The sequence below is a fragment of the Pseudomonas sp. GW822-FHT04H02 genome (assembly GCF_058800645.1).
In genome coordinates, this window is the sequence record NZ_JBXAMM010000005.1 from 124,561 (window position 1) to 179,101 (window position 54,541).

Annotated in this window: 55 protein-coding genes and 1 pseudogene (2 of these 56 running past the window's edge); 35 read left to right on the plus strand and 21 right to left on the minus strand. The window is 63.5% G+C overall.

The window, feature by feature from the left end; genetic code table 11:
• From dadA to AC1RMG_RS22500, 6 genes are all read left to right on the plus strand, one after another.
• On the plus strand, nt 1-1,106 hold the 3' portion of the coding sequence (dadA, locus tag AC1RMG_RS22475; RefSeq protein ID WP_011064209.1) for a D-amino acid dehydrogenase. It extends 196 nt beyond the left edge of the window; the window shows 1,106 of its 1,302 coding nt (coding positions 197-1,302); its start codon lies beyond the left edge, outside the window; the stop codon is at nt 1,104-1,106.
• Nucleotides 1,078-1,431 (plus strand): RidA family protein, encoded by a 354-nt coding sequence (locus AC1RMG_RS22480; protein WP_011064208.1) that lies wholly within the window; start codon nt 1,078-1,080, stop codon nt 1,429-1,431. The genes dadA and AC1RMG_RS22480 overlap by 29 nt, the downstream gene beginning before the upstream one ends.
• 91 nt (nt 1,432-1,522) lie before the next feature.
• Nucleotides 1,523-2,596 carry an alanine racemase gene (gene alr / locus AC1RMG_RS22485; RefSeq protein WP_019093097.1) on the plus strand — a complete coding sequence of 358 codons (1,074 nt, stop codon included), beginning with the start codon at nt 1,523-1,525 and terminating at the stop codon, nt 2,594-2,596.
• 131 nt (nt 2,597-2,727) lie between these two features.
• A complete protein-coding gene (locus AC1RMG_RS22490) occupies nt 2,728-3,276 on the plus strand; it encodes a cupin domain-containing protein (RefSeq protein WP_015637462.1) in 549 nt (182 codons plus the stop codon).
• Between the two features lie 182 nt (nt 3,277-3,458).
• Nucleotides 3,459-3,875, plus strand: coding sequence for a c-type cytochrome (locus AC1RMG_RS22495; protein ID WP_011064205.1), 417 nt, complete (start codon nt 3,459-3,461; stop codon nt 3,873-3,875).
• A 136-nt stretch (nt 3,876-4,011) separates the two neighbouring features.
• Nucleotides 4,012-5,943: an acetyl-CoA hydrolase/transferase C-terminal domain-containing protein gene (locus AC1RMG_RS22500; protein WP_493170326.1), complete on the plus strand. Its 1,932-nt coding sequence runs from the start codon at nt 4,012-4,014 to the stop codon at nt 5,941-5,943.
• 105 nt (nt 5,944-6,048) lie between these two features.
• Here AC1RMG_RS22500 and AC1RMG_RS22505 read toward each other — a convergent pair whose 3' ends face one another.
• Nucleotides 6,049-6,621 (minus strand): xanthine phosphoribosyltransferase, encoded by a 573-nt coding sequence (locus tag AC1RMG_RS22505; protein ID WP_011064203.1) that lies wholly within the window; start codon nt 6,619-6,621, stop codon nt 6,049-6,051.
• A 56-nt stretch (nt 6,622-6,677) separates the two neighbouring features.
• Nucleotides 6,678-8,687 carry a DNA helicase Rep gene (gene rep, locus AC1RMG_RS22510; RefSeq protein WP_011064202.1) on the minus strand — a complete coding sequence of 670 codons (2,010 nt, stop codon included), beginning with the start codon at nt 8,685-8,687 and terminating at the stop codon, nt 6,678-6,680.
• Nucleotides 8,688-8,955: 268 nt separating this feature from the next.
• On the opposite strand from rep, the gene AC1RMG_RS22515 reads away from it, so the two are divergent.
• Nucleotides 8,956-10,629: a putative bifunctional diguanylate cyclase/phosphodiesterase gene (locus tag AC1RMG_RS22515; RefSeq protein ID WP_011064201.1), complete on the plus strand. Its 1,674-nt coding sequence runs from the start codon at nt 8,956-8,958 to the stop codon at nt 10,627-10,629.
• Between the two features lie 18 nt (nt 10,630-10,647).
• On the opposite strand, the gene AC1RMG_RS22520 is transcribed toward AC1RMG_RS22515, so the two are convergent.
• The gene (locus AC1RMG_RS22520) at nt 10,648-12,054 is read right to left on the minus strand and encodes a NorM family multidrug efflux MATE transporter (RefSeq protein ID WP_053154533.1); all 1,407 of its coding nucleotides are present in this window, start codon (nt 12,052-12,054) and stop codon (nt 10,648-10,650) included.
• 150 nt (nt 12,055-12,204) lie between these two features.
• Here AC1RMG_RS22520 and AC1RMG_RS22525 point away from each other — a divergent pair, with 150 nt between their 5' ends.
• The 4 genes and pseudogenes from AC1RMG_RS22525 to AC1RMG_RS22540 all read left to right on the plus strand — a co-directional run bounded on the left by AC1RMG_RS22525 (nt 12,205) and on the right by AC1RMG_RS22540 (nt 16,382).
• Nucleotides 12,205-13,125: a LysR substrate-binding domain-containing protein gene (locus tag AC1RMG_RS22525; protein WP_011064199.1), complete on the plus strand. Its 921-nt coding sequence runs from the start codon at nt 12,205-12,207 to the stop codon at nt 13,123-13,125.
• A gap of 192 nt (nt 13,126-13,317) precedes the next feature.
• Nucleotides 13,318-14,439 (plus strand): annotated as a pseudogene (locus AC1RMG_RS22530) (Cache 3/Cache 2 fusion domain-containing protein); the annotation flags it as partial.
• 132 nt (nt 14,440-14,571) lie between these two features.
• Entirely contained in the window at nt 14,572-15,294 is a 723-nt protein-coding gene (locus AC1RMG_RS22535) for a methyl-accepting chemotaxis protein (protein ID WP_375379721.1), read from the plus strand.
• A gap of 119 nt (nt 15,295-15,413) precedes the next feature.
• Nucleotides 15,414-16,382 carry a Ca2+-dependent phosphoinositide-specific phospholipase C gene (locus tag AC1RMG_RS22540; RefSeq protein WP_015637460.1) on the plus strand — a complete coding sequence of 323 codons (969 nt, stop codon included), beginning with the start codon at nt 15,414-15,416 and terminating at the stop codon, nt 16,380-16,382.
• 3 nt (nt 16,383-16,385) lie between these two features.
• Here AC1RMG_RS22540 and AC1RMG_RS22545 read toward each other — a convergent pair whose 3' ends face one another.
• The gene (locus tag AC1RMG_RS22545; protein ID WP_170866332.1) at nt 16,386-17,312 is read right to left on the minus strand and encodes an ABC transporter six-transmembrane domain-containing protein; all 927 of its coding nucleotides are present in this window, start codon (nt 17,310-17,312) and stop codon (nt 16,386-16,388) included.
• A gap of 113 nt (nt 17,313-17,425) precedes the next feature.
• Here AC1RMG_RS22545 and AC1RMG_RS22550 point away from each other — a divergent pair, with 113 nt between their 5' ends.
• A complete protein-coding gene (locus AC1RMG_RS22550; protein ID WP_015637458.1) occupies nt 17,426-18,004 on the plus strand; it encodes a TetR/AcrR family transcriptional regulator in 579 nt (192 codons plus the stop codon).
• Nucleotides 18,005-18,116: 112 nt separating this feature from the next.
• A complete protein-coding gene (locus tag AC1RMG_RS22555) occupies nt 18,117-19,331 on the plus strand; it encodes an aldose 1-epimerase family protein (protein ID WP_368994114.1) in 1,215 nt (404 codons plus the stop codon).
• A gap of 4 nt (nt 19,332-19,335) precedes the next feature.
• On the opposite strand, the gene AC1RMG_RS22560 is transcribed toward AC1RMG_RS22555, so the two are convergent.
• Both AC1RMG_RS22560 and AC1RMG_RS22565 read right to left on the minus strand, forming a co-directional pair.
• Nucleotides 19,336-20,829: a YifB family Mg chelatase-like AAA ATPase gene (locus AC1RMG_RS22560; RefSeq protein WP_493170329.1), complete on the minus strand. Its 1,494-nt coding sequence runs from the start codon at nt 20,827-20,829 to the stop codon at nt 19,336-19,338.
• Between the two features lie 186 nt (nt 20,830-21,015).
• A complete protein-coding gene (locus AC1RMG_RS22565; RefSeq protein ID WP_125062267.1) occupies nt 21,016-21,276 on the minus strand; it encodes an accessory factor UbiK family protein in 261 nt (86 codons plus the stop codon).
• A 416-nt stretch (nt 21,277-21,692) separates the two neighbouring features.
• On the opposite strand from AC1RMG_RS22565, the gene glnK reads away from it, so the two are divergent.
• From glnK to sutA, 4 genes are all read left to right on the plus strand, one after another.
• A complete protein-coding gene (gene glnK / locus AC1RMG_RS22570; RefSeq protein WP_002555808.1) occupies nt 21,693-22,031 on the plus strand; it encodes a P-II family nitrogen regulator in 339 nt (112 codons plus the stop codon).
• A gap of 33 nt (nt 22,032-22,064) precedes the next feature.
• On the plus strand, nt 22,065-23,402 hold the full coding sequence (locus AC1RMG_RS22575; protein WP_011064191.1) for an ammonium transporter: 1,338 nt from the start codon (nt 22,065-22,067) through the stop codon (nt 23,400-23,402).
• Between the two features lie 209 nt (nt 23,403-23,611).
• The gene (locus AC1RMG_RS22580; RefSeq protein WP_011064190.1) at nt 23,612-24,037 is read left to right on the plus strand and encodes a secondary thiamine-phosphate synthase enzyme YjbQ; all 426 of its coding nucleotides are present in this window, start codon (nt 23,612-23,614) and stop codon (nt 24,035-24,037) included.
• A gap of 102 nt (nt 24,038-24,139) precedes the next feature.
• A complete protein-coding gene (gene sutA / locus AC1RMG_RS22585) occupies nt 24,140-24,463 on the plus strand; it encodes a dormancy-specific transcriptional regulator SutA (protein WP_007926654.1) in 324 nt (107 codons plus the stop codon).
• Nucleotides 24,464-24,589: 126 nt separating this feature from the next.
• Here the strand turns inward: sutA and AC1RMG_RS22590 are convergent, their stop codons facing one another.
• From AC1RMG_RS22590 to lptM, 6 genes are read right to left on the minus strand one after another with little or no spacing between them, the layout of a single operon-like run.
• A complete protein-coding gene (locus tag AC1RMG_RS22590) occupies nt 24,590-25,294 on the minus strand; it encodes an HAD family hydrolase (protein WP_015637455.1) in 705 nt (234 codons plus the stop codon).
• On the minus strand, nt 25,294-26,190 hold the full coding sequence (xerC, locus tag AC1RMG_RS22595; protein ID WP_011064188.1) for a tyrosine recombinase XerC: 897 nt from the start codon (nt 26,188-26,190) through the stop codon (nt 25,294-25,296). The genes AC1RMG_RS22590 and xerC overlap by 1 nt, the downstream gene beginning before the upstream one ends.
• Nucleotides 26,191-26,192: 2 nt before the next feature.
• Complete coding sequence (locus tag AC1RMG_RS22600) at nt 26,193-26,918, minus strand: DUF484 family protein (protein ID WP_011064187.1); 726 nt, start codon at nt 26,916-26,918, stop codon at nt 26,193-26,195.
• 13 nt (nt 26,919-26,931) lie between these two features.
• The gene (dapF, locus tag AC1RMG_RS22605; protein ID WP_493170331.1) at nt 26,932-27,762 is read right to left on the minus strand and encodes a diaminopimelate epimerase; all 831 of its coding nucleotides are present in this window, start codon (nt 27,760-27,762) and stop codon (nt 26,932-26,934) included.
• A gap of 4 nt (nt 27,763-27,766) precedes the next feature.
• Complete coding sequence (gene lysA / locus AC1RMG_RS22610) at nt 27,767-29,014, minus strand: diaminopimelate decarboxylase (RefSeq protein ID WP_125062269.1); 1,248 nt, start codon at nt 29,012-29,014, stop codon at nt 27,767-27,769.
• Between the two features lie 9 nt (nt 29,015-29,023).
• The gene (gene lptM, locus AC1RMG_RS22615) at nt 29,024-29,182 is read right to left on the minus strand and encodes an LPS translocon maturation chaperone LptM (protein WP_011064184.1); all 159 of its coding nucleotides are present in this window, start codon (nt 29,180-29,182) and stop codon (nt 29,024-29,026) included.
• Between the two features lie 239 nt (nt 29,183-29,421).
• Between lptM and cyaY the strand changes: the two genes are divergently transcribed.
• The 3 genes from cyaY (at nt 29,422) to rnk (ending at nt 30,548) form a co-directional block, all read left to right on the plus strand.
• Entirely contained in the window at nt 29,422-29,754 is a 333-nt protein-coding gene (gene cyaY, locus AC1RMG_RS22620; protein WP_011064183.1) for an iron donor protein CyaY, read from the plus strand.
• 4 nt (nt 29,755-29,758) lie between these two features.
• Nucleotides 29,759-29,992: a DUF1289 domain-containing protein gene (locus AC1RMG_RS22625; RefSeq protein ID WP_015637452.1), complete on the plus strand. Its 234-nt coding sequence runs from the start codon at nt 29,759-29,761 to the stop codon at nt 29,990-29,992.
• Between the two features lie 142 nt (nt 29,993-30,134).
• Nucleotides 30,135-30,548 (plus strand): nucleoside diphosphate kinase regulator, encoded by a 414-nt coding sequence (gene rnk, locus AC1RMG_RS22630; protein WP_011064182.1) that lies wholly within the window; start codon nt 30,135-30,137, stop codon nt 30,546-30,548.
• Nucleotides 30,549-30,555: 7 nt separating this feature from the next.
• On the opposite strand, the gene AC1RMG_RS22635 is transcribed toward rnk, so the two are convergent.
• The 3 genes from AC1RMG_RS22635 to AC1RMG_RS22645 form a co-directional block, all read right to left on the minus strand.
• Complete coding sequence (locus AC1RMG_RS22635) at nt 30,556-33,402, minus strand: class I adenylate cyclase (protein ID WP_207239516.1); 2,847 nt, start codon at nt 33,400-33,402, stop codon at nt 30,556-30,558.
• Between the two features lie 169 nt (nt 33,403-33,571).
• Entirely contained in the window at nt 33,572-33,817 is a 246-nt protein-coding gene (locus tag AC1RMG_RS22640; RefSeq protein ID WP_011064180.1) for a TIGR02647 family protein, read from the minus strand.
• A gap of 194 nt (nt 33,818-34,011) precedes the next feature.
• Complete coding sequence (locus AC1RMG_RS22645) at nt 34,012-34,296, minus strand: hypothetical protein (RefSeq protein ID WP_011064179.1); 285 nt, start codon at nt 34,294-34,296, stop codon at nt 34,012-34,014.
• Nucleotides 34,297-34,421: 125 nt separating this feature from the next.
• On the opposite strand from AC1RMG_RS22645, the gene AC1RMG_RS22650 reads away from it, so the two are divergent.
• Nucleotides 34,422-35,069 carry a glutathione S-transferase gene (locus tag AC1RMG_RS22650; protein WP_103407458.1) on the plus strand — a complete coding sequence of 216 codons (648 nt, stop codon included), beginning with the start codon at nt 34,422-34,424 and terminating at the stop codon, nt 35,067-35,069.
• Nucleotides 35,070-35,120: 51 nt separating this feature from the next.
• Here the strand turns inward: AC1RMG_RS22650 and argH are convergent, their stop codons facing one another.
• Nucleotides 35,121-36,515, minus strand: coding sequence for an argininosuccinate lyase (gene argH / locus AC1RMG_RS22655; protein WP_493170334.1), 1,395 nt, complete (start codon nt 36,513-36,515; stop codon nt 35,121-35,123).
• A gap of 626 nt (nt 36,516-37,141) precedes the next feature.
• Here argH and AC1RMG_RS22660 point away from each other — a divergent pair.
• The 7 genes from AC1RMG_RS22660 to AC1RMG_RS22690 all read left to right on the plus strand — a co-directional run bounded on the left by AC1RMG_RS22660 (nt 37,142) and on the right by AC1RMG_RS22690 (nt 43,453).
• Nucleotides 37,142-37,888, plus strand: coding sequence for a LytR/AlgR family response regulator transcription factor (locus AC1RMG_RS22660; protein WP_492575379.1), 747 nt, complete (start codon nt 37,142-37,144; stop codon nt 37,886-37,888).
• A 126-nt stretch (nt 37,889-38,014) separates the two neighbouring features.
• A complete protein-coding gene (gene hemC, locus AC1RMG_RS22665; RefSeq protein WP_019095788.1) occupies nt 38,015-38,956 on the plus strand; it encodes a hydroxymethylbilane synthase in 942 nt (313 codons plus the stop codon).
• Entirely contained in the window at nt 38,953-39,720 is a 768-nt protein-coding gene (locus tag AC1RMG_RS22670; protein ID WP_169892429.1) for a uroporphyrinogen-III synthase, read from the plus strand. The genes hemC and AC1RMG_RS22670 overlap by 4 nt, the downstream gene beginning before the upstream one ends.
• Before the next feature lie 17 nt (nt 39,721-39,737).
• Complete coding sequence (locus AC1RMG_RS22675; protein ID WP_011064173.1) at nt 39,738-40,877, plus strand: uroporphyrinogen-III C-methyltransferase; 1,140 nt, start codon at nt 39,738-39,740, stop codon at nt 40,875-40,877.
• On the plus strand, nt 40,874-42,112 hold the full coding sequence (locus AC1RMG_RS22680; protein WP_011064172.1) for a heme biosynthesis protein HemY: 1,239 nt from the start codon (nt 40,874-40,876) through the stop codon (nt 42,110-42,112). The genes AC1RMG_RS22675 and AC1RMG_RS22680 overlap by 4 nt, the downstream gene beginning before the upstream one ends.
• A gap of 153 nt (nt 42,113-42,265) precedes the next feature.
• A complete protein-coding gene (locus AC1RMG_RS22685; RefSeq protein WP_053160388.1) occupies nt 42,266-42,787 on the plus strand; it encodes a disulfide bond formation protein B in 522 nt (173 codons plus the stop codon).
• Between the two features lie 207 nt (nt 42,788-42,994).
• Nucleotides 42,995-43,453 carry an Rsd/AlgQ family anti-sigma factor gene (locus AC1RMG_RS22690; RefSeq protein WP_011064170.1) on the plus strand — a complete coding sequence of 153 codons (459 nt, stop codon included), beginning with the start codon at nt 42,995-42,997 and terminating at the stop codon, nt 43,451-43,453.
• Nucleotides 43,454-43,513: 60 nt separating this feature from the next.
• Here AC1RMG_RS22690 and AC1RMG_RS22695 read toward each other — a convergent pair whose 3' ends face one another.
• The gene (locus AC1RMG_RS22695) at nt 43,514-44,179 is read right to left on the minus strand and encodes an FKBP-type peptidyl-prolyl cis-trans isomerase (RefSeq protein ID WP_015637447.1); all 666 of its coding nucleotides are present in this window, start codon (nt 44,177-44,179) and stop codon (nt 43,514-43,516) included.
• A 193-nt stretch (nt 44,180-44,372) separates the two neighbouring features.
• On the opposite strand from AC1RMG_RS22695, the gene AC1RMG_RS22700 reads away from it, so the two are divergent.
• On the plus strand, nt 44,373-45,485 hold the full coding sequence (locus tag AC1RMG_RS22700) for an AlgP family protein (RefSeq protein ID WP_161466783.1): 1,113 nt from the start codon (nt 44,373-44,375) through the stop codon (nt 45,483-45,485).
• Here the strand turns inward: AC1RMG_RS22700 and AC1RMG_RS22705 are convergent.
• Nucleotides 45,482-45,946: a TIGR02444 family protein gene (locus AC1RMG_RS22705; RefSeq protein WP_011064167.1), complete on the minus strand. Its 465-nt coding sequence runs from the start codon at nt 45,944-45,946 to the stop codon at nt 45,482-45,484. The two genes, AC1RMG_RS22700 and AC1RMG_RS22705, sit on opposite strands and share 4 nt — an antisense overlap.
• A gap of 50 nt (nt 45,947-45,996) precedes the next feature.
• Between AC1RMG_RS22705 and AC1RMG_RS22710 the strand changes: the two genes are divergently transcribed.
• The 3 genes from AC1RMG_RS22710 (at nt 45,997) to AC1RMG_RS22720 (ending at nt 49,229) form a co-directional block, all read left to right on the plus strand.
• Nucleotides 45,997-47,907 (plus strand): ATP-binding cassette domain-containing protein, encoded by a 1,911-nt coding sequence (locus AC1RMG_RS22710; protein ID WP_011064166.1) that lies wholly within the window; start codon nt 45,997-45,999, stop codon nt 47,905-47,907.
• A complete protein-coding gene (locus tag AC1RMG_RS22715) occupies nt 47,907-48,488 on the plus strand; it encodes a mechanosensitive ion channel family protein (RefSeq protein ID WP_011064165.1) in 582 nt (193 codons plus the stop codon). Before AC1RMG_RS22710 ends, AC1RMG_RS22715 begins: the two co-directional genes overlap by 1 nt.
• 108 nt (nt 48,489-48,596) lie before the next feature.
• The gene (locus AC1RMG_RS22720; RefSeq protein WP_011064164.1) at nt 48,597-49,229 is read left to right on the plus strand and encodes a LysE family transporter; all 633 of its coding nucleotides are present in this window, start codon (nt 48,597-48,599) and stop codon (nt 49,227-49,229) included.
• Nucleotides 49,230-49,286: 57 nt separating this feature from the next.
• Here the strand turns inward: AC1RMG_RS22720 and AC1RMG_RS22725 are convergent, their stop codons facing one another.
• Entirely contained in the window at nt 49,287-49,409 is a 123-nt protein-coding gene (locus AC1RMG_RS22725) for a hypothetical protein (RefSeq protein WP_375538784.1), read from the minus strand.
• Between the two features lie 146 nt (nt 49,410-49,555).
• Between AC1RMG_RS22725 and AC1RMG_RS22730 the strand changes: the two genes are divergently transcribed.
• Entirely contained in the window at nt 49,556-51,454 is a 1,899-nt protein-coding gene (locus AC1RMG_RS22730) for an FTR1 family protein (protein WP_368994806.1), read from the plus strand.
• Between the two features lie 79 nt (nt 51,455-51,533).
• Nucleotides 51,534-51,989 carry a YaiI/YqxD family protein gene (locus tag AC1RMG_RS22735; protein WP_350403855.1) on the plus strand — a complete coding sequence of 152 codons (456 nt, stop codon included), beginning with the start codon at nt 51,534-51,536 and terminating at the stop codon, nt 51,987-51,989.
• Between the two features lie 18 nt (nt 51,990-52,007).
• On the opposite strand, the gene elbB is transcribed toward AC1RMG_RS22735, so the two are convergent.
• Nucleotides 52,008-52,676, minus strand: coding sequence for an isoprenoid biosynthesis glyoxalase ElbB (elbB, locus tag AC1RMG_RS22740; RefSeq protein ID WP_493170337.1), 669 nt, complete (start codon nt 52,674-52,676; stop codon nt 52,008-52,010).
• Nucleotides 52,677-52,789: 113 nt separating this feature from the next.
• Here elbB and AC1RMG_RS22745 point away from each other — a divergent pair, with 113 nt between their 5' ends.
• Nucleotides 52,790-54,025, plus strand: a complete 1,236-nt coding sequence (locus tag AC1RMG_RS22745; RefSeq protein ID WP_493170339.1) for a sterol desaturase family protein — start codon at nt 52,790-52,792, stop codon at nt 54,023-54,025.
• On the opposite strand, the gene AC1RMG_RS22750 is transcribed toward AC1RMG_RS22745, so the two are convergent.
• On the minus strand, nt 54,006-54,541 hold the 3' portion of the coding sequence (locus tag AC1RMG_RS22750) for a DedA family protein (RefSeq protein WP_011064160.1). Its footprint extends 79 nt past the window's final position; 536 of the gene's 615 nt are visible here — the last part of the coding sequence; its start codon lies off the right edge, out of view; its stop codon occupies nt 54,006-54,008. The two genes, AC1RMG_RS22745 and AC1RMG_RS22750, sit on opposite strands and share 20 nt — an antisense overlap.

Consider the following 54,541-nt stretch of genomic DNA (forward strand, 5'->3'; position numbering starts at 1 on the left):
AATGGCTGCTGCAGCGCCACGCGCCACTGGCGATCAAGGCCACGGCCGACATCGACCAGTACCTGTGGATGGCGCAGATGCTGCGCAACTGCACCGCCAGCCGCTATGCGGTGAACAAGGAGCGCATGGTGCGCCTGTCCGAATACAGCCGTGACTGCCTCGACGAGTTGCGAGCGGAAACCGGCATTGCCTACGAAGGCCGCAGCCTGGGCACTACCCAGCTGTTCCGCACCCAGGCGCAGCTGGACGGTGCGGCGAAAGACATCGCCGTGCTCAAGGAATCCGGCGTGCCGTTCGAACTGCTGGACCGCGAAGGCATCGCCCGGGTCGAGCCGGCCCTGGCCAACGTCACTGACATCCTCGCCGGTGCCCTGCGCCTGCCCAACGACCAGACTGGCGACTGCCAGATCTTCACCACGCGCCTGGCGGAAATGGCCAGCAAGCTGGGTGTGGAATTCCGCTTCGGCCAGGACATCCAGCGCATCGACTTTGCCGGTGACCGGATCAACGGCGTGTGGATCGACGGCAAGCTGGAAACCGCCGACCGCTACGTGCTGGCCCTGGGCAGCTACTCGCCGCAATTGCTCAAGCCGCTGGGCATCAAGGCGCCGGTGTACCCGCTCAAGGGTTATTCCCTGACCGTGCCGATCACCAACCCGGCCATGGCCCCCACTTCCACCATCCTCGACGAAACCTACAAGGTCGCGATCACCCGTTTCGACAACCGGATCCGGGTCGGCGGAATGGCTGAGATAGCCGGTTTTGACCTCTCGCTCAATCCGCGCCGGCGTGAAACGCTGGAGATGATCGTCAACGATCTCTATCCTCAGGGCGGCGACCTGTCCCAGGCCAGTTTCTGGACCGGGCTGCGTCCCACTACCCCGGATGGCACGCCGATTGTGGGCGCCACGCCGTTCCGCAACCTGTTCTTGAACACTGGCCACGGTACGCTCGGCTGGACAATGGCTTGCGGTTCCGGTCGCCTGCTGGCGGACCTGATGGCCAAGAAAAAGCCGCAGATCAGCGCCGAAGGCCTCGATATTTCCCGTTACGGTAACCCTCAGGAGTCAGCTAAACATGTCAATCCAGCGCCAGCTCACCAATGAGCGCATGAGCCAGATTGTTGTCCACGGCGGTACGGTGTATCTGTCCGGGCAAGTCGGCGATGACATGCAGGCCGGGATCGAACAGCAGACCCGCGAGACCCTGGCCAACATCGAACGCCTGCTGGACCTGGCCGGTACCGACAAGAGCAAGCTGCTGTCGGTGACCATCTACCTGAAGGACATCGATGCCCACTTCGCTGGCATGAACAGTGTCTGGGACCAGTGGCTGCCAAAAGGCGTGGCGCCGGCCCGGGCCACGGTCGAAGCCAAGCTGTGCGAACCGGAAATCCTGGTCGAGCTGTCCGTAGTGGCCGCTCTGCCTTAAGCGACAAGATCCCTCTCCCGGTGCCGGTGGCGGCTCGCCGTTATCCAGCACCGGTTTTTTATTCCCCATGACCGCCTAGAAGTCTGCCGCCATGCGCCCTGCCCGTGCCCTGATCGATCTCCAAGCCCTGCGTCACAACTACCAACTGGCCCGTGAAATCTCGGGAGTTCGTGCTCTCGCGGTGATCAAGGCCGATGCCTACGGCCATGGCGCGGTGCGCTGCGCCCAGGCGCTGGAAGGCGAGGCCGACGGTTTCGCCGTGGCCTGCATCGAAGAAGCCCTGGAGCTGCGCGCCGCGGGCATTCGTGCGCCGGTGCTGCTGCTGGAAGGTTTTTTCGAAGCATCCGAGCTGGCGCTGATCGTCGAGCATGATTTCTGGTGCGTGGTGCATTCGCTGTGGCAACTCGAAGCCATCGAGCAGGCGGCCGTGGCCAAGCCACTGACGGTCTGGCTCAAGCTGGATTCGGGCATGCACCGGGTCGGCCTGCATCCCAAGGATTACCAGGCGGCGTATCAGCGCCTGCAGGCCAGCGGCAAGGTCGAGAAGATCGTGCTGATGAGCCACTTTGCCCGCGCCGATGAACTGGACTGCCCGCGTAGTAGCGAGCAGGTGGCGGTATTCGAAGCGGCTCGCCAGGGCCTCGGAGCGGAAATCAGCCTGCGCAATTCGCCGGCGGTCATGGGCTGGCCCAGCGTACCCAGCGATTGGGTGCGCCCGGGCATCATGCTCTACGGTTCGACGCCGTTCGAAGAAAACAACTCGGTGGCCGCGCGCTTGCAGCCGGTAATGACCCTGGAGTCCAAGGTGATCTGCGTGCGTGAACTGCCGGCCGGCGAGCCGGTGGGCTACGGCGCCAGGTTCATCACCGACAGGCCAATGCGCATCGGCGTGGTAGCCATGGGGTATGCCGACGGTTATCCGCGCCATGCGCCTACTGGTACGCCGGTACTGGTGGCCGGCCAGCGCAGCCGCCTGCTGGGCCGGGTGTCCATGGACATGCTGTGTGTCGACCTGACGGACGTGCCCCAGGCCGGCCTTGGTTCGACCGTGGAGTTGTGGGGCAAGAACATCCTCGCCAGCGATGTTGCGCAGGCCGCCGATACCATCCCTTATCAGCTGTTCTGCAACCTGCGCCGGGTACCGTTGGTGTACTGCGAAGGCTGAGATTCCGTGGGCTGTACCGAAAGTCGCCTTCCCGGGGGGAATCGGGAGCAAGTGTTGTAAATACTGAACGCTGTCGCCATGATAACGCTCAATTACAACAACGCCTGATTCCCGCCTAGGAGGCTGCCGCATTGGACGTCGGTGAACGACTGCAATCCATCCGTAAACTGAAAGGTCTTTCCCAGCGTGAACTCGCCAAGCGTGCGGGCGTCACCAATAGCACCATTTCAATGATCGAAAAGAACAGCGTCAGCCCCTCGATCAGCTCGCTGCGCAAGGTGCTGGGCGGCATTCCCATGTCCATGGTGGAGTTCTTTTCCGAGGAAATTCTCCAGGAAACGCCTTCTCAGATCGTCTACAAGGCCCACGAACTGATCGACATCTCCGATGGTGCGGTGACCATGAAGCTGGTGGGCCGGGCTCATCCGAGCCGCGCCATTGCCTTCCTCAACGAGATCTACCCGCCGGGTGCCGATACCGGTGAAGAGATGCTCACCCACGACGGCGAGGAAACCGGGATTCTCCTCGAGGGGCGCCTGGAACTGGTGGTAGGGCTTGAAACATTTGTCCTCGAAGCCGGCGATAGCTACTACTTTGAGAGTACGAAGCCGCACCGTTTCCGTAATCCGTTCGATGTTCCGGCGCGACTAATCAGCGCAGCCACTCCGGCGAACTTCTAGATCAAGAGGCGTCCTGCAAGGCTTGCAGAGAGGCCCCCAGCGACATTTTGCCGCGAATAAGACCCCTTCGACTTTGGGGTTGTTTCAGTGTGGCGGGCTAACCGTTATACTTTCGCCCGCCTGCGAAACCGTGGCCGCAGGCGTGACTAGCCACCATTGAGGGTGTACGCGTGAACCTAATTATGAAAATGCTGGCCGCACCAGCAACCGTATTGGCCCTTTGGGCAGTCAGCGCTCAAGCTGCGACTAATGATGATATTGCCAAGCGTCTTGAGCCTGTCGGCCAGGTCTGCGTTCAGGGGCAGGAATGCAAGGGTATGGAAGTGGCCGCCTCTGCGGGCGGTGGCGGTGGCGCGAAATCCCCGGATGACGTGATCGCCAAGCACTGCAACGCTTGCCACGGCACCGGCCTGTTGGGCGCACCGAAAATCGGTGACACCGCAGCCTGGAAAGAGCGCGCCGATCACCAGGGCGGCCTCGACGGTATCCTGGCCAAGGCCATCACCGGGATCAACGCAATGCCGCCTAAAGGCACTTGCGCCGATTGCTCCGATGACGAGCTCAAAGGTGCAATCCAGAAGATGTCCGGCCTGAAATAAGCCGCCATCTTCAGCGAAAAAGCCGCTTACGAGCGGCTTTTTTGTGGGCGTAATTCGCCCTGTGTACTGGTCAATGCAGCAAACTCCCGGCAAGCTCGGTCCAACCTCAATTCATGGACGGTCCCCGGAGGGTCAGATGCTGCAATCCTGTTCTATCGAGCATGCGGTGGATGAAGTGCTCGCGCGTTTGCCGCAACACATTCACATGGGCATGCCCCTGGGGCTGGGTAAACCCAATCGTTTCGCCAATGCCCTGTACCGGCGCATCGCCGGGATGCCGGAACGCCAGCTGACCATCTACACCGCTTTGAGCCTGGGCCGGCCGGCCCTGGGCGACGGTTTGCAGAAGCGCTTCCTCGAACCCTTCGTCGAACGGGTATTCGGTGACTACCCGGAGCTGGATTTTCTCGCTGACCTGCATCGCGACAGCCTGCCGGCGAACATTCGCGTCGAGCAGTTCTTCATGCAGCCCGGCAGCCTCCTGCACAGTGCCCCGGCGCAGCAGGACTACGTCAGCAGCAACTACAGCCATGCCGCCCGGGACATCAACGCAGCCGGTCTGAACCTGGTGGCGCAACTGCTGGCCAGGGACCCGCAAGACGCGGGACGCCTGAGCCTGAGCTGCAACCCGGACATCACCCTCGACATGTTGCCGATGATTGCCAAGCGCCGGGCGCAGGGGGAAACCATCTTGATCCTCGGCCAGGTCCACAGCGACCTGCCCTATATGCCGGGTGACTCGGAAATCGATGCCGCGGACCTCGACCTGCTGATCGACGAAGAGGAACGCAGTACGTTGTTCTCCACACCGAACATGCCCGTGGGCATCCAGGACCATTGCATAGGCCTGCACGCCAGCACCTTGGTGCGCGACGGCGGCACCCTGCAGATCGGCATTGGCTCCATGGGCGATGCGCTGACCGCGGCCTTGCTCGCACGGCAGGCGGACAACGAGGGCTACCGCGCACTGCTGGCGGACCTACAGGTGGATTACTGGCAGCCGCTGATCGATCGCGAAGGGGGTATCGAGCCCTTTGCCCAGGGGCTCTACGGCTGCAGCGAAATGTTCGTCAACGGCCTGCTGGCCCTGGCCGACGCGGGCATCGTGCGGCGCAAGGTGTACCCGACCGTGGCGCTGCAAGAGCAAGCCAATGCCGGCACCCTGGATCCGGATTCGGCTGTCGGCGGGGTCTCGATCCATGGCGGTTTCTTCCTTGGCCCGCGCAGCTTCTATCAGCGCCTGCGGGAGCTGCCCAAGAGCAGGCTGGCGCAGTTCAACATGACCGCCATCAGCTACATCAACGAGCTGTATGGCCATGAGGAGCTCAAGCGTCTGCAACGCCGGGATGCGCGCTTTATCAACAGCGCCTTCACCATGACCCTGATGGGGGCGGCGGTGTCCGACCAGCTGCAGGGCGGCCGCGTGCTGAGCGGGGTGGGCGGGCAATACAACTTCGTCGCCCAGGGCCATGCCCTGGCGGATGCCCGCTCGGTGCTGATCCTGCGCAGCTGGCGCGAGTCGGCGGGGGAGGTGAGTTCCAACATTGTCTGGGAATACGGCCACTGCACCATCCCCCGGCACCTGCGGGACATCGTGATCACCGAGTACGGCATCGCCGATCTGCGGGGCAAGACGGACGCCAAGGTGATCGAGGCGTTGCTCAATATCAGCGATTCACGCTTCCAGGCCGGATTGATCGAGCAGGCACAGAAAGCCGGCAAGCTGGCGAAGGACTTTCGTCTGGAGCCGCGTTTTGCCGACAACAGCCCACAGCGTTTGCAGAACATTCAGGCGCGTCATCGCCACCTGTTCCCGGAGTATCCGCTGGGCAGTGATTTCAGCGCCCAGGAGCGCGATCTGCTGCGGGCGCTGAACTGGCTCAAGAGCAAGTTCAAGCTCAGCGAGATCCTCGAGCTGGGCAAGGCGGCACTCGACGCACCGGAGCCCGCGGCGTTTGCCGAGCACTTGGAACGCATGGGGCTGGAGAAACCCGAAGGCCTGCGTGAAGACCTGTACCAGCGGTTCCTGCTGGCGGGTCTGCAGGCCACGGCTCCCACCTTGTCGTAGGAGACGGCTTGCCGGCGAATGGGCCTTCAAGTCTTGCGCTGCTCTCAAGGGCGTCTTCGCTGGCAAGCCAGTTCCTACACAAGTCTGTTGCTCTGGCGGGCGGGGTTACTCGATGAAGGTGACCACGCCGCCGGCCAGGGATTTGACCCGGGCCAGGGATTCCACGCGGTAGCCCTGGGAGTCCAGTTCGGCACGACCGCCCTGGAACGACTTCTCGATGACGATGCCCAGGCCGGCCACGGTGGCGCCGGCCTGCTTGATGATCGAGATCAGTGCCTGGGACGCCTTACCGTTGGCCAGGAAGTCGTCGATGATCAGCACGCGGTCGCTGCTGGTCAGGTGCCGCGGGGAAATGGCGACGGTGCTTTCCACCTGCTTGGTGAAGGAGTACACGGTGGCCGACAGCAGGTTCTCGGTCAGGGTCAGGGACTGGTGCTTGCGGGCGAAGATCACCGGCACGCCCAGGTTCAGACCGGTCATGATCGCCGGGGCTATCCCTGAGGCTTCGATAGTGACGATCTTGGTGATGCCCGAATCCTTGAACAGCGTGGCGAATTCGTCGCCGATCAACTTCATCAACTGCGGGTCGATCTGATGGTTCAGAAAGGCGTCGACCTTCAGTACTTGATCGGAAAGCACGATGCCTTCTTCGCGAATTTTCTTGTGCAGTGCTTCCACGGAGCTTCCTCTACTGGCCACGTCTGGGCCAAAGGTCTGTTAAAAAATAGTCGATTTTAACGCTTTAACATCGCGCGTATATCCGCCAAGGCGCTATTGCCGCGAACGGCCTTCACTTCGGTCGGGGTGTCGTCGTTGCCTTCCCAGGCCAGATCGTCCGGGGGCAGCTCATCGAGGAAGCGGCTTGGCGCGCAGTCGATGATTTCACCGTACTGCTTGCGCTTGGCCGCAAAGGTAAAGGCCAGGGTCTGACGCGCGCGGGTAATGCCCACATAGGCCAGGCGCCGTTCTTCCTCGATGGTATCGGCTTCGATACTGGAGCGGTGCGGGAGGATTTCCTCTTCCATGCCCATGATGAACACGTAGGGAAATTCCAGACCCTTGGAGGCATGCAAGGTCATCATCTGCACGCCCTCGGCGCCGTCCTCCTCCTCCTGCTGACGTTCCAGCATGTCGCGCAGGACCAGCTTGCCGATGGCGTCTTCGACGGTCATCTCGCCGTCTTCGTCTTTTTCCAGGGTGTTCTTCAAGGCCTCGATCAGGAACCAGACGTTGCCCATCCGGTAGTCCGCCGCCTTGTCGCTGGAGCTGTTGGTGCGCAGCCAGTTCTCGTAGTCGATGTCCATGACCATGCTGCGCAGGGCGGAAATCGGGTCTTCGCCGGCGCACTGTTCGCGGACCCGGTCCATGAAGCGCTTGAAGCGCGCCAGGCGGTCGGTGAAGCGGCTGTCCAGATGTTCGCCCAGGCCGATCTCGTCGGTGGCGGCGTACATCGAGATCTTGCGTTCGGTGGCGTAGTTGCCGAGTTTTTCCAGGGTCGTGGAACCGATTTCCCGGCGCGGCACGTTGATCACCCGGAGGAAGGCGTTGTCGTCATCCGGGTTCACGATCAGGCGGAAGTAGGCCATCAGATCCTTTACTTCCTGGCGTCCGAAGAAGCTGTTACCGCCGGACAGGCGATAGGGCACCTGGTGGTGCTGCAGCTTCAGTTCGATCAGCTTGGCCTGGTAGTTACCCCGGTAAAGAATGGCGAAGTCGCTGTAGGGGCGGTCGGTGCGCAGGTGCAGGCTGAGGATTTCCATGGCCACCCGTTCGGCCTCGGCATCTTCGTTGCGGCAGCGGATCACGCGGATCTCGTCGCCGTGGCCCATCTCGCTCCACAGCTGCTTTTCGAATTCGTGGGGGTTGTTGGAGATCAGCACGTTGGCGCAGCGCAGGATACGGCTGGTGGAGCGGTAGTTCTGCTCCAGCATCACCACTTTCAGGGACGGGTAGTCGTCCTTGAGCAGCATCAGGTTTTCCGGGCGTGCGCCGCGCCAGGCGTAGATCGACTGGTCATCGTCGCCCACCACGGTGAACTGGTTGCGCTTGCCGATCAGCATCTTCACCAGCAGGTACTGGCTGGCGTTGGTGTCCTGGTATTCGTCCACCAGCAGGTAGCGCACCTTGTTCTGCCATTTCTCCAGGATGTCGGCGTGCTCTTCGAACAGCTTCACCGGCAGCAGGATCAGGTCGTCGAAGTCCACTGCGTTGAACGCCTTGAGCGTGCGCTGGTAGTGGGTGTAGACGATGGCGGCGGTCTGTTCCTTGGGGTTGCGGGCGTTTTCCAGGGCCTCGGCGGGCAGGATCAGGTCGTTCTTCCACGAGCCGATCATGTTCTTGATCTCGTCGACGCCGTCGTCCCCGGAATACTCCTTCTGCATGATGTCGGTCATCAGGGCCTTGACGTCAGTCTCGTCAAAGATCGAGAAGCCCGGCTTGTAGCCCAGCCGCACATGCTCCTTGCGGATGATGTTCAGGCCCAGGTTGTGGAAGGTCGAGACCGTCAGGCCACGGCCTTCGCCACTGCGCAGCAGGGTGCCGACCCGCTCCTTCATTTCCCGCGCGGCCTTGTTGGTAAAGGTCATGGCGACAATGTACTGAGCGCGGATGCCGCAATTCTGGATCAGGTGCGCGATCTTGCGGGTGATCACGCTGGTCTTGCCGGAGCCTGCGCCGGCGAGCACCAAAAGAGGGCCGCCGACATAGTTCACGGCTTCTTGCTGCCGGGGATTGAGTCGGGACATGACGGTAAAAAGGGATCGGTTACGAAAAGGGCGGGCATTTTAACAGGCTGGACGGATTCTGCTGCCTCTGTCCGACTTGTGACGCACAACGCGATCTAAATTTGCCGGTTTTGATACTTTCCCTCAGGATGCGCGCTGAATATGCGTCTAATGTTCGAGTTAGAGCGGTACAAGAAATTGCGTATGATAATCAATATCAATTGTTATTGTTTATTTGCGCGCCATAATGCCCGCCGCCAACTTAATTTGCAGAGTCTAGGGAGCTAGCTTGTCTAAGCCTGTCGAACCCTTGCGTTTGCTGCTACTGGCTGAAGAGCCGGTGTGGACAGCGTTGTTGCGCGAGTGTGTCGCTCCGTTGGGAGACTCGGTGGTATTGATCAGTGCTCCCAGCTGGGAGTCTGTCAGCCGTTTGTTTGAAGACGACCGCAACGCGGTCCTGTTGACCCTTCCTCATTTGCAGCCCGGCCCCGGGCGTTGCAGCCTGCCCACCGTGTTGCTGCTGGACCAGGAACCGCCCGTAGCCCCTGTAGGCGTCAGCGACTGGTTGGTGAGTTCCTGCCTGAGTACCGATGCCCTGCGCCGTTGCCTGCGCCATGTACGTGAGCGCGGCCTGCTGGAAAACACCCTGCAGCGCCTGGCAGAGCAGGACCCCCTGACCGGCATCGCCAACCGCCAGGGGTTCCAGACCTTGCTGGCCGCGCGCCTGGCGGAAAACGAAGGCCGTGGCCTGGCCCTGGGCCATCTCGACCTGGACAATTTCCGCCACGCCAACGACGCCCTGGGCCACCAGGCCGGCGACCGGCTGATCCTGCAGGTGGTCTCGCGCCTGAAAAGCCAGCTTGAGGCCGGCGATCAACTGGCCCGCCTGGGCAGTGATGAGTTTGCCTTGCTCATCGACACCCGCCGCGCTCCACAGCGGGCCGAGTGGATGGCCGAGCGCATCACCGAAGCCATGGCCGAGCCCTATTGGGTCGATGGCGAAAGCCTGCTGATCGGCTGCAGCCTGGGGATTGCCCATGCCCGGGCCAATGCCGGCGCCGACCCGCTGATGTGGCATGCACACATCGCCATGCAACAGGCCAAGAGCACCCAGGGCTGCACCTTTCATATCTTCAACGAGCGGATCAATCGCAACGCTCGCAGCCTGGCCGACCTGGAAAGCGAACTGCGCCGGGCCCTGCGCCGCGACGAACTGGAGCTGCACTACCAGCCCCGGCTGAACCTGCATGACGGCAAGATCGTGGGCCTCGAAGCCCTGGTGCGCTGGCGCCATGGCGAGCGCGGCCTGCTGCCGCCCAGCGAGTTCGTGCCCCTGGCCGAGCAGAGCGGGCTGATCGTGCCCCTGGGCTACTGGGTGATTTCCCGAGCCCTGCGGGACATGCAGGCCCTGCGCGAACGCGGCCTGCCGCCGTTGCACATGGCGGTGAACCTGTCGTTCCGCCAGTTCCAGGACAGCCAACTGCTCTCGACCCTGAGCCGCCTGATTGCCGAGCGCGGAGTCGAGGCCCAGTGGCTGGAATTCGAATTGACCGAGACCGCAGTGATGCGCCGCAGTGACCTGGTGAAGCAGACCATGGATGCCCTGGGGCGCCTGGGAGTGCGTTTCTCCCTGGACGATTTCGGTACCGGCTTCTCTTCCTTCGTCCACCTCAACAGCCTGCCCATTACCCTGCTCAAGGTGGACAAGAGCTTTGTCGGCGGCATGGAGCAGCGCGAAGAGAACCGCAAGCTGGTCCACGCCATGATCAACCTGGCCCATAACCTGAACCTGAATGTGGTGGCCGAAGGCGTGGAGACGGCGGAACAGCTGGCCTTGCTGCGGGGCTTTGGTTGCGACCAGGCCCAGGGCTATCTGATCAGCAAGCCGCTGCCCCTGGCGGAACTGATGGACTATCTGACCTTCGGCAGCAGCCAGCAGGCGCTGCAGGAAGGGACGGTTTAAACCGACGCCGGTTCGGGCTCAATCCGCCTGGCCGGCCTGGAGAGTCATGGCCGGCACGGGCGGCTCGCGCCGGATCATGCGGCGCATTCGCCACTCGAATGCCAGGGTCAGGCTGATGGCCGCACACGCCAGCCCCAGGGCCAGGCCCCACCAGACACCGGTCGGCCCCCAGCCCAGGGTGAAGGCCATCAGCCAGGCCGAAGGTGCGCCAATCAGCCAGTAGCAGCCCAGACCCACCAGGAAGGTAGTCTTGGCATCCTTGAGGCCCCGGATCGCGCCCATGGCGATGGTCTGGGTGCCGTCGAACAGCTCGAACCAGGCGGCCACCGCCAGCAGGCTCACGGCCAGCCGGATCACCTCGGCGAAGGCCGGGTCGTTGTGGTCGAGGAACAGCCCGATCAGTTGGTTGGGCAGCAGCCAGAAGATCATGGCGAACCCCAGCATCGCCACCGCGCCAAAGGCGATGCCCACGCGCCCGGCCAATCGTGCATCGAGCAATTGCCCGGCGCCGTAATGCTGGCCGATGCGCATGGTGATGGCGTAGGAAATCCCCGCCGGCACCATGAACGCCACCGAGACGATCTGCAGGGCGATCTGGTGCGCTGCCAGTTGCGTGCTGCCCATGGTGCCCATGCACAGGGCGGCGAAGGCAAACAGCCCGACTTCCACCGCGTAGGTGCCGCCGATGGGCAGGCCCAGGCGCCACAGTTCCCGCAGGTAATGGGTGTTCAGCCGGGACAGGCCCTGGCGCAGCGGGTAGGAGGCGTAGGCCGGGTGGCGCTTGATGTGCCAGGCCAGGGCCACGGCCATGCAGTTGGCGACGATGGCGGTCACCAGGCCAATGCCCACCAGGCCGAGCTTCGGCAGGCCGAACATGCCGGTGATCAGCGCGTAGTTGAGGAGGAAGTTGGCCACGGTGCCGCCCAGGCTGATGACCATCACCGGCGTGGCCCGGCCGATGGCGCTGGTGAAGCCGCGCAGGGCCATGAAACTCAGGTAGCCGGGCAGGGCGAACGGCAGGATCAGCAGGAACTGGCCGGCGGCGTGGACGTTGCTTTCGGTCTGGCCGAACAGCAACAGCAGCGGCTTGAGGTTCCACAGCAGCAGGCCGGCCACCAGGGCCATCAGCCAGGCCAGCCAGAGCCCGGCCTGGGTCAGACGCGCGGCGCCCTCGATGTCGCCAGCGCCCTGGCGGATCGCTACCAGCGTGCCCACCGCGGCAATCACGCCGATGCAGAAGATTGATACGAAGGAGTAGCTGGCCGCACCCAGGCCGCCGCCGGCCAGGGCCTCGGGGCTCAGGCGGGCCATCATCAGGGTGTCGGTGAGGACCATCAGCATGTGCGCCAGCTGCGAGGCGATCAGCGGCCCCGCCAGCCGCAGGATGGCCCAGAGTTCGGTACGTGCTGGATGCTGCATGGTCATCAGGCTCGATCAGGGGAAAGTCCGGGAGAGCGCTGATTCTCGGCGCTCTTGGCCCATAGCACAAAGGGATAAAAACGATTGCTGGCATGATTAAAACTCATGCGAAGCACTTTCTGGTAGCGTGGCCCTGTCCCGTCCTGGAGTGCCTGCATGTCCCGTCGTCTTCCTCCGCTGTATGCCCTGCGCGCCTTCGAGGCAGCGGCCCGGCACAGCTCGTTCACCCGGGCAGCCGAAGAGCTGTCGATCACCCAGAGCGCGGTCAGCCGGCATATCCGGACCCTGGAGGATCACTTCGCTTGCCGGCTGTTCCAGCGCAGCGGGCGCAACTTGCAACTGACCGAGGCGGCGCGCTTGCTGCTGCCGGGGATACGCGAGGGCTTCGGTGCCCTGGAACGGGCCTGCAATACCCTGCGTGCCGAAGATGACATCTTGCGCATGAAGGCGCCCTCGACCCTGACCATGCGCTGGCTGTTGGCGCGACTCAGCCGCTTCCGCCATTTGCAGCCGGGCAATGAGGTGCAGCTCACCAGTGCCTGGATGGACGTGGACTCGGTGGACTTCAACCAGGAGCCCTTCGACTGCGCGGTGCTGCTGAGCAATGGCCACTTCCCCCCGGACTGGGAGGCCAGCTACCTGTTTCCCGAACTGCTGATTCCGGTGGGCGCGCCGAACCTGCTCAATGATCAGCCCTGGGACGTGGCGCGCCTGGCCGCCACCGAGCTGTTGCACCCGACCCCGGACCGCCGCGACTGGCGCAGTTGGCTGGAGCACATGGGCCTGACCGACCAGGTGTCCCTCAAGGGCGGGCAGGTGTTCGACACCCTGGAGCTGGGGATGATTGCCGCCGCGCGGGGTTACGGCGTGTCCATGGGGGACTTGCTGATGGTGGCCGAGGATGTGGCCCAGGGTCGCTTGAGCCTGCCCTGGCCGACAGCGGTGGCCAGTGGCCTGAACTACTATCTGGTGTGGCCCAGGACCCGGCCCGGAGGCGAGCGTTTGCGGCGCCTCAGCGACTTCCTTCAGGGCGAGGTCCAGGCCATGCAACTGCCCGCCGTAGAGCGCCTGGGCTGAAACGTTGCAGTACCCGGCTGGCGGGGCGTGCAAATATCCCTGCAAAGCGCTCAAGTATTGGCTTGTGCCGCCGAATCCATGGGTTATGGAACCAGCGTTCAGGAAGGTCCTAACTGATTAAAAATCTTAGAATTATGACTGCCGAGGGTGCTGACCGATCAGGATGATCCGCCTTCTCGGCAAGGAGCCATCATGTCCCAACCCCGTGCCCGCATAGCCTCTCAGCTAGGGCTCGCCCTTGCCTTGATACTCGCCCTGGTGATCAGCGGCAGCACCCTGTTCGCCTTGCGTTCGCTGGACTCGGCGAACCTCGACACCCGAGAGGAACACCTGGCCAGTGAAGCCCGCCTGCTGGCCGATCAGCTCAACACGTTCCACGGCAGCCTGCGCGAGAGCACCCAGCGCCTCAGCGGCCTGTTCGAAAACCGCTTCAGCAGCGGCCTGAGCCTGCATCCGGAACAACCGGTGAGCGTGGCCGGGGTGCAGACCCCGGGATTGCACCTGGGGGATGTGGTGCTGAACAACAACTTCGCCGAAGTCGACCAGTTCAAGCAGATGACCGCCGGTGTGGCGACCTTGTTCGTGCGCAGTGGCGATGACTTCGTGCGGGTCAGTACCTCCCTGAGCAAGCAGGATGGCAGCCGCGCCATCGGCACCTTGCTCGACCATGCCCACCCGGCCTATCAGAAACTCATGGCGGGCCAGGGTTATGTGGGCCGGGCCTTGCTCTTCGAACGCTTCTACATGACCCAGTACACCCCGGTGCTGGACCGCAGCGGCAAGGTCATCGCGGTGCTGTTTGTCGGCTTCGATTACACCGATGCGCAAAATGCCCAGTTCGCCAACCTCAAGCGCTTCCGCATCGGCCAGAGCGGCTCCCTGGCCCTGCTCGACGAGCAGAACAAGTGGCTGGTGCCACCGGCCGGCGTGCAGGCGCCGGAGCAGGCGGCGCAGGTCATGGCGCAAGCGGCCAAGGAGCCGGGCAAGGGGCGTTTCTGGAGTGATCAGGGCGAAGACTTCTACAGCCTGGCAGTGCCGTTCGAGGGGGGCCCCTGGTTGGTGGTGGCGAGCATGCCCAAGGCAGAGATCCGCGCGGTGACCTGGAGCGTTGGTATTCGGCTGGTGATCGGCAGCCTGCTGGCCATGCTGCTGGCGGTGGGCGCTACGGTCTGGCTGCTGCGCAGCAAGCTGGCACCGCTGAGCGACCTGGTGCGCCAGGCCCAGGCCCTGGGCGGCGGTGACCTTAGCGCACGGCTGAACGTTGCCAGCCATGACGAAATCGGCCAGTTGGCCCGCAGCTTCAACCAGATGGGCGAAGCCCTGTCGACCATGGTCGAGCACATCCGCCGCTCTGCCGCCGAAGTCAATGGCCGGGCCCAGGTGCTGTCCGGCTTGTCCAGCGGTGCATATGAAGGCATGGAGCAGCAGTCCGGCGAGATCACCAGCATGGCCGGGGCGGTGGAGGAGTTCAGCGCCACCTCGCTGAACATCGCCGACAACATGGGCAGTACCCAGCGCCTGGCCCAGGAAAACGCCCAGCAGACCCATATTGGCCGCACCTCCATGCAAGAGGCCTCGTCTTCCCTGGAACAGATCGCCGGAGCCCTCAACAGCACGGCCACGGTGATCAACACCCTGGGCCAGCGCTCCCAGGAGATCGGCGGAATTGTCGGAGTGATCACCGCGATTGCCGACCAGACCAACCTGCTGGCCCTGAATGCCGCTATCGAGGCCGCCCGGGCCGGTGAGCAGGGCCGCGGTTTTGCCGTGGTGGCGGATGAGGTACGTAACCTGGCCTCGCGTACCCGTGAAGCCACGGATGAAATTTCCCAGATGATCAACAGCATCCAGCAGGAAACCGGCCACGCCATCCAGACCATGGAGCAGGGCAACCGCCTGATGCAGGAAGGCCTGTCGCGCAACGCCGACGTGGCCTCGGCCCTGGCCCTGATCGACGAGCAGAGCCGCAGCGCCGGCGAGCAGTTTGCCGCCATCACCACCGCGACCCAGGAGCAGAGCAGCACCGCCACGGTACTCAGCAGCAATCTGCAGAGCATTGCCCAGGCCAACAGCGAGCAGCGTGAAGTGGTGTCCAACCTGGCGGTCACTGCCCGTGAGCTGGAAACCCTGGCCGCGGACCTGCGCCAGGAAGTCGATCGCTTCCGCTGACGGCTGCCGCCTCGCCCCTCAATCCGGGTTGGGGGGCGAAAGTTGCAATGAGGCCTGATTCGACTAAAACAGATGAGCAGTGGTTTGCCCCAAGGACCTCCCTTTCAGCAGGAGCTGGCATGACTCATCTTTCCCGTTTCGTCCCCCGCGCCCTGGCGCTGTCGGCACTCTTGCTCAGCCCGGCGGCGTTCAGCCAGGAAAGCCCGGCGTTCATCGCCCCGGCTACCTGGAATACCCCGTTCAACGGCATCGCCCAGGTGGCCTGTCACAACTGCTACGAGAAGCAATACGCAAGCACCTTCAGCAGCGTGCTCGACAGTGTGCGCACCCTGGAACTGGACTTCTGGGACCAGCGCGATGCGGTGACCGGCGGCTCGCCCCGGCACTGGTTCGTGCGGCACAACCCCGGCACCCTGTTCCAGTCCGGCAACGACAACAATTGCACGGGCGATGGCACCGGCAAGAACGATCTCGAAGCCTGCCTCAACGACGTCAAGAACTGGAGCGACAACCACCCCGGGCACTTTCCCATCACGGTGATCCTCGACAAGAAGCAGGGCTGGTCGAAGGAAAGTTCGGGGCGCACGCCCAAGGATTTCGATGAGCTGGTGACCCGGGTCTTCCAGGGCAAGCTCTATACCCCCCAGGACCTGGCCACGCACATCGGCAGCAGCGCGGGCGCCTTGCAGGGCAACCTCAAGGGCAAGTCCTGGCCCACCGCCAGCCAGCTTCAGGGCAAGGTCCTGCTGGTGCTCAACCACTCGGAAAACCAGAAGCTCTCGCAGTACGCCGAGGCCCGGACTTCCAGCGCCAAGGTGTTCATCTCGCCGGTGACCAATGGCCAGAACGATGTCAGCGGCAAGGTCAGTGGCATGTCCGGCCAGTCGTCCGGCTACGTGGCCATGAACAACATGTCCAAGGGCGACAAGAAGTGGGCGGCCCAGGCCTTTGCCTACAGCCATGTGGGCCGGGTCTGGGGCGATGACGGGGTGTCGTTCGCCCAGCACATCAGCGAGAAGGTCAACCTCTCGGCCTACTACAAGTTCGCCGAGCAGAACGCCGGCGGCTATCGCATCCGGCCGTTCTGAGCTTCAGCGGGGTTCGGTCGGTTCACCGAGCCCCGGGTCCACGCGCTTGCCGATGTCCCGCAGGCGCGCCAGCTGATCGACCATGGTCGGTGCTTCATCGACGCTGCTGACAAAGGTCCACAGGTAGGTCATCACCGCATACACATGGCCGGCCTTGATCTCGGGCGACAGCGCCAACTGGCTGATGGCAATGACGAACAGCACCGCTGCCACAGCGCCAAGGAACAGATAGGCCGCGGCTTCCCGATCCGAGAGCCCGATGCGCAGCCGCGACAGCAGGCGATAGTGACGCTGCAGCGAGACCGCGCCGACCCTGGCCACCAGGCCGATTTCCTTTTCCAGCCGGTTATTCAGGCGTTCGTGCAGTTGCTGGTTGCGCCGGGCAAAACGTGGCAGCAGGGTCATGCACAGCAACAGCGCCGTGAGGCAGGCGAGGCCGATCCAGGGTTCGATCACCAGCAGCATCACTGCCGCCCCGACGATCGACACCAGGGCCGTGGCGATGGTCGGCACGTGCTTTTCGAAGAAGTCGACGAACTCCCGGGCCAGCACCACCCGCGCCGCGGCGGTGGAGGTGTCCTGCTGTTGCAGGCGCTGGTTGAGAATCACCGGCACCGCCAGGTCCGCGTAGATGCGGGTGAAGGTACGGGTGTCCACCGCACGCCGCGCCGCGCCCACCACCCAGAAGCCCAGCACCACCAGGGCATAGATCAGCGCATGGGCAGCGTCGCCCCGCAGGATCGAATCCACGGCGAAGCCGGCGAACAGCGGGTAGGCCAGCAGCAGGGCGTTTTCCAGGGCCACCAGGGACAAGGTGACGAACAGCTTGCCCGGATAGGCCCGGGCAATGGCCTTGAGGGTCTGGCTGGCGGTCTGCTGGCCGATTTTCTGGGTTGGATCCACGACGATGAGTGGGGTGACGGCGGACATGAGTGCACCACAAGAGTGATAACGGTTAATATTGAGCGACTGCTCAATTATCTTTGAGCGAACGCTCAAAATGCAGGCGCCGTCCATCCTGGCGCCAAGAGGCCTGATTGCACATGTCGCGTAACGACCGTAAAGACCAGATCATCCAGGCGGCCCTGGAATTATTCCGCAGCAAGGGTTTCGCCGAGGTTTCCACCCGTGACCTGGCCGAGCATGCGGGGCTGTCTCGCAGCCACGTCTATCACTACTTCAGTGACTGGAAGGGGCTGCGCCGCGAAGCCTTCGTGCGGTTTGCCGATGACCAGCTGGAGGCGGTGGGCCAGCCCCTGCGCGGTGCCGCGCCCATGGACGCCTTGCTGGGGTTTCTCCGTGACTGCCTGCCCGATTCCGCCGAAGCCGGCTGGGCGCTGTGGCTCGATGCCTGGGACGAAGCCATGCATGACGCCGAGCTGGCGCAGGCCTACCTGAGGATCAACGGCCAGTGGCGGGACATGCTGGCGGCGATCATTGCCGATGGGGTCCGCACGGGGGTGTTCCGCTGCGCCAGCCCCGAGCGCGCGGCCAGGCAACTGTTCGCCCAGACCATGGGTTACGCCGATGACCTGTTGCTACGGGCCTCCCCCGAAGCTGCCCAGGCGGCGTTGCAGGAAGTCATGGAAGTGGCTGGCCTGCTGCTGGGATTCGAGGGCTGACAGGAAACGGCCAGTGGAGTGGAGTTTGTCCGGCTAATTGGGGTTTTTTGCCTTGCTGAAACGATTCTTCAAGGCTATAAAAACCGTACAACTCCAAAAAAGGCACTCCTGCATGACTCCGCTGAAACTGCTGGTCACCCTTGGCGCGATGGCCGCCACCTCCCACGCCCTGGCCTGGGACTATGTATTGCTCGATACCGACAAGGCTCCCCGCAACCTGCACCTGACCAGTGAACAGTTGGGGGTCAAGACCGAGCGGCCGTTTTCCGTGACCCTGCGCACCCTGCATGGCGGACGCCAGGAGGGGGTGAGCATCGTCGACATCGACAACGGCGTGATGCAGCTCTCGGTGGTGCCGACCCGGGGCATGAATGTGCTGCAGGCCTCGGTGGGCGATGTGCGCCTGGGCTGGGATTCGCCGGTCAAGGAGGTGGTCAACCCGGCCTTCATCGAGCTTAACGGCCGCGGCGGCCTGGGCTGGCTGGAGGGCTTCAACGAACTGGTGGCCCGCTGTGGCTATGAGTGGGTCGGGCACCCGGGCCTGGATAATGGCGAGCTGCTGACCCTGCACGGCCGCGCTGCCAACATCCCGGCGAGCAAGGTCACGCTGCATATCGACGAGCAACCGCCGTATGCCATTCACCTGCGGGGCGAGCTCAAGGAGCAGGCGTTCAAGAAAGTGGATTTCAGCGTCGCCACCGAACTGGTGACCGAACCCGGCAGCACCCGGTTTGCGCTCAACGACACCCTGACCAACAACGGCGACTACCCCAAGGAATACCAGGCGCTCTACCACAGTAACTTCAGTACGCCGTTCCTGGAGCAGGGGGCGAAGTTCGCCGCGCCGGTGAAGCAGGTTTCGCCGTTCAATGACAAGGCCCGGGCCGACCTGGCGGACTGGCAGACCTATCGCGGCCCGACCCGCGACTACGACGAAACCGTGTACAACCTCGTGCCCTACGCCGACGCTCAGGGCGAAACCCTGGCGGTGTTGCATAACAAGGCCGGGAGCCTGGGTGTTTCCCTGGGCTTCAACACTCGACAACTGCCGGTGTTTTCCCTGTGGAAAAACACCGACACCCAGGGCCAGGGTTATGTGACGGGTTTGGAACCGGGCACCAGCTTTTCCTACAACCGCCGTTACCAGCGCCCGTTGCATCTAGTGCCGAGCATTGGCGCCAAGGAGCAGCGGCAATTCCAGATTCGCTACAGCCTGTTGGCCGATAAAGCCGCGGTGGATAAAGCCCTGAGCCGTGTCAGCCAGATCCAGGATGGGCGTCAGACCGAAGTGCGGCCAACACCCTTGGTAGACCTGTCCCGGGAATGAACCTTCAATCGGCGCTGGGCCGGTAGTGCAGGGCTTCGGCCAGGTGCTCGCGGCTGATTCGCGAGGCCTGTTCCAGGTCCGCCAGGGTACGCGCCACCTTGAGCAAACGGTGAGCGGCCCGCAACGACAGGCCCAGGCGTTCGCAGGCCGCTTCCAGCCAGCGCTCGTCGGTGGTGGATAATTTGCAGTGGCGACGCAGGCCGGGCAGGTCGAGAAAGGCGTTGGCGCAGCCCTGGCGCTCGCGTTGCAGCTCGCGGGCCCCGGCGACCCTGGTGGCGGCTGCGGCGCTGTCATTGCCCGGTTGCGGCTCCGGGTTGAGGGCGGTGGCTTCGCGGGCCACGGTCAGGTGTAGGTCGATGCGATCCAGCAGCGGCCCGGATAACTTGTTGCGATAGCGCTGGATCTGCTCCGGTGTGCAACGGCAGCGTCCGCTGGGCTCGCCAAGATATCCACAGGGGCAGGGGTTCATCGCTGCCACCAATTGGAAGCGTGCCGGGAACTGCACCCGGTCCCGGGCTCGGGCAATGACGATCTGCCCGGACTCCATGGGCTCGCGCAGCACTTCCAGGACCTTGCGGTCGAACTCCGGCAGTTCATCGAGAAACAGCACGCCGTGATGGGCCAGGGTGATTTCCCCGGGCTGGGGTTTCGAGCCGCCTCCGACCAGCGCCGCACCCGAAGCCGAATGGTGGGGCTGGCGAAACGGCCGCTGTGGCCAGTAGCGCAGGGGCTTGTGGCTGGCCACCGACTGGATCGCCGCGACTTCCAGGGCTTCATCTTCCTGCAACGGTGGCAGCAGGCCGGGCAAGCGGCTGGCCAACAGGGTCTTGCCGGTGCCTGGCGGGCCGCTGAACAACAGGTTGTGGGCGCCCGCCGCGGCGATCAGCAGGGCGCGCTTGGCGGCGAGCTGGCCTTGCACTTCGCTGAGATCGGGGTAGGGGAAGTGGCTCTGCACCAGGCCGCCGCTGACATAGGGCGCAATCGGCGCGTGGCCGTTGAAATGGGCAACGGCCTCCAGCAGATGATCCACCGCGATCACCTTTAGGCCGCTGGCCAGGCAGGCTTCTTCGGCATTGGCCCGGGGCACCAGCAGGGTATGCCCGGCGTCGCGTGCCGCCAGTGCGGCGGGCAGTACGCCGCGTACCGGGCGCACCGCGCCGGACAGTGCCAGCTCCCCCAGGCATTCGATGTTGTCCAGGGCCAGGGCCGGCACCTGCACGCTGGCGGCAAGGATGCCCAGGGCGATGGCCAGATCGAAGCGCCCGCCGTCCTTGGGCAGGTCCGCCGGCGCCAGGTTGAGGGTGATGCGCCGGGCCGGAAAGTTGAACCCGGCATTGAGGATGGCGCTGCGCACCCGGTCCTTGCTTTCCTTGACCGCGGCTTCCGGCAGGCCCACCAGGGTCAGGCTCGGCAAGCCGTTGGCCAGGTGCACTTCAACACTGACAGCCGGAGCCTGGACGCCGACCTGGGCACGGCTGTGGATGATTGCCAGGGACATGGGGAGAGCTTCCTTGCGACAGCGGGAACCGCGTCCTGCGGTGCTGCAAGGATAGATGAGGGGGCTGGCCAGAGGAGCGCCCGAATGGGCACAGGATATGTCGTCGGTGCACGAGCCTTCGCCGGCAAGCCAGTTCCTACAGGACAGGTCTGTAGGAGCCGGCCTGCCGGCGAACCCGGATTCAGATCATTGCGCTGCCGGGTTCAGCCGGGCTTCCAGCTCCGCCACCTTGGCTTCGAGGCTTTCCAGGCGCGCGCGAGTGCGGGCCAGGACCACCATCTGGCTGTCGAATTCTTCCCGGCTGACCAGGTCCAGCTTGCTGAAGCCGCTTTGTAGCAGGGCCTTGAGCTGGCTTTCGATTTCATTGCGGGGCAGGGGTGTTTCACCGCTGAGCAACCGCGAGGCGTGGCCGCTCAGGGTGTCGAGAAGGTCTTTGGGCGCGAGCATGGGAGAGTCCTGAATTGCAGTCGGCCCGCAGTGTATCACGCAGCAACGACGCTCCAGGTGGCCCCGGGTTGCACGTTTTTCGCGCATCTGGCCGGGCGCCAGCGCACCGTTTTTGTGCGTATCCGGGGTGCCGTTTTCCCGCATTCCCTGCCGGCTCGGGGCAAGGGACTGAAATCACTGATTTTTCCCGAGCTGGCAAGCTTTCTGCTTAGACCCTGGTGACCCATGCACTGATGCAGTCGCTGTGACGAATGCAGTGCGGCAGGCGGAGCGGGGAGTGTTTCGTCAGACAGCGGTTAGCTGGCGTCGGTCGGGCTGAGGAAGGCCGACGGTGCGTTACAAAGCCAGGCACTGCGCTTAGACTTGAGTCGGGTTTGTTTTCCTGGGGCAAGTCCACCAATTCGGGAGAGAGTTTCATGAAGCTAGTCACTGCCATCATCAAGCCGTTCAAGTTGGACGACGTGCGCGAGTCGCTGTCCGAGATCGGCGTGCAGGGCATTACCGTCACTGAAGTCAAAGGCTTCGGCCGGCAGAAGGGTCACACCGAGCTGTATCGCGGTGCGGAGTACGTGGTGGATTTCCTGCCCAAGGTGAAGATCGATGTCGCCATTGACGACAAGGATCTTGACCGGGTTATCGAGGCGATAACCAAGGCCGCCAACACCGGCAAGATCGGTGACGGCAAGATCTTCGTGGTCAATCTGGAACAGGCTATTCGCATCCGTACCGGCGAAACCGATACCGACGCAATCTAAGCCGCCAAACCCAACGCCCCAGGAGAAAACAATATGACTCTGCGTAAATTCGCAGGGCTAGGAGCCCTTTTGTCCCTCGTAATGCCAGGCCTGGCCATGGCGGCAGACGAAGCGGCGGCTCCAGTCCTCAACTCCGGCGATACCGCCTGGATGCTGACCTCCACAGCCCTGGTGCTGTTCATGACCATTCCTGGCCTGGCGCTGTTCTACGGCGGCATGGTGCGGTCGAAAAACATTCTTTCGGTAATGATGCAGTGCTTCGCCATTACCGGCCTGATCACTGTCCTGTGGTTCATCTACGGCTACAGCATGGCGTTCGACACCACCGGGATGGAAGCCGGCGTGGTCAACCTCAATTCCTTCGTGGGCGGCTTCTCCAAGGCCTTCCTGGCGGGCATCACCCCGGCCAGCCTGACCGGCCCGGCTGCGCTGTTCCCTGAAGCGGTGTTCGTCACCTTCCAGATGACCTTCGCCATCATCACTCCAGCGCTGATCGTCGGTGCCTTCGCCGAGCGGATGAAATTCTCCGCCATGCTGATCTTCATGGGCGTGTGGTTCACCCTGGTGTATGCGCCGATCGCCCATATGGTCTGGAGCGGTCCGGGCTCGCTGCTGGGCGACTGGGGCGTGCTGGACTTTGCCGGCGGCACCGTAGTGCACATCAACGCCGGTATCGCGGGCCTGGTGGCCTGCCTGGTGCTGGGCAAGCGCAAGGGTTTCCCGACCACGCCGATGGCGCCACACAACCTGGGTTACACCCTGATGGGCGCAGCCATGCTGTGGATCGGCTGGTTCGGCTTCAACGCCGGTTCCGCCGCTGCCGCCAACGGCACCGCCGGCATGGCCATGCTGGTCACGCAGATCGCGACGGCTGCCGCCGCCCTGGGCTGGATGTTTGCCGAGTGGATCACCCACGGCAAGCCTAGCGCGCTGGGCATCGCTTCGGGTGTGGTCGCAGGCCTGGTGGCAATCACTCCGGCTGCCGGTACCGTTGGCCCGATGGGCGCCCTGATCATCGGTCTGGCGGCCGGTGTGGTGTGCTTCTTCTGCGCCACCAGCCTCAAGCGCAAGCTGGGATATGACGATTCCCTGGACGCCTTTGGCGTGCACGGCATCGGCGGTATTCTCGGTGCGATCCTCACCGGTGTGTTCGCTGCTCCGTCCCTGGGTGGCTTCGGCACCGTGACCGATGTGGCCGCTCAGGTCTGGATCCAGGCCAAGGGCGTGGGTTTCACGGTGATCTACACCGCGATCGTCACCTTCATCATCCTCAAGGTTCTGGACGCGGTCATGGGGCTGCGGGTGAGCGAGGAAGAAGAAGCGGTCGGCCTCGATCTGGCACAACACAACGAGCGTGGTTACAACCTGTAATCGCGCAAGAAAAAAAGCCCGGCTCCGGCCGGGCATTTTTTTGCCTGATGTTTGTCATTGAGAAAGGCTGAAAGGATTTTCTGACAAGCATTGGCGTGTTTGCCGTGACGATTTCCGGCAGGGCAAATGCTTACACTAAAGCAGGATTATTCGGCGCTTTGTTTTTTCCCTGAGCGCGCTAGAATGCGCGCCGAAGCGTGGAGATCGGTATGTGGCAACAGACCCTGATTACCCTGCGGGCCAGGCCCCGGGGCTTTCATCTGGTGACGGACGAGTTGCTCGCCGGCCTGCCTGAGTTGAAGGCATGTCGGGTTGGTCTGCTGCATCTGTGGCTGCAACATACCTCGGCCTCGTTGACCATCAACGAGAACGCCGATCCGGCGGTACGGCGTGACTTCGAGCGTTACTTCAACACCCTGGTGCCTCAAGGCATGGCCGGGTACGAACATAACGACGAAGGCGCGGATGACCTGCCGGCGCACTTCAAGGCCAGTTTGCTAGGCTGTCAGCTGACTTTGCCGGTAGCGGCGGGGCGTCTGGCGTTGGGCATCTGGCAAGGCGTTTATCTGGGCGAGCATCGCGATCATGGCGGTGCTCGCAAAGTCCTTGCCACCTTGCACGGTGATAAGGCATAAGCCGCTGAGTATCAGTGGACGTTGATTTTTTTCCAGCGGCCTTCGACAGTCGGCACAGCTGGGCTATAACTAATCTGCTTTTCGCAAGTCATGAGGTAGAACATGAGCGACGATGATCTGGAAAACGACGACCTCGAAGTAGGTGACGAAGACGAAACCGAAGAAGGTCTTGAAGCGGCCGCCGACGATGTGGCGGAAGACGATGGCAGTGATGTTCCTGCTCCAACCGCCAAAGGCAAGGCCAAGGCTGCCGTCTCGGTAGACGAGCTGCCGAGTGTAGAAGCCAAGAACAAGGAGCGTGATGCACTGGCGCGTGCCATGGAAGAGTTCCTGGCCCGTGGCGGCAAAGTGCAGGAAGTCGAGGCCAACGTGGTCGCCGATCCGCCCAAGAAGCCTGATAACAAGTACGGCAGCCGGCCTATCTGAGCCTTGCACCTTGCTTGCTGAAAAAGCCCGCCGTCGCTGCGGGCTTTTTCATGGGCACCCTTCTCGGAAACGGCCCCGAGCGCCGGCGCTTGCTGTAGGAGCGAGCTTGCTCGCGAAAGCGCCGGGTCAGGCGCCGCGATGCCAGCGGGCAAGCAGCCCGGGTAGTTCAATCAGGCTGCGGATCTCGGCGTCTGGAGCGCGTTCGGCTTCCCAGGTCTTGCCGTTGGGATTGAACCAGATCGCACGCAGCCCTGCCTGCTGTGCGCCGGCAATGTCATCCCCCGGGTGGTCGCCGATATGCACGGCGGTGTCGGCAGTCGCTTCGCCACGCTGCAAGGCTTCGTGGAACAGCCGGGCGTCGGGCTTGGCGATGCCGATGTCCTCGGCGCACAGCGCGAACTTGAAATAGTCCGCCAGGCCCAGGCGGCGCACGTCGGCGTTGCCGTTGGTGACCACGCCAAGGGCGAAGTGATTGGCCAGGGCTTCCAGGGTCGGCTGGACTTCTGGAAAGATTTCCAGCTGATGCCGGGCATGCAGGAAAACTTCAAAACTCTGGTCGGCCAACTGGTTGGCCTGGGCATGGTCATACCCGGCTTCTTCCAGGGCATGAAACAGCACCTGGCGGCGCAGGGCGCTGATCCTGTGCTTGAGGTTCGGCTGGGCGAGCAGCACCCGCTCGCGAATGGCCCACAGATGCTCCACCGGCACGCCTCCGAGATTCGGTGCGTGTTCGGTCAGCCACTGGCGCAGGGTTGCTTCGGCACTGACGATGACCGGGGCGGTATCCCACAGGGTGTCGTCGAGGTCGAAGGTGATCAGCTTGATGGTCATTACTCACCGCCTTTGTTGCGTTTGGCCCGTGGGTGGGCGCTGTCGTAGACCGCCGCCAGGTGCTGGAAGTCCAGGTGGGTGTAGATCTGCGTGGTCTTGATGTCCGAATGCCCCAGCAGTTCCTGCACGGCGCGCAGGTCCTGGGAGGATTCCAGCAAATGGCTGGCAAAGGAATGGCGCAGCATGTGTGGGTGCAGGTTCTGCCCCAGTTCGCGCTCGCCGGCGGCCTTGACCCGCAGCTGGATGGCCCGCGGCCCCAGGCGCCGGCCCTTCTGGCTGACGAACAGGGCACCATCAGGCGGGTTGCTCAGGGCGCGCAGGGGGAGCCATTGCTCGAGGGCTGACCGAGCCTTCTTGCCCACCGGCAGGACCCGGGTCTTGCTGCCCTTGCCATGGACCTGCACCAGGCCGTCCGCCAGGTCCAGCTGATCGAGGTTGAGGCTGGTCAGTTCGGAAAGGCGCAGGCCGCAGGAGTAGAAAAGTTCGAGAATCGCCTGGTCGCGGTGGGCCAGGAAGTCGTCTTCCACGGCGCCATCGAGCAACTGCAGGGTGCGGTCGGTGTCCAGGGTCTTGGGCAGGCGTCGTTCGCCCTTGGGCGGCGCCAGGCCGTTGGCCGGGTCGTGAGTGCACAAGCCTTCGCGGTTCAGGTAGTGGTAGAGCCCGCGTACCGCTGACAGCAGGCGCGCCAGGCTGCGGGACGACTGGCCCTGCTGGTGCAGGCGGGCAATCAGGCTGCGCAGGCCCTGGATGTCCAGGTCGGTCCAGCTGCGCACCTGCATTTTCTCGCAGAACCCCAGCACCTTCTCGAGGTCGCGCCGGTAGGCTTGCAGGGTGTGGGGCGACACCTGGCGCTCACTGCGCAGATGCGCGCAGTAGGCGTCCAGCTGTTGTTGCATGGTCAGCGTACCGAGCGCAGCGAGTGGGTGAAGCGCGGCAGAACGCGGCCGGTGACTTCGGCGATGTAGTTGAGGAACAGGGTGCCCACCGAGCTCTTGTAGTGCTGCGGATCACGGCTGGCGATCGCCAGTACGCCATGCATGCCCTGATGCGCCAGGGCCACCACAGCGGTAGAGCCGATCTGCTTGCGCTGCTCTTCGCCGAAAAGGAAATCCAGCTCGTGTTCGCGCAGGCTGCCGCTGACGCTCTTGCCTTCGGACAACAGGCCGCCGATGGCGCCCTGGGCTTCGGCGGCGGAGACCCAGCGACCCACCGGCATGGCGCTGTCGCTGAACAGGATCAGGCTGACGAAGGGCACCTGGAAATCCTGGCGCAGGCTGTCTTCGACGCTCATCACCACTTCTTCCAGGCTGGTGGCGTCCATCAGCGCGAGGATCAGGCGGCGGGTCTTGTCGAACAGCCGGTCGTTGTCCCGGGCCACGTCCATCAGCTGCGACAGGCGATGGCGCATCTCGATGTTGCGCTCGCGCAGGATCTTCATCTGCCGCTCCACTAGCGATACGGTGTCGCCGCGCTGATGGGGAATGCGCAAGGCCGGGAGCAGTTCATCGTGGTCGACGAAGAAGTCCGGATGGGCCTCCAGGTAGGCGGCGACCGCTGCCGCCTCCAGGTTTTCGGACGGTGATTGGTCGGGCGTTTCGGCAGGAACCTGCGGCTGATCAGTCATGGATTTCGCTCACTTAAAGACGCACCTGTCCTTCGTATACGCGCACTGCCGGGCCGGTCATCATCACCGGTTGGCCAGCGCCTGCCCATTCAATGGACAGGCGCCCGCCCGGCAGGTCGATCAATAGGGGCGAATCCATCCACCCCTGGCTGATCGCGGCCACAGCAGCAGCGCAGGCGCCGGTGCCGCAGGCCTGGGTTTCCCCGGCGCCGCGTTCCCAGACCCGCAGTTGCGCGCGCTGGCGGTCCAGGACCTGGAGAAAACCGACGTTGACCCGCGCCGGGAAGCGCGGGTGGTGTTCGATCTTCGGGCCCAGCTCGTGCACCGGCGCGCTGTTGATGTCATCCACCCGCAACACGGCGTGGGGGTTGCCCATCGACACCGCGGCCAACTGCACCTGGCGGCCATCGACGTCCAGGGTGTAGCTGTCGGCCTGGGCCGGCGCCTGGAACGGAATGTCCGCCGGTACCAGGCGCGGCGCGCCCATGTTGACGCTGATCTGGCCGTCGTTGCGGATATCCAGCTCGATCACGCCGCTCTTGGTCTCGACGCGGATCTGGCGCTTGGTGGTCAGGCGCTTGTCCAGCACGAAGCGGGCAAAGCAGCGTGCACCATTGCCGCACTGTTCCACTTCGGAGCCGTCGGAGTTGAAGATCCGGTAGCGGAAATCCACATCCGGGTTGCTCGGGGCCTCGACGATCAGCAACTGATCGAAGCCGATCCCGGTATTGCGATCACCCCATTGTTTGGCGTGCTTGGGCAGAATATGCGCGTGCTGGCTGACCAGGTCGAGAACCATGAAGTCATTGCCCAGGCCGTGCATCTTGGTAAAACGCAGCAGCATGGTCTTACTCCGGCAGCAGGCTTTCGCCAGCGAATAACTCGGCTACCGTCTCGCGGCGACGTACTTCAACAGCCTGGTCACCATCGACCAGTACTTCTGCGGCACGGCCGCGGGTGTTGTAGTTCGAGCTCATGACGAAACCATAGGCACCAGCGGAATGCACCGCCAGCAGGTCACCCTCGGCCAGGGCCAGGGTGCGTTCCTTGGCGAGGAAGTCGCCAGTTTCACAGATCGGGCCGACGATGTCGTAGGTACGGGGTTCGGCATCTCGCGGGCGCACGGCGCTGACATCCATCCAGGCCTGGTACAGCGCCGGGCGGATCAGGTCGTTCATGGCGCCGTCGACGATGGCGAAATCCTTGTGTTCGGTGTGCTTGAGGTATTCGACCCGGGTCAGCAGGACGCCGGCGTTGGCCACGATGAAGCGGCCCGGTTCGAATACCAGGGCCAGGTCGCGACCGTCCAGGCGCTCGCGCACGGCCTTGACGTAGTCGGCGGCCAGCGGTGGCTCTTCGTCGCGATAGCGCACGCCCAGGCCGCCACCCAGATCGATGTGGCGAAGGTAGATGCCGCATTCACCGAGGCGGTCCACCAGGTCCAGCAGGCGGTCGAGGGCGTCGATAAAGGGTTCCAGGGTGGTCAGTTGCGAGCCGATATGGCAGTCGACACCGACGATTTCCAGGTTCGGCAGCTGCGCGGCGCGGATGTACACGTCCTCGGCGGTGGCAATGTCGATGCCGAACTTGTTTTCCTTGAGCCCGGTGGAGATATAGGGGTGGGTACCGGCATCCACGTCCGGATTGACCCGCAGCGAGACCGGTGCACGAACGCCCAGCTCGGCCGCTACCAGCTGCAGGCGCTCCAGCTCTTCGGCGGACTCGACGTTGAAGCAGTGGACGCCGACTTCCAGGGCACGACGCATGTCGTCACGGGTCTTGCCAACACCGGAGAAGACAATCTTGTCGGCTTGCCCGCCCGCAGCCAGGACCCGCTCCAGCTCGCCCCGGGAGACGATATCGAAACCGGCGCCCAGGCGCGCCAGGACATTCAGTACGCCCAGGTTGGAGTTGGCTTTTACCGCGAAGCAGACCAGGTGCGGCATGCCGGCCAGGGCCTGGGCATAGGCCTGGTACTGGGCTTCGATGTGCGCACGGGAATAGACGTAGGTGGGCGTACCGAAACGTTCGGCAATGGCGGACAGGGCTACGCCTTCCGCGAACAGCTCCCCGTCGCGGTAGTTAAAAGCGTCCATGGTTTGCCCTTAGTAGGTGTCGTGCTTGTGCGACTGCGATTGCGACTTCGCCTGCTCTTCAGGGGATTTGCTGTCATCAGGCAGGTACAGCGGGCCTTTCTGGCCGCAGGCGGTAACGAGGCAAGCAACCGCGACGAGCGCAGCAAGGGAAGAGATCAGGCGCTTCATGGCGAAATCCTTGAGAATGCGTAAATTGCGCCCGAGTATACCGGCCACCCGGCAGCTTGCCTATGCAGCGTAACTCCCGTCCAGCGGGCCTTTGCCAAGGCCCGGCCGGTGGCTTTGGTCGGGCGGTCGTGCAATGGGCGTCGCATTTATTTCCTCGTTCGGTATCCTTTGCATTCGCCGGGGAGCGCCCGTATCTTGCGGCGCTTGAGCGTGAGTAGACACTTTTCGAGGTTCCCGCAATGAGTTTGACCGAAGCCCGTTTTCACGACCTGGTGGATGCCACCCAGCAGACGCTGGAGGATATTTTCGATGAGAGCGACCTGGACATCGACCTGGAAAGCTCGGCCGGGGTGCTCACCGTCAAGTTCGACAACGGCAGCCAGGTGATCTTCAGTCGCCAGGAGCCTTTGCGCCAACTCTGGCTGGCCGCGCGTTCGGGTGGTTTCCACTTCGACTACGACGAGGAAAGCGAGCGCTGGATGTGCGACAAGAGCGAAGAGCAGTTGGGGGAAATGCTGGAACGCATTGTCCTGGAGCAGGCCGACATCAAGCTCGAGTTCGAAGGGCTCTGATACCGTGACCCAGCCCGCCCCGGCCCGACCGCCCAAGCCGCTCTACAGCAACGTCAGCCCGGCGGTGAGTTCGCCGTGCATCAGCCTTTGTCGCCTCGATGAGGAGAAGGTCTGTCGCGGCTGTTTTCGCCATGTGGAGGACATCCGTGAATGGCGTTCGGCCGATGATCAGCGCCGGCGAGTGATCTGCGCCCAGGCGCTGCAGCGCAAACAGAGTGCGGCGGCAGGCGAGATTTAGCTTCGTACTCGTACGGTTTGTTTATTCAGTGTGCTGTGATAGTGTCCAGCTTCGCCTCGCTACATCGAGGCCGGTGAGAACCCCGTCTTATTTGGCGGGGTTTTGCTTTTTTGTGCAGAAAAAATAGGAGTCAGCCAGGATCATGAGTACTGCACCATCCATCATCCTTACCCGCCTTGACGTGCAACGTCTGGAGCGCCTGATCGACAGTCTGGACGACTCGCTGCCAGGTGTCATTGCACTGCAAACCGAGTTGGATCGTGCCGAAACGCTGGTGGGTCACGATGAAGTACCGGCCGGTGTCGTAACCATGAATTCGCGTGTGCATTGCCGTGAAGAAAGCAGCGGCAAGGACTACCACCTGACCCTGGTGTATCCACAGGACGCCAACGCCGACGAAGGCAAGATTTCCATCCTGGCACCGGTGGGCAGCGCTCTGCTGGGCCTGCAGGTAGGCCAGTACATCGACTGGCCGGCTCCGGGTGGCAAGACCTTGAAGCTGACCCTGCTGGAAGTTGAATACCAGCCGGAAGCCGCAGGCGACTACCACCTCTGATCCTTGGCTAGACCTGCTCGAGCGCGTCGTTCAGTGCGCGCTCCAGGCTGGCCTTGTAGCGCAGATACAGGATGCTCGGGCTTTGCACGTCACCGAGCAGCCCTGAAAGATCCAGGTCAGTGATGTAGCAGCGATAGCGCTCTGTTTCATGGCGCTGCCCGACGATTTCCTGGGCCACCGCGGCGAACAGTTGATCGCCATATTCCAGATCGGAAAACTCCCGTTGATTGCAGTACAGCGAGACCTGCACCTGGCCCGGTGCGGCCTTGCCGATGATCGCCTGTACGTCATAGAAGGCTTTGTCCACCGGCGTCGGTGGGGCTGGCCGCGGCTCTACCCGACGTGCGCGGCCCGTGCCTGAGGGCAGAATCTGCAAGTAGAGTGTGTCCAAAGGTTTCTCGGGCTGGTTGCTGTCCATCGGCAGCAGCGCCTCGCGGCGGTAGAGAATCGACTGCAGGAAGCGCTGCAGGGGCACCAGCAGGCTGTGTTCGTCGTGATAGGGCAGGGTCTGCTGCCACAGCGCGTTGTACTCATCGAGCACGTAAAGCTCCGCGTACTCGTCGATGATCCGATAGAACACCTGGATGCAGTCCGGCTGGCCCATGGGCAGGATCAGCGCCAGGTCGTGGTCTTCCAGGGCCATCGGGTCAAGGTGCAGTGGGCTGTAGCGGCTCTGCTCCTGCCCCAGGTACTCCAGCAATGCGGCAGGGGTTGCCATGGCCCGGTGCCGAACCTGCCCGGGCACCAGTTCAAGCACGTGGTAGTGCTGCTGCACCTGGATCAGGTAGCGGTAGTTGAGCTGGCTGAGCAACAGGTTGTGCGCGGTTTCGAACAGTTCTTCCACCCGGCGGGCAATGAATTGCGCGCGGTTGTGACAGAAGCAGCGTACCCGCAGCCGCGGCTGCGTGCCGCTCGGCAGGTTGTTCAGGTAGTCCCGCAGGCAGTCGAGCAGCGCATGCTCGGCGTCGTAGCGGCCGACCATTACCTCGTTCCAGCTATTGAGGGTGACCTGATCCAGGGTCAGCACCAGATTCTCGCGTACCCCGGCATAGCTCAGGGAGTCGGTGCGCTCGGTGGTCATCAGAATGTTCAGGTCGCGGTGGTGCTTGAGGGGGTCGACCCCGACGTTCACCAGGATCAGCACCTCGCCGGGCACGGCGGCGTGCAGCAACTGTTCCTCGCTGACCGTCGTCAAAGGCAGTGGCACGGTCTGCTGCAGGCTGCCCAGCAGGTTGAACAGTTCGAATTCGCTCAGGTCGCTGCTGCCCGGGTGCAGGGCCAGGCGGGTACTGCTGTCGATCACGCCGTTGCGATGGCACCAGGTAAGCAGCTCCAGCAGCTCGCGACTGCGCTTGATCGGGGCGAAATGCTCCCACTCCAGGGCGGTCAGGCTGCCGTTGTACAGTCCCCAATGGTTCTGTCCGGGTTCCTTCTTGTTCGGTGACTGCACCAGGGTCAGGGTGTCTTCAGCCAGGTCCGGGGCGATGCCGGGGTTGATGAACTCGATCTTCCCGGCCTTGCGCTCGAAGGCCGCGTACAGGCGCCGGCCCAGGACATTCAGGTCACGCTTGTTGATCAGGCTGGCGGCCTGCTCGGTGCGGGCGAACTGGGTCAGGAAGCGATAGCTGTAGTTGAGCTCGTTGACCAGGGCCCGGCGCTCGCTGCTGACCTGGCGCACCTTCCACTGGCTGCGGCTGTCCAGCAAGGCCAGTTGGCGTTGGTCCCAGCCCCATTCACTGGCCAGGCGCTCCAGTAGAGCGCGCTGCCAGTTCGGGCTGCGGGTGGCGTTGCCGACGGTAAGCTTGCGGTTGACCTTGAGGTACAGGCTGCGCCGTACCAGCTCCAGGCGCTCCGGCTCGCCGCGAGCCTTGAGGTATTCCTCGATGCGCCGGTAGACCACGATGTAGGGGTCCAGCTCATCCAGGTCCAGGCGGTTGGCAAACACCGCCTGCTTGAAGCGCAGGCTCAGGCACTGGACCTTGGGATGCTCGCTGGCATAGACCTCTATCAGCAGCAGCTTGAGTACGGACTTGTAGGGCGACTCGATGCCCTTGAACAGTTGCCACAACCCGGCGCCGATGAACTCGCCGGGCGGAATGCGTGCCATGTGGCCCAGGTCGAGGTTTTCCTCGGCGGGGACAAAGCGCTTGGATAACAGGGTGTCGATGTACTGTTCGTAACGGCGTTCTTCGTACACCGGTACCAGCCACCACAACGGCGTGCGCCCGGCCAGCCAGATTGCGGTGCGGTAGAACTCGTCCAGCAGCAGGTAGTGCTGGGTGGTGCCGCAGTCGTCCGAACTCAGCTGAGTGTCCCGCTCCCCGCGGACAAAGCGATTGGGGTCGATCAGGAAAAAATGAGCTTCAGCACCCTGGCCGGCCGCCCAGGTCTCCAGCAATTGGCACTTCTTCTGCAACTCGGCCAGCTCGTTTTCGCCCAGATCCGGCGCATGGCACACCCACACGTCCATGTCGCTCTGGTCTGCCTGGGCCAGGGTACCCAGGCTGCCCATGAGAAACAGGCCATGAATCGGCCGTGGCGGGTTGCCGTGGCGCGGCTTGTAGGAAAACGATCGGGTCAGGCGCTGGGCTTCGGCCAGGGCCTGGGGGTCGGGTTCGTAGCAGGAAAGCCCCGCCGGGGTGGCTCCGGATACATAGCCGGGCAACAACGGGTGATTGACGTGAAAGAACAGCGGCAACAGGTTGAGGACCAACTGCTGGCGTGTCGACAGCCCTTCCATTGCCCGGGCCATGCGCCCTTCATTGAGCTTCAGGAAACGCGCGCGCAGCTGGCTGAGAACCTTGCGATCGATTCCTTCATCCAGATCGGGACGGATTTCATGGGTATGGGGCATTTCAAGCGGAGCTCGAACGTGGCGGTATTGAAGACGGCGAGCAGTTTACCGTCAGACAGGGCTCAGCCTTAAACTGATTTTATTTTTTGACGCCAGATTTCTAGCGTATTCAGAAGGAGGCGCCTACGGAATCCGACAGACGGGAACCCCGCAGGCCGATGCAGGTTGTTCAGGCGACTTCTTTGACGTTCAGGATGGTCAGCAGGCCCTGGGCATGTTCAGCAGCGTCCCGCCCGAGGCTGGTCAGATAGCCTCCATCGGGTTGGGTGATCAGTTCCTTGTCAAACAGGCGTTGGGCGGCGGCGATGGCAGAAGGGGCGGCGGTCTGATGGATTTTCAGGCCTTCCTGGGAGTTGTCCAGGTTGAAGAGTGCAAGGATTTCCAGTTCGGCAACCAACTCAGGGGTATACGACATAAGGACTCCAGACTTTCTAGGAATTAGAGGTCAGCGTTCTTAAGGTGAACGCAGAAAGGCGGCGTGTCCAGCGTTCGCTGAGGAGTTTTATCCCCGGGTGCAGCGGTATTTGGCCGCAGGGTGGTGGCAGTGTAGTCGGGGTGCGAGGCACGGGCGGGAAAGAGTGCCGGAGCCTGCGCTCCGGCGGCGCGGTGTCACTGCTTTTCGGGAGGCAGTTCCGGCAGGGCGCGAAGGGCGGCTTCGTACCATTGGGTGTCGAAGGCGCGGTCCTGTTCGAGGATGGCGTCGATCTCGATCGCCAGTACATGGGCCATCAGATTGAGGATTTCCTCGCGCTCGTAGCCCACCAGGGTGAGCTTGTTGAACGTGGCCTTGGCCGCTGGTGGGTTGTCGCTTTCGATCTGGTTCTCGATCGCTTCGATCAGGGTATTTTCGGCGAACTCTTCTTCGTCGGTGTCGATATCGGTTGGCTCGCTCATGGCAGGCTCCTCAAGGAAAGGTCGCCAGTTTACTCGTATTCAGCGGCTCGATGCTGCTGGCCAGAGTGGGATTAACCTTCTATAAAAAACCCCTGCCAACCCCTGCACGGCCTGGAGGCTACGGGATGTTCAAGCTCTATGGGTTCGCCATCAGCAACTACTACAACATGGTCAAGCTGGCCTTGCTGGAGAAGGGGCTGCCTTTCGAAGAGGTGCTGTTCTACGCCGGCCAGAGCCCCGAGGCGCTGGCTATCAGCCCTCGGGGCAAGGTTCCGGTACTGGAGGTGGAGCAGGGCTTCATCAGCGAAACCAGTGCGATTCTCGATTACCTGGAGCAAGTGCGGCCGGCGCCGGCGCTGTTGCCGAAGGATGCGTTCGAACGTGCCCAGGTGCTGGCACTGGCCAAGGAGATCGAACTGTACATAGAGCTGCCGGCCCGGGCCTGTTTCCCTGAAGCGTTCTTCGGCGCGACCCTGCCCGAGGCGATCAAGGAGAAGGCCGGGATCGAATTGCTACAAGGCTTTGCCGCATTGCGCCGGCATGCCCGGTTCGCCCCCTATGTAGCGGGCGCCAGCCTGAGTGTGGCGGACCTGTATTTTCAGTACAGCGTGAACCTTGCCCTGATAGTCGGGGACAAGTTGTTCGGAATCGATTTTTTGGCCGAGATGCCCGAGGCCCGGGCCTTGCTCGAGCGCCTGGAGCAGACCCCCAGCGCTCGGCGCATCGCCGCTGACAAGGCGGCACTGATGGCCGCCAGAAGGTCAGGGCGCTAGGAACCTGCTCGCACCGGCAGAGGATACCGGCGCGGGCAGGCTCGCAAGGGCTTAGCGGCTGGCCAGCAGGGCCTGGCCGCGGGCCACTGCCGCCCGGACCTGGGCCGGTGCGGTGCCGCCGATGTGGTTACGGGCATTCACCGAGCCTTCCAGGGTCAGCACGGCGAACACGTCCTGTTCGATTTGGTCGCTGAACTTGCGCAGCTCTTCCAGGCTCATTTCCGCCAGGTCCTTGCCGGTTTCCACGCCGTACTTCACCGCATGGCCGACGATTTCGTGACAGTCGCGGAACGGCAGGCCACGGCGTACCAGGTAGTCCGCCAGGTCGGTGGCGGTGGAAAACCCGCGCAGGGCCGCCTCGCGCATGATGGCGTGCTTGGGCTTGATGGCCGGGATCATGTCGGCGAAGGCCCGCAGCGAATCGCGCAGGGTATCGGCGGCGTCGAACAGTGGTTCCTTGTCTTCCTGGTTGTCCTTGTTGTAGGCCAGGGGCTGGCCTTTCATCAGGGTCAATAGGCCCATCAGCGCGCCGAATACCCGGCCGCTCTTGCCCCGTACCAGTTCCGGCACGTCGGGGTTTTTCTTTTGCGGCATGATCGAGCTGCCGGTGCAGAAGCGGTCCGGCAGGTCGATGAACTGGAATTGCGCGCTGGTCCACAGCACCAGCTCTTCGGAAAACCGCGACAGGTGCATCATCGCCACGCTGGCAGCGGCGCAGAATTCAATGGCGAAGTCCCGGTCCGAAACGCTGTCCAGGGAGTTGCCGCCCACGGCTTCGAAGCCCAGCAACTGGCAGGTCAGCTCGCGGTCGATCGGGTAGGTGGTGCCGGCCAGCGCGGCGCTGCCCAGGGGCATGCGGTTGGTGCGCTTGCGGCAGTCCACCAGGCGCTCGTAGTCACGGCTGAGCATCTCGAACCAGGCCAGCATGTGGTGGCCGAAGGTCACCGGTTGGGCAGTCTGCAAGTGGGTGAAGCCCGGCATGATGCTCTCGGCTTCACGCTCGGCCAGCTCCAGCAGGCCTTTTTGCAGGCGGGTGATTTCACCGAGGATCAGGTCGATCTCGTCCCGCAGCCACAGGCGGATGTCGGTGGCCACCTGGTCGTTGCGGCTGCGGCCGGTGTGCAGTTTCTTGCCGGTGATGCCGATGCGGTCGGTCAGGCGCGCTTCGATGTTCATGTGCACGTCTTCGAGGTCCACGCGCCAGTCGAAATGGCCAGCCTCGATCTCGCCCTGGATGGTCTTCAGGCCGTCGATGATGCTGTCGCGCTCGGCATCAGTGAGCACGCCGACCTTGGCCAGCATGGTGGCGTGGGCGATGGAGCCCATGATGTCATGGCAATACAGGCGCTGGTCGAAAGTGACAGAGGCGGTGAAGCGGGCGACGAAGGCGTCGACGGGTTCACTGAAGCGGCCGCCCCAGGACTGATTGGTCTTGTCAGTGCTCATGAATTCGCTCGTGATCTGCTGAAGGAAGATGGCGTGAAAAACAGGCGCCGATAATAACAGGGTTGCCCGGGCTGTCGCTGGCGCTGGTCGGCAGCTTTTTTCTGCGCCGGACGCCTGGGCGGCTTGTCGCCGGCCTCGGGGGCGCAGAGACTGAGGTCGGCGCAGTCGAAGGTGCTTCCTGCGAGGTGAGCGCCTTGAGTGCGGAAGCTGATATCGGTCAAACGATATTTATCGATTGAGCAATATCGTCTTGGCAACCGTCTACAGTTGGACAGGAGGACCGGCACAATTGCGTAACACCCCTCGCGTGTTCGCAGTGGGCCCCTCCAGCAAGTTCACACCGCGCAGGGCCAGGCAATCCGTCCACCAAACGAGACGGGTGCGGGCAGGGTGGGCGGCGACCACAATCACGAGGGGGGCTTTGTGTTGAATACCAGCATTCCCTGCGACGTCGTCGCGCATCAGCCGACCTTGAGCGGTATCGGGCAGGCACGGGCAAATATTGGTGCCCGACTTGCGGCACTTTTTGGCCTTCGCACTAGTCTTAGCGTGGATCGCGGTGACGGACGTCACTCCACCTGTCTACGCTATCCTTGTGCGAGACTCACGCAGGAATCCAGCGCAATATGAATGTCCTGATCGTTGATGACGAACCCCTAGCCCGCGAGCGCCTGAGCCGGATGGTCAGTGAGCTCGAGGGATACAGTGTCCTGGAGCCTAGCGCCACCAATGGCGAAGAGGCGTTGAGCCTGATCGACAGCCTGAAGCCGGATATCGTCTTGCTCGACGTCCGCATACCGGGGCTGGACGGTCTGCAGGTCGCCGGCAAGCTGTGCGAGCGCGAGACGCCTCCGGCGCTGGTGTTCTGCGCTGCGCCGGACGAATTCGCCCTGGAGGCCTTCGACGCCAGTGGCGTCGTCCACCTGGTCAAGCCAGTGCGCTCCGAGCTGTTGCTGGAGGCCTTGAAAAAGGCCGAAAAGCCCAACCGTGTACAACTGGCGGCACTGACCCGGCCCGCGGCCGAAAGCGGTAACGGCCCGCGCAGCCATATCAGCGCCCGTACGCGCAAAGGCATCGAGCTCATCCCACTGGCTCAGGTGGTGTATTTCATCGCCGACCATAAATACGTGACCCTGCGCCACGAGGGCGGCGAGGTGCTTCTGGATGAGCCCCTGAAGGCTCTGGAAGATGAATTCGGCGACCGCTTTGTGCGTATCCACCGCAATGCGCTGGTGGCCCGCGAGCGTATCGAGCGTCTGCAGCGCACACCGTTGGGGCACTTCCAGTTGTACCTCAAGGGCCTCAATGGCGATGCGCTGATTGTCAGCCGGCGGCATGTGGCGGGCGTGCGCAAGATGATGCAACAGCTCTAGGCCAGGGTTTGACCCCTGCAATGGGTGAAGCCTGGCGTCGGGAGGAGGCTAGGTTTCTGATACAAGTCAAAGCTGATTTGGTTGAGCTGTTATTATCTGCCGTATCTATTCAGTACGGATTGATCCATGTCCTCTCGCGAAATCCGCATCGCTACCCGCAAAAGTGCTCTGGCCTTGTGGCAGGCCGAATACGTCAAAGCCCGTCTGCAAGAGGCCCATCCGGGTCTTGTCGTGACCCTGGTGCCCATGGTCAGCCGCGGCGACAAACTATTGGACTCGCCCTTGTCGAAAATCGGTGGCAAGGGTCTGTTCGTCAAGGAACTGGAAACCGCGCTGCTGGAAAACCAGGCCGATATCGCCGTGCACTCGATGAAAGATGTGCCCATGGACTTCCCGGAAGGCCTGGGTCTGTTCTGCATCTGCGAGCGCGAAGATCCGCGTGATGCCTTTGTTTCCAACACCTACGCCAGCCTCGACGAGTTGCCTGAAGGCAGCGTGGTGGGCACCTCCAGCCTGCGCCGTCAGGCTCAGTTACTGACCCGTCGCCCCGACCTGCAGATCCGTTTTCTGCGGGGCAACGTCAATACCCGTCTGGCCAAGCTGGATGCCGGCGAATACGACGCCATCATCCTCGCGGCCGCCGGTTTGATCCGCCTCGGATTCGAGGATCGCATCAGTTCCTCCATCAGTGTCGACGACAGCCTGCCCGCCGGTGGCCAGGGCGCCGTCGGCATCGAGTGCCGCAGTGCCGATACTGAAATCCACGCCTTGCTGGGCCCCCTGCATCACGCCGACACGGCCAGCCGGGTAACCGCCGAGCGCGCACTGAACAAGCACCTCAACGGTGGTTGCCAGGTGCCGATTGCCTGCTATGCGGTGCTGGAAGGCGAGCAGATCTGGCTGCGCGGCCTGGTGGGCGAGCCTAGCGGCGGCCTGCTGCTCAGCGCCGAAGCTCGTGGCCCTCGCGCATCGGCCGCCGAGCTGGGTGTGCAAGTGGCGGATGCCCTGCTGGCCCAGGGCGCCGATGACATTCTGCGCGCGGTCTACGGCGAGGCGGGCGAGGAGTGACTGGCTGGCGCCTGCTGCTGACCCGGCCGGCCGAGGACTGCGCCGCGCTGGCGGCGATCCTGGCGCAGTCCGAGATCTTGAGCAGTAGCCTGCCATTGCTGGAAATCCAGGCGTTGCCGGTCAGTGACTCGCAGCGGGCTACCCTGCTGGCATTCGACCAGTACTGTGCGGTGATTGTGGTCAGCAAGCCGGCGGCGCATCTTGGCCTGGAGCTGTTGCGCCATTATTGGCCGCAACCACCAGACCAGGCCTGGTTCACCGTAGGCGCCGCTACCGCGCAGATCCTTGCGGATGCCGGCTTGCCAGTGGCCTATCCCCAGCAGGGCGATGACAGTGAAGCCTTGCTTGAACTTCCCCAATTGCGCGAGGCTATCCGCCGGCCTGATCCGCGGGTGTTGATCGTGCGCGGGGAGGGTGGGCGCGAGCTGCTCTCTGAGCGCTTGCGCGCCCTAGGTGCTAGTGTCGATTATCTGGAACTCTACCGCCGCTGCCTGCCGCACTACGCCGAAGGCGCGTTGCTCCAGCGGATTGAAGTGGAACGCTTGAACGGGCTGGTGGTCAGCAGTGGACAAGGTTTCAGCCACTTGCGGCAGCTGGCGGGGCCCGCCTGGCCGCAACTGGCGAAGATGCCGTTGTTTGTTCCAAGCCCCCGGGTCGCCGACATGGCGCACGCCGCAGGGGCGGAAAAAGTTGTGGATTGTCGCGGCGCCAGTGCCGCGGCTTTGCTAACGGCGTTACGGGAGCAACCCGTGCCCGTTCTCTAAACGCAAAGGATGGATACGTGAGCGAAACAGCCTTGCCTAAAGATGAAGCCCAGCCGGTGCCCGAGACACCTGCTGAACCCACGAAACCAACCGTTGAGCGTCGTGGCAACGGGTTGGCAATTCTGGCCCTGCTGCTGGGGGCGGCGGGCGTCGCCGTTGGTGGCTGGGGGATCTGGCAGGTGCGCCACCTGCAAGCCAATAACCAGCAGCAGTTCAGTCAGTTGCAGGCCCTGGGGGATCAGGCCCAGAGTCTCAAGCTCAGCGAACAGCGCTTGAGCGAACGCCTGGAACAACTGCCCGCGGCCGATGAGCTGGAAGACCGGCGGCGTCTGGTGGCCCAGTTGCAGGGTGACCAGCAGCGCCTGAACCAGCGCCTGGAAACCGTACTGGGCGCCAGCCGCAAGGACTGGCGCCTGGCGGAAGCCGAGCACCTGTTGCGCCTCGCCAGCCTGCGTCTTTCGGCGCTGCAGGACATCAGCAGCGCTAGGGCCCTGGTCCAGGGCGCCGACGATATCCTGCGGGAACAAAACGATCCGGGAGCCTTCGCAGCCCGCGAGCAGTTGGCCAAGAGCCTGGCGGCCCTGCGCAGCACCGAGCAGCCGGACCGCACCGGGCTGTTCCTGCAACTGGGGGCCTTGCGTGACCAGGTGCTGGAACTGAGCGCCGTGGCTCCGGAGTACAAGGACCGCGGTGAATCGCTGCTCGGCCTGACAGCCGATGGTGACGGCGCTAGCCGCTGGGCCCAGTGGTGGGATCAGATCTCGCGCTATTTCCGCATCGACTTCAACGCCGACAAGAACATCCGTCCCTTGCTGGCCGGTCAGGGCCTGACCCAGGTGCGCCTGGCCCTGAGCCTGGCGCTGGAGCAGGCGCAGTGGGCTGCCCTGAACGGCCAGGCCGCGGTCTATACCCAGGCGTTGACCGAAGCCCGCGACGTGCTCACCGGCAACTTCAATCAGGACAACCCGCAAAGCAAGATCATGCTCGAGCGCCTGGCCGAGCTGAGCAAGCAGCCGGTGACGGTCGTCACCCCGGACCTGGCCAAGACCCTGAGTACGGTCCAGGCCTACCTGGAGCGGCGTAACCTGAATGTCGAGGAGTCGGTCAAGCCTCTGGCCAAACCTGCGGCGAACAACGCCCAGGAGACGAGCCCATGAAGCGTACCTATGTGATCGTCCTGCTGGTCATTGCGGCCATCGGCCTGCTGGGTCTGGCCATTGCCGAGCATCCCGGGTACGTACTGATCGCCTACAGCAACTTCCGTTACGAATCGAGCCTGTGGGCAACCCTGGCCCTGGTGGCGCTGGTCTGGCTGGTGGTCTGGGGCATCAAGCTGCTGATCGAGCTGGTGATGGTGTCCGGTGGTGTGGTCAATCCCTGGTCACGGCGCAATCGCAGCCGCCGGGTGCAGATCGCCATCGAGCAGGGTCAGATGGACCTCGCCGAAGGGCGCTGGGCCAGCGCGCAGAAGCACCTGCAGCGTGCCGCCGAGGCCGAGCGCCAGCCGCTGCTCTACTACCTCGGCGCTGCCCGGGCGGCCAACGAGCAGGGCCACTATGAAGAATGCGACCGGTTGCTGGAGCGGGCGCTGACCCGCCAGCCCCAGGCAGAGCTGGCCGTGGCCCTGAGCCACGCCCAACTGCAGACGGATCGCGGCGATACCGAGGGAGCCCTGAGCACCCTGCAGGCCATGCATGAGCGCCATCCCCATAGTGTCCAGGTGCTGCGCCAGTTGCAGCGCCTGCATCAGCAGCGTGGCGACTGGTCGGCCCTGATCCGTCTGTTGCCCGAGTTGCGCAAGGACAAGGCGCTGCCGGCCAGCGAACTGCAGGAACTGGAGCGTCGGGCCTGGGGTGAAAACCTGTCCCTGGCCGCGCGTCGTGAAGAAGATGAGGTGGCCGGCCTGCAATCTCTCAATCGTGCCTGGCAACAGTTGACCTCGGCACAGCGCCAGGAGCCGCAGTTGGTGCTGGCCTATGCCGAACAACTGCGTCAACTGGGCGCGGGGGCCGAGGCGGAAGAGGCCCTGCGCACGGCAATCAAGCGCAAGTACGAAAGCCACCTGGCACGGCTCTATGGCCTGGTGCGTGGCAGCGATCCGTCGCGCCAGTTGCAGACCGCCGAGCACTGGCTGAAGGAGCATGCGGACGATCCGAGCCTGCTGCTGACCCTGGGCCGCCTGTGCCTGCAGAACAGCTTGTGGGGCAAGGCCCGGGACTATCTGGAAAGCAGCCTGCGCTTGCAACGCAACCCCGAAGCCTGTGCGGAACTGGCGCGCCTGCTGGCTCAACTGGGGGATACCGAACGCAGTAACCAGCTGTTCCAGGAAGGTCTGGGCATGCTCGATGAGCGCCTGCTGGCCTCACCGCTGCCGGTCCCGGTGCGGGCCTGAGGTGTCCCGGGGCCGGTTGCCTGTTTCAGGCAACCGGCCCTTTTGCTGCTGTACCTGTGGCGCTGTTGTCGATCGGTTGCGACATAGCGCTTCTTGAAAGCAGCGAGCGCTTTCTCTACCGTGGCTGCCTGTTTCTCCCGTTACGGATATCTCATGTCGCTGGCCGGCTCCCGCTTGCTGTTCTCCCTGGTGTTCCTGGTGGGGGCCTTGGCCTCGTGGGCGGCGTTCAACCTGCAAACGGGTGGCGGCCTCGAGTCCTGTTCGCTGTGGGGCGTGCAGCGCCTGCTGTTGCTGGCATTGGGTGGGGTCAATCTGTTGGCCGTGATCCAGGGGCCAGGGCGCGTGGGGCGGGCGGTCTACTGGGGGCTCAACCTGCTGTTGGGCCTGCTGGGGGTGGTCACCGCGGGACGCCATGTGCTGTTGCAGAACATTCCTTCCGAACAGTTGCTGGCCTGCCTGCCGGACATGTCCTTCATGCTCCGCCAGTTGTCCTGGTGGCAGGCGTTGAAGCTGACTTTCATGGGCACCTCCGATTGCGCTGAGGTCACCTGGACCCTGCTGGACATGAGCTTGCCGGAGTGGAGCCTGCTGTTTTTCGTGATCATGCTGATCTTTAGCGGCTACCGCCTGTGGCGTCAGCTACGGGGCGCGCGCAAGGCCGTGGCGTTGCCCTGAGTCAGTGTTTGGCAGGAGGGCGGGGATTAAACGCTTGTATGAACTTTATCTCCTGCGTACCTTGATGCTGTAGTCGAGCGGGCATAATCTGGCCCGCACCTGTCACTGGAATTATGTTGCTCGATGCTGTTGTGCCTGACCGGATCCAGAGTCTCCAGAAAGGAGCGGCGGGCAAGCGGCATGACCCATAAGGGAAGAGAGATCACCATGCTCGAAAGTTGTCAGAATGCTCAGGAACGCTGGGGTGGAGTGCATCTGCTGATCGACCGCTGGTTGCAGGAGCGTCACGAACTGGTTCGAGCCTATGATGCGCTGGGCGCGGAGCCCGAGGCACTGAGTGAGAGCAAGAAGCCGCTGCAGGAATTCTGCGGGATCCTGGTGGACTACGTCTCCGCCGGCCATTTTGAAATCTACGAACAGCTGACCAGCGAAGCCAAGGCGTTTGGCGACAAGCGCGGGCTGGAGTTGGCCGACACCCTCTACCCACGCATCGACGTGATCACCGAAAAGCTCCTGGCGTTCAATGACCTGTGCGACGCCGGCCAGTGCGTGGCGCAGAAGTTCAAGGAACTCGGTGGCCTGCTGCATGAACGCTTCGAGCTGGAAGACTGCCTGATCGAAGTGCTGCACAACGCCCACAAGCAGGAAGCTGTGGCTCAGGCCTGAGCACAGGAACCTACCAGGAAAAACGGCACGCCTCGGCGTGCCGTTTTTCGTTGTGGCGCTTCAGCCAGCGACACCGAGCAATTCGATGTCGAACACCAGTGGGGTGTAGGGCGCGATCAGGTCCCCGGCGCCTTCGGTGCCATAGGCCTGGTTCGACGGGATTACCAGGCGCCACCGGGCTCCGGTGGGCATCTGCGACAGTGCGCTACGCCAGCCGGCGATCACGCTGTCGAGGCGGAACCATTGCGGCTGCTGGGTCTGATCGAACACGGTGCCGTCTGGCAGGCGCCCGGTGTAGCGCACCTGGACCGAGCCGTTGGGGCTGGCCTTGTTGCCGCTGCCAGGGCTCAACTCGGTCAGCAGGATGCCGTCTGCCAGTTGGCGGACCCCGGGCTTGGCCTTTTCTTCATCGAGAAAGCGCTGTTCGTTTTTCAGCGCGATCTCTGTCTGAGACTTGGCCGACTGTTCGCTGATCTGTGCGTCGTGCTCGGCAAGGATCTGTTCGATGCGTTCGCTTTTCAGCGCCAGAGGCTTGCCTTGATAGGCGGCCCTCAAGCCTTCGACCAGGGCCTGGATCTGCAGGTCGGGCACCTCATCGCGCAGGCGTTCACCGAGGCTTGCCCCCAGGCTGTAGGCAAGATCGTGAGCGTTGTTGGATGGTGCTTCGGCAGCCGCCTGAGCCAGTGGCAAGAACAGGCTCAAGGATAAAAACAGGTAACGCGACATGGGCACTCTCCGGCCTGAGTTGCGGTGGATTATGCCAGCGACAAAGCGCTCGTTGGTGAGCAACTTCGATGGGGGCGAAGAACATTTTCGTTCGGCTGCAACGCCAGGCTTTCGATACTGTCAACATGCCCTAGCGGCGGTAGCAGCAGAGGTCTAGTATGAGCCGCAACTCACGTCAGCCAGGAGGTAAACCATGTCGGCCAATAAGAAGCCTGTAAATACTCCGTTGCATTTGCTCCAACAGCTGTCGGGCAGCTTGCTCGAACATTTGGAAAACGCTTGTTCCCAAGCCTTGGCTGATGCTGAAAAACTGCTCGCCAAGCTGGAAAAACAACGGGGCAAGGCGCAGGAAAAACTGCACAAATCGCGCACCAAACTGCAGGACGCTGCGGCGGCCGGCAAGGCCAAGGCACAAGCCAAGGCGAAGACCGCGGTCAAGGAACTCGAAGATTTGCTGGACGCCCTGAAAGAGCGTCAGGCGCAAACCCGCAGCTACATTCTGCAACTCAAGCGCGATGCCCAGGAGAGCCTGAAACTGGCTCAAGGCGTGGGTCGTGTGAAGGAAGCGGTAGGCAAGGCATTGAGCTCTCGTGATGCCAAGCCGGCAGCGGTAGCAGCTAAAAAACCAGCGGCCAAGCCTGCTGCCAAGGCACCGGCCAAACCTGTTGCCAAGCCGGCGGCGAAAAAGCCTGTTGCTGCCAGTGCAGCCAAGCCCGCCGCGGCCAAAACCGCAGCCGCCAAGCCTGCTGCCAAACCAGCGGCCAAGCCTGTTGCCGGCAAAGCGGCGGCTGCCAAACCGGTAGCTGCCAAGCCAGCCGCCAAGCCCGCTGCGAAGCCTGCGACCAAAGCCGCTGCGGCCAAGCCAGCTGCTAAACCTGCCGCCAAGCCCGTAGCCGCCAAGCCAGCAGCGAAACCTGCTGCCACCAAGACCGCTGCGGCTAAACCGGCTGCCGCCAAACCGGCCGCTAAACCAGCAGCGAAACCCGCCGCTACAAAAGCTCCGGCCAAACCCGCGAGCAAACCTGCAGCTGCCAAGCCAGCCGCGGCATCGGCGGCCAAGCCTGCCGCCGCCAAACCCGCAGCAAAACCCGCTGCCAAGCCGGCCGCGAAAAAGCCTGCTGCCAAGCCCGCAGCCGCCAAGCCTGCTGTAGCCAAGCCAACTGCTCCAGTTGCCAAACCTGCAGCTCCCGCGCCCGCAGCGGCCAAGCCTGCAACTCCTGCTCCGGCTGCCTCGCCGGCACCAGCTGCAAGTGCACCCGCTGTTCCTGCGTCGGCTCCAGCCAGCAACCCTTCCAGCGCTTCCTAAGCGCCGGCCACCGCGATGCGCAGTACCTGCAGCGCATTGCGGTTCCGGACGGCGGCTTCGGCCGCCAGTCCTTCCAGCCAGTCATTCAGGCTCCGGGCCTGAGCTTCGGGCCACTTTCGTGCCCCTTCCTGCAGACGCAGCAGCAACTGCCGTTCGGCATCCAGCTCCAGGGCCTTGAGTTGTTCGCGCAAGGTGCTCAGTTGCACGTCGCTGGCCGCGGCGGCTCGCCACTCAATCCGCAGTTTGCGCAGGGGTTCGACCACCTCCTGATACCAGGGCGCAGCCAACTCTTCGAGCGCTTGCAGGCGCTGCTTATCGCAGTCGACCCCCCTTTGGCCAAGCCAGGCGCCACAGAGCAACAGACAGACATTGGCCCCGCCATCCTGCAGTTGCAGGCAGGCCTCCTGCACACCGGGCAGGGCGTAGGTCTTCAGGGCAAAGCTCCACAGGTCAGGGGACATATTGCTACTCGCGCCAGTTGCTAACGAAGCTGGTAGACTCCGCCGCCATTATGATTCGACTTCAGAACCTGACTTTACAGCGTGGCCCGCAACGTCTGCTAGAAGACGCCGAGCTAACCCTGCACGCCGGCCAGAAAGCCGGCCTGATCGGTGCCAACGGCGCCGGCAAATCCAGCCTCTTTGCCTTGCTGCGCGGTGAGCTGCACCCGGACTCGGGTGACTGCTTCCTGCCGGCCGACTGGCGCATCGCCCACATGCGCCAGGAGGTCGATACCCTCGAGCGCCTGGCGGTGGACTATGTGCTCGACGGCGACTTGCGCCTGCGCCAGGTGCAGCGTGACCTGGCCGCTGCAGAAGCGGCCCAGGACGGCGCCGCGCAAGCGCGCTTGCATGCCGAGCTGGACAGCGCCGACGGTTACACCGCCGATGCGCGGGCGCGCAAGCTGCTGGCTGGCCTGGGTTTCACCAACGAGCAGATGGACCGTCAGGTCGGCGACTTCTCCGGGGGCTGGCGGATGCGCCTGAACCTGGCGCAGGCGCTGATGTGTCCCTCGGACCTGCTGCTGCTCGACGAACCTACCAACCACTTGGATCTCGACGCCATCATCTGGCTCGAAGAGTGGCTCAAGGGTTACCCCGGCACCTTGCTCCTGATCTCCCACGACCGGGACTTCCTCGATGCCGTGGTCGATCACGTGGCCCACGTCGACCAGCGCAAGATCACCCTCTATCGCGGTGGCTACAGCGCCTTCGAACGCGCCCGTGCCGAGCGTCTGGCCCAGCAGCAGCAAGCCTACGAGAAGCAGCAGGCGCAGCGCGCGCACATGGAAAGCTACATCGCCCGCTTCAAGGCCCAGGCCACCAAGGCCCGGCAGGCACAGAGCCGGATCAAGGCCCTGGAGCGCATGGAGGAGCTGTCGGCGGCACACGTCGATTCGCCCTTCGATTTCACCTTCCGTGAGTCGACGAAGATCTCCAGCCCGCTGATCGACCTCTCCGATGCCCGCCTGGGCTATGGCGAGCGTGCGGTCCTGGAGAAGGTCAAGCTGCAGCTGACTCCGGGCGCGCGGATCGGCCTGCTGGGGCCCAACGGCGCCGGCAAGTCGACCCTGATCAAGAACCTCTCCGGCGAACTCCAGCCGCTGTCCGGGCGCCTGACCCGGGGCGAGAACACCGTTGTCGGTTACTTCGCCCAGCATCAGCTCGATTCCCTGGACTCCAAGGCCAGCCCCTTGCTGCATCTGCAGCGCCTGGCGCCCACCGAGCGCGAGCAGACCCTGCGCGACTTCCTCGGCGGTTTCGACTTCCGCGGCGCACGGATCGACGAGCCGGTGCTGAACTTCTCCGGCGGTGAAAAAGCCCGTTTGGCCCTGGCCCTGATCGCCTGGGAGCGGCCCAACCTGTTGCTGCTCGACGAACCCACCAACCACCTGGACCTGGAGATGCGCCTGGCCCTGACCATGGCCCTGCAAGAGTTCAGTGGTGCGGTGCTGGTGGTCTCCCACGATCGCCATCTGCTCAAGAGCACCACCGACAACTTCTTCCTGGTGGCCGACGGCAAGGTCGAAGAGTTCGACGGCGACCTGGACGACTACACCCGTTGGCTGGTGGATTACCGCCAGCGCAATGCCCCGGTCAGCAACACACCGGTGAACCCGGACAAGACCGACAAGAAGGCCCAGCGCCAGGCCGCCGCGGCGTTGCGTCAGCAACTGGCACCGCACAAGCGCGAGGCCGACAAGCTGGAAGCCGAGTTGGGCAAGGTGCATGAGCGCCTGGCCAAGATCGAGGCCAGCCTGGGCGACAGCGGTTTGTACGAGGCTGCGCGCAAGGATGAGTTGCGGGATCTGCTGGCCGAGCAGGCCAAGCTCAAGACCCGTGAGTCCGAGCTGGAAGAAGCCTGGATGGAGGCCCTGGAACTGCTGGAAAGCATGCAGGCCGAGCTGGAGGCGCTGTCCTGATGGAGGCGCTGCAATTACCGTTGCCGGCCCAGTGGATCGGCCCGTTGTGGATTGGCGTGCAGATCCTGCTGATCCTCCTGGCGGGCTACCTGGCCCAGCGCTTCGTGGCTCGTGGCCTGACCCGCCTGGGCGAGCGCTACCCGTTCCCGCCGCAGTTGCTGATGCCCCTGCGGGGCGGCCTACGCTGGCTGATCATGGGCAGCGCGGTGATCTTCGTGCTGGAGCGCCTGGGGGTTTCCGCCACGGTGCTGTGGACCGCCCTTTCAGGCTTCGTCGCCGTGGCGGCGGTGGCCTTCTTCGCCATGTGGAGCGTGCTCTCCAACCTGCTCTGCGCGATCCTGATCTTCACGGTTGGCCCGTTCCGCCTGGGTGACGTGGTGGAGCTGGTGGACACCGTCGACAAGCCTGGGGTCAAGGGCCGGGTCGTGGCGATCAACCTGCTGTACACCACCCTGATCGAAGCCGAGGAAGCCGGCACCGGCAGCGCCATGGTCCAGGTGCCCAACAGCCTGTTCTTCCAGCGCTCGGTGCGCCGCTGGCGTGGCACTGATGTGCTGCCCGTGGGCAGCGGCGAAAAGTAACCCCTTCCTCTTTAGCCGCTGCATCACCTTTGGGCGAAAAAAATATGGTCAGCCGCCAAGCGGAGGATTAGCTTAGGCAGTCACGACCAATTCGATCCGAGGTGTGCGATGGTGCTTGAGACATGGCTGGCGTTCTTTGCCGCCAGTTGGGTAATCAGTCTTTCCCCGGGCGCCGGCGCCATTGCGTCGATGTCCTGCGGCCTGCAATACGGTTTCTGGCGCGGCTACTGGAACGCCCTGGGGCTGCAACTGGGCCTGGCCATGCAGATTGCAATTGTCGCGGCCGGTGTCGGGGCCATTCTCGCGGCCTCTGCCACGGCCTTCTATGCCATCAAGTGGTTCGGTGTCGCCTACCTGGTGTACCTGGCGGTCAAGCAGTGGCGCGCGCTGCCCAGCGACCTCAGTGATGACGCCGCCATTCGCCCCATCGGCAAGCCCCTGGCCCTGGTGTTTCGCGGTTTCCTGGTAAACATCAGCAACCCCAAGGCGCTGGTGTTCATGCTGGCGGTGTTGCCGCAGTTCATCGATCCCCATGCCCCCCTGGTCAAGCAGTACCTGATTCTCGGCGCCACCATGATCGTGGTCGACCTGATCGTCATGGCCGGCTATACGGGGCTGGCGTCCAAGGTCCTGCGCCTGTTGCGCACCCCGGTCCAGCAGCGGCGGATGAACCGCACCTTCGCCGGCCTGTTCCTCGGCGCCGCCGGTTTTCTGGCAACTATCCGCAAAGCGGCGGCCTAGGTTTGCAGGAACAAGAAAAGGCGACCCACCGGGTCGCCTTTTTCGTTTGCGTGCGGTTTAGCGCAGGATCACTGGCGCCGTGTCCGGCGGCTGGTTGTTGCGCATCGGCGCTTGGCGCGGTTGCTCGCAGCTGTCACGACCCAACTGCCGGGTGACGTCTTCGCCCAGGGGCTTGGACACTTTGCGCACGCAGGGGAGCGGGTGCTAGCTGGGCGTGAGGCTGGTGGCCTGTGAGCGAAGATGTTTCAGCGGGGCTGATAAGCCTTGAGTGAAACTCGTTGGGAGGGAACAATATGTTACTTCTTATTTCCCTTTGAGATTTATTCATGATTGCCCCTTCCCGTTTACTGGCGTTGCTAGTGTTGCCGGTGCTGGCGCTTTTCAGCTTCAACCTGCTGGCCGATACCGTCGACGGCGCGCCCAAGGCCCTGCATCTGCTGGATTACATTGGCGCGGACTATCCCGCCACGGTCGAGGGGGGCAAGGTCATTGACGAGTCCGAGTACCGTGAGCAGGTGGAGTTTCTCGGCGTCCTGCAGGGGTTGATCGCCGATCTGCCGGCCAAACCGGAAAAGGCTGAACTGGAGCAAGGCGTTGTCAGCCTGCGCAAAGCGGTGGATGACCGCGTCGATGGCAATCAGGTCGCTCGCCAGGCGCGGCAGATGGGGGCTCGGCTGGCGGTAGCCTATGAGGTCAGCCAGGCGCCGATCATCACCCCGGATCCGACCCGTGGCGCGCCGTTGTACGCCCAGCACTGCTCGGTGTGCCATGGCGAGCAGGGCGCCGGCGATGGTCCGGCAGGCGTGGGCATGACCCCACCACCGGCCAACCTGCGGGATGTCGAACGTCTCGACCGCCTGAGCCTGTATGCCATCTACAACACCCTGGGGTTGGGCGTGGAAGGCACCGACATGCCGTCCTTCGCTGATCAACTGGATGATCGCCAGCGTTGGGACCTGGCCACCTACATCGCAAGTTTCAGCGCCGACCCCGCGGCCGCCAAGGGCGAGCAGAGCTTCAATCTGGCCGACCTGGCCCGGCAGACTCCGGGTGAAGTACTGGCCGCCCAGGGCCCTCAGGCAGCCGCAACTTTCCGTGCCCAGCGGGCCCAGCCGCCTCAGGTCAAGCGGGGGCCGGCGCAGTTGCTGGACTACACCGCATCGACCCTGGACAAGAGCCTGGCGGCCTATCGCAGCGGTGATCACGAACAGGCCTACGATCTGTCGGTAGCGGCGTACCTGGAAGGTTTCGAGCTGGTAGAAAGCTCCCTGGACAACGTCGATGCCAACGTCCGCAAAGACACCGAAAAGGCCCTGATGGCCTACCGGCAGTCGTTGCAGGACGGTTTGCCGGTGGCCCAGGCCGAACAGCGTCTGGACGCGGCCAAGGCCAAGCTCAAGGAGTCCGCCGAGCTTCTGGGCGGCGACAGCCTGAGCTGGTCTCTGAGCTTTGTTTCCGGCCTGCTGATCCTGCTGCGCGAAGGCCTGGAAGCGATCCTGGTGCTGGCGGCCATCCTCGCCTTCCTGCGTAACACCGGCCAGCAATCGGCGGTGCGCAGTGTCAACGTCGGCTGGGGCCTGGCCTTGCTGGCCGGCCTGGGTACCTGGGCCTTGGCGGCCTACGTGATCGATGTCAGCGGTTCCCAGCGTGAACTGCTCGAAGGCGCCACCGCGCTGTTCGCCAGTGTCATGGTGCTGTGGCTCGGGGTGTGGATGCATGACCGCCGGCATGCGGCGGCCTGGCAGGACTACATCAAGAGCAGCCTGGTGGGCGGCGGCGGGCGTTTCGGCTTTGCGGTGCTGGCGTTCTTCTCGGTCTATCGCGAGCTGTTCGAAGTGATCCTGTTCTACGAAACCCTGTGGCTGCAGGCCGGCCCTGCCGGGCACAACGCGGTACTGGCCGGTGGCGCCACCGCCCTGGTGCTGCTGGTGGGGCTGGCCTGGGTGATCCTGCGGGGCTCGGCCAAGCTGCCCCTGGCGCTGTTCTTCGGCATCAACGCGGCACTGCTCTGCGCCTTGTCGGTGGTGTTCGCCGGGCACGGCGTCAAGGCGTTGCAGGAAGCGGGTATCTTCGGTACGCGGCCAGTGCCGTTCTTCGACTTCGACTGGCTGGGTATTCATGCCGACGCCTACTCGCTGGGTGCCCAGGCGGTGGCGATCCTGGCGATCGTGGTGCTCTACAGCCGCAGCCGCATGAGTGAGAAGCGCCGCGTGCAGGCTTCCTGAGCCGGCGTAGTTGATTGCGGGCAAGCCCGCTCCTGAAGGGGCGGCTTGCCCGTTCTGCATTCTGGAGGGAGAACATTCAATGCGTGTCTGGATCGATGCCGATGCCTGCCCCAAGGCGGCCAAGGATCAAATAGTGCGCTTCGCCCTGAAGCGCCAGTTCGAAGTGGTGCTGGTGGCCGGACAGGCGCAGATCAAGCCGGCCTTCGCCTGCGTCAGGCTGATCGTGGTGCCCAGCGGCCCGGATGCCGCCGACGATTACCTGGTGGAGCACGCAGTGCCCGGTGAACTGGTGATCTGCAGTGACGTGCCGCTGGCCGACCGCCTGGTGAAAAAGGGCGTGGCGGCCCTGGACCCGCGGGGCAAGGAGTTCGACGCACAGAACATGGGCGAGCGCCTGGCGGTGCGCAACCTGTTTACCGACCTGCGTGAACAGGGGCAGGTCAGTGGTGGGCAAGCGCCCTATGGCGACCGGGAAAAACAGGCCTTCGCCAACGCCCTGGACCGCATCCTGACGCGCTTGGCGCGCCAGGCCTGAGGGGCGCTCGCTAGAGGCTCACTTGTCGCCTTCGTGGGTCAGCTCCAGCACCCGGTCCACCAGTTTGTTGATGCCCGAGGCCGCTTCGCTGATGGATTTCGCCAGCATGTAGGCGGGGGTGCTCACCAGTTTGCGCGCCTTGTCTTCGATGATCTCGCCCACTGCGCATTCGGCGTGGGTGGCGCCCATCTTGCCCAGGGCGGCTGCGGTGTCGGCATCGTTGCCGATGGTGCAGGTCACGCCGGGGCCGTAGATCTTCGCGGCCATGGCCGGGGCGATGCACATCAGGCCCACCGGCTTGCCGGCTTCGGCAAAGGCTTCGGCCAGGGCCAGGACGTCGGCCTGGACTGTGCAGGCAGCGCCTTCGGTGGCGAAGCTGGAGAGGTTCTTGGCTGCCCCGAAGCCACCGGGAACGATCAGCGCATCGAAGTCTTCGACGCGGGCTTCGCGCAGGTCCTTGACCTCACCCCGGGCGATGCGCGCCGATTCCACCAGCACGTTACGGGTCTCGGCCATGGTTTCGCCGGTCAGGTGGTTGAGCACATGCATCTGGGGGATGTTCGGGGCGAAGCACTGCACCTGGGCGCCGCGTTGGTCGAGGCGCAGCAGGGTGATCACGCTTTCGTGGATTTCGGCGCCGTCGAACACGCCGCAACCGGAAAGGATCACTGCAACTTTTTTGCTCATGGGTTTTTCTCCAGATTCATGGCGCTAAATGTCCGCCTGTTTGTCACACCTGGCCATAGGGGGATGGAGTCGTCGGACCTAATCTTGGTTATCGATATCGATCGAGTCGCGCCATGAACCTCATCCTCTATGCGGTGCCGTTTTTCTTTGTGTTGATTGTTGCTGAGTTGTTGGTCGATCGCTGGCGGGGAGTGAATAACTACCGGGTTGCCGATGCGGTCAATAGCATCAGCACCGGCGTGTTGTCCACCACCACGGGCCTGCTGACCAAGGGGCTGGGCCTGGTCACTTATACCTTCGCCCTCCAGCACTGGGGGCTGTTCGAGCTGCCGGCGCACAGCCTCTGGGTATGGATCGGGGCCTTTGTCCTGTACGACTTCTGCTACTACTGGCTGCATCGCTGCGGTCATGAACGCAATATCCTCTGGGCCGCTCACTCGGTGCACCACCAGAGCGAGGACTACAACCTCTCCACGGCTCTGCGCCAGACCAGCACCGGCTTCCTGTTGAGCTGGATCTTCTACCTGCCCCTGGCGGTACTCGGGGTGCCGCTGGTGGTGTTCGTCACGGTGGCAGCCCTCAATCTGCTGTATCAGTTCTGGGTGCATACCCGGCACATCGGCAAGCTGGGCTGGTATGAATGGTTCTTCGTGACCCCCTCCAATCACCGGGCCCATCACGCGCAGAACGCTCTTTATATGGATCGCAACTACGGCGGGGTGTTCATTCTCTGGGACCGGCTGTTCGGCACCTACCAGGAAGAGGACGACAACGAGCCCGTGGTGTTCGGCGTGACGACCCCGCTGGCCAGTTGGAACCCGCTGTGGGCCAATCTGCAGTTCTATACCCAGCTCTGGAATGATGCCCGGCGCACCGAGCATGTGCGGGACAAGCTGCGGATCTGGTTCATGCGCACCGGCTGGCGCCCGGCGGATGTGCAGGCCCGTTATCCCCTGGCCAAGCCGGAGCTGAGCCAGTTTCGCAAATTCGAGGTGGCCCTGGATGTGCGGCGTCAGATGTACGTGGTGCTGCAGTTCGCGGTGTATGTAGCCCTGGGCAGCTACCTGATGAATGCCCAGAGCAGCCTGTCGGTCCAGGCACTGCTGCTGGGCGGGGGCGCGATGGCCTTGGGTCTGTTCGTACTGGGCGCGGCTCTGGAGGATCGGCCCTGGAGCCTGAAACTGGAAGGGGCGCGGCTGCTGCTGAATCTGCCCCTGGTATGGCTGGCGCCGCTGGTCGGTCTGTGGCCGGCCAGCCCCCTGGCCTGGGTGGCGCTGGGCAGCTACAGCCTGCTGAGTGTCTGCGGGCTGTATTGCTGCGGCTCGCGTGTTACTCGGCTGGCGTCTTAGGTTCCCGGGCGGAGGCCTGTTCGGCTTCGTAGATCTGCTTGGCCAGGCGTGCGTTCTTGAAGCGCCGGCGCAGCCACAGGCCGAAGCCCAGGACCAGCAGGGCGCCCAGCACCCACAGCTCGTACTTCTTGATGCTGCCGAGCATGCCTTCCATGACTGCGCCGAAATGGTAGGCCGCCTGGGCCAGGGCTATGGCCCAGATCGCTGCGCCGATACCGTTGAGCAGCAGGTAGCGGCCCGGCGGATAGCCGGACAGGCCGATGGCCACCGGCATCACGGTGCGCAGCCCGTAGACGAAGCGAAAGCTCAGTACCCAGATATCCGGGTGCTTGCGGATATGCTCCAGCGCCCGGTCACCCATCATTTGCCAGCGCGGTTTGCGCGCCAGCAGCTTGCGGCCATGCTTGCGCCCCAGGAAGTACCACAACTGGTCACCGGCGTAGCTGCCGAAGAAGGCAACCACCATCACCAGGTTGATATCCATGTATCCGCGGAACGCGAGAAATCCGGCAAGAA

What these genes read in the sequence shown, in the direction of transcription:
- AC1RMG_RS22480 (WP_011064208.1), top strand. Translation starts at nt 1,078, where the DNA reads ATGTCAATCCAGCGCCAGCTCACCAATGAGCGCATGAGCCAGATTGTT.
- alr (WP_019093097.1), top strand. Translation starts at nt 1,523, where the DNA reads ATGCGCCCTGCCCGTGCCCTGATCGATCTCCAAGCCCTGCGTCACAAC.
- AC1RMG_RS22495 (WP_011064205.1), top strand. Translation starts at nt 3,459, where the DNA reads ATGAAAATGCTGGCCGCACCAGCAACCGTATTGGCCCTTTGGGCAGTC.
- AC1RMG_RS22500 (WP_493170326.1), top strand. Translation starts at nt 4,012, where the DNA reads ATGCTGCAATCCTGTTCTATCGAGCATGCGGTGGATGAAGTGCTCGCG.
- rep (WP_011064202.1), bottom strand. Translation starts at nt 8,687, where the DNA reads ATGTCCCGACTCAATCCCCGGCAGCAAGAAGCCGTGAACTATGTCGGC.
- AC1RMG_RS22520 (WP_053154533.1), bottom strand. Translation starts at nt 12,054, where the DNA reads ATGACCATGCAGCATCCAGCACGTACCGAACTCTGGGCCATCCTGCGG.
- AC1RMG_RS22525 (WP_011064199.1), top strand. Translation starts at nt 12,205, where the DNA reads ATGTCCCGTCGTCTTCCTCCGCTGTATGCCCTGCGCGCCTTCGAGGCA.
- AC1RMG_RS22535 (WP_375379721.1), top strand. Translation starts at nt 14,572, where the DNA reads ATGGCCGGGGCGGTGGAGGAGTTCAGCGCCACCTCGCTGAACATCGCC.
- AC1RMG_RS22540 (WP_015637460.1), top strand. Translation starts at nt 15,414, where the DNA reads ATGACTCATCTTTCCCGTTTCGTCCCCCGCGCCCTGGCGCTGTCGGCA.
- AC1RMG_RS22545 (WP_170866332.1), bottom strand. Translation starts at nt 17,312, where the DNA reads ATGTCCGCCGTCACCCCACTCATCGTCGTGGATCCAACCCAGAAAATC.
- AC1RMG_RS22550 (WP_015637458.1), top strand. Translation starts at nt 17,426, where the DNA reads ATGTCGCGTAACGACCGTAAAGACCAGATCATCCAGGCGGCCCTGGAA.
- AC1RMG_RS22555 (WP_368994114.1), top strand. Translation starts at nt 18,117, where the DNA reads ATGACTCCGCTGAAACTGCTGGTCACCCTTGGCGCGATGGCCGCCACC.
- AC1RMG_RS22560 (WP_493170329.1), bottom strand. Translation starts at nt 20,829, where the DNA reads ATGTCCCTGGCAATCATCCACAGCCGTGCCCAGGTCGGCGTCCAGGCT.
- AC1RMG_RS22565 (WP_125062267.1), bottom strand. Translation starts at nt 21,276, where the DNA reads ATGCTCGCGCCCAAAGACCTTCTCGACACCCTGAGCGGCCACGCCTCG.
- glnK (WP_002555808.1), top strand. Translation starts at nt 21,693, where the DNA reads ATGAAGCTAGTCACTGCCATCATCAAGCCGTTCAAGTTGGACGACGTG.
- AC1RMG_RS22575 (WP_011064191.1), top strand. Translation starts at nt 22,065, where the DNA reads ATGACTCTGCGTAAATTCGCAGGGCTAGGAGCCCTTTTGTCCCTCGTA.
- AC1RMG_RS22580 (WP_011064190.1), top strand. Translation starts at nt 23,612, where the DNA reads ATGTGGCAACAGACCCTGATTACCCTGCGGGCCAGGCCCCGGGGCTTT.
- sutA (WP_007926654.1), top strand. Translation starts at nt 24,140, where the DNA reads ATGAGCGACGATGATCTGGAAAACGACGACCTCGAAGTAGGTGACGAA.
- AC1RMG_RS22590 (WP_015637455.1), bottom strand. Translation starts at nt 25,294, where the DNA reads ATGACCATCAAGCTGATCACCTTCGACCTCGACGACACCCTGTGGGAT.
- xerC (WP_011064188.1), bottom strand. Translation starts at nt 26,190, where the DNA reads ATGCAACAACAGCTGGACGCCTACTGCGCGCATCTGCGCAGTGAGCGC.
- AC1RMG_RS22600 (WP_011064187.1), bottom strand. Translation starts at nt 26,918, where the DNA reads ATGACTGATCAGCCGCAGGTTCCTGCCGAAACGCCCGACCAATCACCG.
- dapF (WP_493170331.1), bottom strand. Translation starts at nt 27,762, where the DNA reads ATGCTGCTGCGTTTTACCAAGATGCACGGCCTGGGCAATGACTTCATG.
- lysA (WP_125062269.1), bottom strand. Translation starts at nt 29,014, where the DNA reads ATGGACGCTTTTAACTACCGCGACGGGGAGCTGTTCGCGGAAGGCGTA.
- lptM (WP_011064184.1), bottom strand. Translation starts at nt 29,182, where the DNA reads ATGAAGCGCCTGATCTCTTCCCTTGCTGCGCTCGTCGCGGTTGCTTGC.
- cyaY (WP_011064183.1), top strand. Translation starts at nt 29,422, where the DNA reads ATGAGTTTGACCGAAGCCCGTTTTCACGACCTGGTGGATGCCACCCAG.
- rnk (WP_011064182.1), top strand. Translation starts at nt 30,135, where the DNA reads ATGAGTACTGCACCATCCATCATCCTTACCCGCCTTGACGTGCAACGT.
- AC1RMG_RS22635 (WP_207239516.1), bottom strand. Translation starts at nt 33,402, where the DNA reads ATGCCCCATACCCATGAAATCCGTCCCGATCTGGATGAAGGAATCGAT.
- AC1RMG_RS22640 (WP_011064180.1), bottom strand. Translation starts at nt 33,817, where the DNA reads ATGTCGTATACCCCTGAGTTGGTTGCCGAACTGGAAATCCTTGCACTC.
- AC1RMG_RS22645 (WP_011064179.1), bottom strand. Translation starts at nt 34,296, where the DNA reads ATGAGCGAGCCAACCGATATCGACACCGACGAAGAAGAGTTCGCCGAA.
- AC1RMG_RS22650 (WP_103407458.1), top strand. Translation starts at nt 34,422, where the DNA reads ATGTTCAAGCTCTATGGGTTCGCCATCAGCAACTACTACAACATGGTC.
- argH (WP_493170334.1), bottom strand. Translation starts at nt 36,515, where the DNA reads ATGAGCACTGACAAGACCAATCAGTCCTGGGGCGGCCGCTTCAGTGAA.
- AC1RMG_RS22660 (WP_492575379.1), top strand. Translation starts at nt 37,142, where the DNA reads ATGAATGTCCTGATCGTTGATGACGAACCCCTAGCCCGCGAGCGCCTG.
- hemC (WP_019095788.1), top strand. Translation starts at nt 38,015, where the DNA reads ATGTCCTCTCGCGAAATCCGCATCGCTACCCGCAAAAGTGCTCTGGCC.
- AC1RMG_RS22680 (WP_011064172.1), top strand. Translation starts at nt 40,874, where the DNA reads ATGAAGCGTACCTATGTGATCGTCCTGCTGGTCATTGCGGCCATCGGC.
- AC1RMG_RS22685 (WP_053160388.1), top strand. Translation starts at nt 42,266, where the DNA reads ATGTCGCTGGCCGGCTCCCGCTTGCTGTTCTCCCTGGTGTTCCTGGTG.
- AC1RMG_RS22690 (WP_011064170.1), top strand. Translation starts at nt 42,995, where the DNA reads ATGCTCGAAAGTTGTCAGAATGCTCAGGAACGCTGGGGTGGAGTGCAT.
- AC1RMG_RS22695 (WP_015637447.1), bottom strand. Translation starts at nt 44,179, where the DNA reads ATGTCGCGTTACCTGTTTTTATCCTTGAGCCTGTTCTTGCCACTGGCT.
- AC1RMG_RS22700 (WP_161466783.1), top strand. Translation starts at nt 44,373, where the DNA reads ATGTCGGCCAATAAGAAGCCTGTAAATACTCCGTTGCATTTGCTCCAA.
- AC1RMG_RS22705 (WP_011064167.1), bottom strand. Translation starts at nt 45,946, where the DNA reads ATGTCCCCTGACCTGTGGAGCTTTGCCCTGAAGACCTACGCCCTGCCC.
- AC1RMG_RS22710 (WP_011064166.1), top strand. Translation starts at nt 45,997, where the DNA reads ATGATTCGACTTCAGAACCTGACTTTACAGCGTGGCCCGCAACGTCTG.
- AC1RMG_RS22715 (WP_011064165.1), top strand. Translation starts at nt 47,907, where the DNA reads ATGGAGGCGCTGCAATTACCGTTGCCGGCCCAGTGGATCGGCCCGTTG.
- AC1RMG_RS22720 (WP_011064164.1), top strand. Translation starts at nt 48,597, where the DNA reads ATGGTGCTTGAGACATGGCTGGCGTTCTTTGCCGCCAGTTGGGTAATC.
- AC1RMG_RS22730 (WP_368994806.1), top strand. Translation starts at nt 49,556, where the DNA reads ATGATTGCCCCTTCCCGTTTACTGGCGTTGCTAGTGTTGCCGGTGCTG.
- AC1RMG_RS22735 (WP_350403855.1), top strand. Translation starts at nt 51,534, where the DNA reads ATGCGTGTCTGGATCGATGCCGATGCCTGCCCCAAGGCGGCCAAGGAT.
- elbB (WP_493170337.1), bottom strand. Translation starts at nt 52,676, where the DNA reads ATGAGCAAAAAAGTTGCAGTGATCCTTTCCGGTTGCGGCGTGTTCGAC.
- AC1RMG_RS22745 (WP_493170339.1), top strand. Translation starts at nt 52,790, where the DNA reads ATGAACCTCATCCTCTATGCGGTGCCGTTTTTCTTTGTGTTGATTGTT.